This is a genomic window from Streptomyces tropicalis (assembly GCF_029269835.1).
GTDB lineage: Bacteria > Actinomycetota > Actinomycetes > Streptomycetales > Streptomycetaceae > Streptomyces > Streptomyces tropicalis.
Map to the genome: position 1 here is coordinate 1 of NZ_JARJBB010000029.1, position 41,726 is coordinate 41,726.

Consider the following 41,726-nt stretch of genomic DNA (forward strand, 5'->3'; position numbering starts at 1 on the left):
GTGGGGTGGGGCCCCGGGGGGAGGGGGCGGGGGAAGGCGAGGAAGCGCCGGATCGAGCCGTCACGCCCCGGCCGGCGCCGCAGGTCGCCCTCCCCGCCCCCGCCCGCGGTCAGCCCGTCACGCCCCTCAGCGCCATGCCCACGGCCGCTTCGGCGATGTCCGCGGGGTCTTCGGCGGCGCCCAGCTCGATCCGCCGTACCGCCGCGTCGACGATGCCCTGGAGCAGCATCGCGGCGAGGCGAGGCCGCTCGTGCCCGGCCTCCGCCAGGGCCTCCACGATCATCGCGACGAGCCCGCCGTGCGCGGCACGGATCCGCTCCCGCGCCCCGGCGTCGAGTTCCCTGGCCGAGATCGCCACCACGGCCCGGTGGCGCCGGTCCCCGACCAGTTCCAGCTGCCGGCGGACGTAGGCCTCGACCCTGGCCTGCGGGCCCTCGGCGCGCTCCATCGCCGTGGCGACGTCCGCCGCCCAGACGGGGAAGTCCGCGGCGCACAGTTCCTCGACGACGGAGGCCCGTGATCGGAAGTACTCGTACACCGAGGAGCGGGCCAGGCCGGTGCGCTCGGCCAGCGCGGGGAAGGTCAGCGCCTCCGTCCCGCCCTCGGACAGCAGGCTGCGTGCCGCGTCCAGCAGGGCGGCTCGCTGCATCGACCGGTGCTCGGCCACGGTGGCCGCTCGAATCCTTGGCACGTCCCCCACTGTACGGACGCCTCCCCCGTCGCGCGGGCGACTCGGGGCGACCCACCGGGCCGGTCCCGTGGGAGGGGGTCAGCGGCCGAAACTCGCCAGCTTCGCGCGCAGCTGGAGCACCGACTTGGTGTGGATCTGGCTGACCCGGCTCTCGGTCACGCCGAGGACGTTGCCGATCTCGGCGAGGGTGAGGCCTTCGTAGTAGTACAGCGTGACCACGGTCTTCTCGCGGTCCGGCAGGGTGTTGATGGCGCGGGCCAGGAAGCGCCGCAGTTCCCGGTCCTCGGCGACCTCGACCGGGTTGTCGGCGGCGGTGTCCTCGAGCGTGTCCATGAAGCTGAGTCCGTCGCCGTCCTCGCCGCCGACGTGCAGGAGCTCTTCCAGCGCCACCACGTTGGCGAGGGACAACTGGCTGAAGACGGCGTGGAGTTCTTCCACGGCGATGCCCATTTCGGCGGCCACCTCGGCTTCCGTGGGGGTACGGCGCAGCCGGGCCTCCAGGGTCGCGTAGGCCCGTTCGACGTTCCTTGCCTTCTGGCGTACGGAGCGTGGGATCCAGTCCAGGGCCCTGAGCTCGTCGATCATCGCGCCGCGGATCCGGGTGATCGCGTAGGTCTCGAACTTGATCTCCCGGTCGACGTCGAACTTCTCGATGGCGTCGATGAGCCCGAAGACTCCGGAGGAGACGAAGTCGGCCTGTTCCACGTTGGGCGGCAGGCCGACGCTGACGCGTCCCGCCACGTATTTGACGAGCGGCGAGTAGTGCAGGATCAGCTGCTCCCGCAACCGCTCGTCCCCCGTCGCCTTGTACGACCGCCACAGCTCGTCGAGCGTCGAGGGAGCGGGCGGCCGCACGCTGCCACCGTCGCGGGCGGCTGGGGGGATCGCCGCCCGGTCGGACCCGGAGGTGTGCTGGGGCATTCGTCGCCTTGTGCCGTTCTGCCGTGGAGTGCGGGTGCCTGGGTGAGGTGTCGGTCTGGTGCCGAGATCGGGTTTCTGTGCCGGAATCCCCGTGAGCGTAGCGTGACTGGAGTGTCGCGGTGCGCGAACGGCGGGGCGCGGGGCGTACGCAGATTCGTTCCGCTGGACGCTCCGCCGGGTCACGGCCGTCACCGTCAGTGAGGACAGGGAGCCCCAACTGGGGGAATTCCGCGTGCCGTAGAGGTTCGCCCGGACGGCCGAACACGCTGGGTCAACACCCGTTCCGGTCGGCTCGAACCGAGATCGTCGCCTGGCGTGTCAACTTCCAGCCGTCACCCTGACGTTCGGCGTAACCAAGTGATCTAAGTTCGTACAGTCTGGCGATCGCGTCGTCGGGCGTGGTCCGGGCGTCGCGGGCGATGTCGGACGGGGTCGCCGCGTCCCTCGCGGGCAGCGCGTCGAGGACGTGCCGGGTGTCCGGGGAGAGCAGGTCGCGGGGCAGGACGGGGCCGTGTCGGTCCGGGGCGAGGTCGCCCATGTCGCCGACCTGTTCGATCACTTCCGTGGCGTCGCTGACGAGGACGGCCCCGCCGCGCAGCAGTTCGTGGACGCCGGCGGAGAGTGCGCTGGTGGCGGGGCCGGGGACGCCCATGACGTGGCGGCCGAGCCGGTCCGCGGCCCGTGCGGTGGCGAGGGAGCCGCTGCGGTAGGCGGCCTCGACGACCACGGTGCCGCGGGTCAGGGCGGCGATGACCCGGTTGCGGACGACGAACCTGCTGGGTGTGGGGTGTTCGCCGGGTGGCAGTTCGGCGACGACGAGTCCCTGTTCCGCGAGCCGCTCGATCAGTGCGGTGTGCCCGCGGGGGTAGGGCCGGTCCACGCCGCAGGCGAGGACGGCGGCGGTGGCTCCGCCGGCGCCGAGCGCGCCGCGGTGGGCGGCTCCGTCCACGCCGTAGGCGCCGCCGGAGACGACCACCCAGCCGCGTTCGGCGAGGTCGGCTGCGAGGGTGGCGGCCATGTGGGCGCCGTATTCGGTGCAGGCGCGGGCGCCCACGAGCGCCACGGACCGCAGTGCCCATATGCGCAGGCCGGGCCGTCCGCGCACCCACAGGCCCAGGGGGCGGGTGTCCCCGAGGTCGTCGAGCTGGGCGGGCCATTCGGTGTCGCCGGGGCAGACGAAGCGCACGCCGGCGCGGTCCGCCGCGTCGAGGTCGCGCTCGGGTTCGGCGCGTGCGGCGCGTGCGCCGAGGCCGGCCCAGCGCCGGTCGGAGATTCCGGCGGGGGCCGGGCCGCCGGCGCGGAGCCGGTGGGCGGTCTCGATCGCTCCGGTCCGGCGCAGCCAGCGTCCGGTGGTCTCGTCCCCCGGTTCGAGGACTCGGCTGAGGAAGGCCCGTGCGAGCCGTTCGGCGGTGGGGGTTCCGTGTGGGGTCATGCCGGTGTTCCGATCGCGAGGGGCACTCCTCGGGGGACTCCGGTGCGCAGGTGCAGGGCGAGTGCCACGTCGGTGGTGGTCGGCCGGTCGTGGCCGACGAGGTCCGCGACGGTCCAGGCGACGCGCAGGACACGGTCGAGGCCGCGGGCCGTGAGGGTTCCGCGTTCCAGGCCGCGCTCGGCGTCGTCCATGGCGCCGGGGGCGGGGGGCCAGCGGTGGCGGAGCTCGCGGCCGGGGACCTCGCTGTTGCTGCGCCAGGGGGTGTCCGTGTAGCGGGTGGCGGCGCGCTCCCGGGCGGCGCGTACCCGGTCGGCGACGACGGTCGTGGATTCTCCGCCGGGTCCTTCCCGGGTGAGGTCGGACCGGGTGACGGGGTCCACTTCGACGCGGAGGTCGACGCGGTCGAGGAGGGGGCCGGAGATGCGGGCCTGGTAGCGGCGGATCAGTGAGGGCGGGCATTCGCACAGGGTGTCCCGGCGGGAGTGGCGGCCGCAGGGGCAGGGGTTGGCGGCCAGCACCATCAGGAATCTCGCCGGGAAGCGCACGACGCCGGTGCTGCGGGCGATCACGACGTGTCCTGCTTCCAGGGGCTGGCGCAGGGCGTCGAGGGCGTGGCTGCTGAATTCGGGGGTCTCGTCCAGGAAGAGGACGCCCCGGTGGGCGAGTGAGACGGCGCCGGGGCGTGCGGTGCCGGGGCCGCCGCCGACGAGTGCCTGCATGGTGGCCGAGTGGTGCGGGGCACAGTAGGGGGCGACGTCGACGAGTGGTTTGCCGGGGGGCAGCAGTCCGGCCACGGAGTGGACGGCGGTGACCTCGAGGGATTCCTCGCGGGCAAGTCGTGGCAGCAGTGCGGGGAGCCGTTCGGCGAGCATGGTCTTTCCGGCGCCGGGTGGTCCTTCGAGGAACAGGTGGTGCCGGCCGGCGGCGGCGACCTCCACGGCGGTGCGTGCCGCGGTCTGGCCGACGACGTCGGCGAGGTCGGGTTGGTGGTCCTGGTGCTCGGGGGCGTACAGGCCGGTGGCGGTGCCGGCGCCGGCGCCGGGGATGCGCAGGCCGGCGAGGAGCGGGTCGGGGCGTCCTTGGTCGTCGGGTTCCTCCTCGGGTACGGGCTCGTCGGCGAGGACGGCGACGAGCTGGCGGAGGCTGCGGATGCCGAGTACGGAGACTCCGGGGACGAGGGATGCCTCGGCGGTGGCGCATTCGGGTACGACGACCTGTTCGTAGCCGGCGTCGGCGGCGGCGAGGACGGCGGGCAGGATGCCGCGGATGGGGCGGACGCGGCCGTCGAGTCCGAGTTCGCCGATCATGACGATGTCGGCGAGGACGCGGGGGTCGATGCGTTCGGCGGCGCCGAGGACGGCGCAGGCGACGGCCAGGTCGAAGCCGCTGCCGGCTTTGGGCACGGAGGCGGGGCTGAGGCCCACCGTGAGTTTCTTCTGGGGCCAGGTGCAGCCGGAGTTGATCACTGCGGCGCGTACCCGGTCGCGGCTTTCGGTGAGGCTCTTGTCGGGGAGGCCGACGAGGGTGAAGGCGGCGATGCCCGGTTCGAGGTCGGCCTGGACCTCGACGACGACGCCGCCGACTCCGACGAGGGTGACCGAGCAGGTGCGGGCGAATCCCATCACGCCACCCCCCGTGCGTGCTCGACGCGGGGTGCGCCGCGGCGGGGCAGGGTCACGCCGACCAGGTCGATGCGGACGCCGCCGGGGGGTGCTCCGCCGTGGGTCTGGATCCAGCGCTCGGCGAGGCCGCGCAGGCGGCGTGCCTTGCGTGGGGTGACGGCGGCCATGGGGTGTTCGTAGGCCCCTGCGCTGCGGGTCTTCACTTCGCAGACGACGAGGGTGTCGCCGTCGCGGGCCACGATGTCGATCTCGCCGGTCCTGCCGCAGCGCCAGTTGCGCTCCAGGACGGTCATTCCGGCCTGGGTCAGCCGGCGTGCGGCCAGTCCTTCTCCGTATTTGCCGAGTGCACTGCGTGCGTCCATGTCGGCACCACCTCCGGCGCCCACGGTCACGCATCGGCGGGGGCCGAGTGGATCTTGGTGGGTTACTCGCCGGTTGTGGACAACCCGGTCACCCTCCGGAGTGACTCTGCGGAGGCGGTCAGCCGCCCGGCAGCTCCAGGTCGCTCTTGTTGAGCTCCTCGATGTTCACGTCCTTGAACGTCAGGACGCGGACCTGCTTCACGAACCGGGCCGGCCGGTACATGTCCCACACCCAGGCGTCCGCCATGGACACCTCGAAGAACACCTCGCCCTGGACGGAGTGGACCTGCATCTCGTAGTCGTTGGTGAGGTAGAAACGCCGCTCGGTCTCGATCACGTATTTGAACAGGCCGACGACATCGCGGTACTCCCGGTAGAGCTTCAGCTCCATCTCGGTCTCGTACTTCTCGAGGTCCTCGGCGCTCATGGCATGTTCCCCTTCAGCCGTGCGGTCCCCCCATTGTGCGCCCGTACCGCGGGGCCCTAGACGATTTCCGTGTCCAGGGTCACGGGCCGAGCCGGGGGACCTTCGTCGAGCAGCGTGCGCAGCAACCCGGCGAGTCTGGTCGGATACACCGTCTCATGCGCCCGGGTCAGTTCCGGGCACGTCCACCAGCGTGCTCCGGACACGCTGCGCCGCTCCAGGTCGGTCAGGGCCTGCGGCGCGGTCTCGGTCCGGGTCGTCCGGGCCAGGTAGTACCACTCGTCCTGGTCCCAGCGGCGGCCCGCGAACGGGAACGAGCACCTCCGCCGCCACAGCACCGGGCCGAGCTCGACCTCGGTGATCCCGGTCTCCTCGGCCAGCTCCCGCAGCGCCGCCTGCTCGCGCGTCTCGTCGCCCTCCAGGCCGCCGCCGGGGGTGAACCACCAGTCGTCGGCCGGATCGTCCGGCTCGTGGCCGTGGAGCAGGAGGATGCGGTCCGCGGGATCCAGCAGGACGACCCGTGACACCCTGCGCAGACCGTCGGGAGCCGCGTCAGCGGGCACCGGCGGGTTCCGTCCGGGCCCGGGCCCGCGAGCCGCCCAGCAGCTTGGCGATCGGGCCGTAGGCGCCGCCGGCCAGCACGAGCACGGCACCGCCGATGATCACGAGGTAGATGGTGCGCAGCGGGCCGGGCCGGGACAGCGTGCCGAGGGCCTGGAATCCGGTGGGCCGCTCCAGCGAGCCCTTCATGGGCCAGACGATCGCGTCCACCCGGGCGTTCACCGCCGAGCGGGCGACGGTGCCCTTGGCGGCGTCGGTGAGGTGGGCGGAGGAGTCCAGGGAGCCCTCGCGCTGGTCGCCGAGGAGGAAGAGGCGGCCCTCGGGCACCTTCACGGTGGGGATCTGCGCGACCTCGGCGGGGCCGCCCTTGAGGTACGGCTCGTCGATCTGCTTGCCGTTGACGGTGAGCTTGCCCTGGGTGCAGCAGGAGACCGTGTCGCCGCCGACGGCGACGACGCGCTTGACCACGGGGGCGTTGGTGACCCAGGACTTGTCGGTGAAGACGACGACGTCGCCCCGGCGGACCTCGCTGCCGTCGATGCGCTGGGCCAGGACCCGGTCGCCGATGTTGATCGTCGGGGTCATCGAACTGGTCGGCACGGTGTACGGCCGGTAGGTCACCGCGGCCCATCCGAATCCGGCCAGGAACAGCACCAGCCCGAGGGCCACGGCCACCCCGGACAGTCGCTGACCGGTCCTGCCACCCCTCGGCGCCGTGCTCGTGCCGCCGCTGCGCGGGGCCGTACGTGTCGTGCTCTCGCCACCCATGGACCCGCACCCTACCGGGCGGTTCCGGAACGGGGCAGCCCTTCTTGTCCGACCTGGGTCACAAGCTCCACACGGGCTTCACGCGGGCGGGCCGCGGAAGCGGAATCCGGCGAGCGGGGCGGCGGACGGGGGCGGCCGCACGCGCGGACGGACCGGGAGACGGACGGAGGGTCCGGGCGGGAGCCGGCGCGGGCGGTGCCCCGGGAACAGGGGCACCCGTGCCGCGGGCGGGAGGACCGTCGGCGGCCGGACCCGGCCGCCGTCAGCGGTTCCCGGCCGCCCTCAGCGCTTCCCGGCCGCCGTCGGCGCCGGGGCGGCCGCGGTCCGCGTCGCCGAGGTCCGCCGGCGCCGACACAGCGCGACCGGGACGACCGCGGTGAGGGCGACGGCCGGCGGCGCGACGCTCAGCGCACCGGAGGCCGAGGGCTGCGTGGCCAGGCCGGGCTGGTCGAAGGTGTCCGGCACGGGCAGGGTGTCCCAGCGGTTGATCGGCCAGGCCTTGACGATGGCACGGCCGACGACGTCCTTCACGGGGACCATGCCGTGGTGGCGGTCGCTCTGGTTGTACCGGGAGTCGCGGGAGTCCTGACGGTGGTCGCCCATCACCCAGATGTAGCCCTGAGGCACGGTGACCTTGAACTGGCCGCCCTGGTCGTCCTGGCTGCACGGCGTGTTGCCCGGGTAGACGTACGGCTCGTTCAGCGCCTTGCCGTTGACGGTGAGGGGCCCGTTGCCCTGGCACTCGACGGTGTCGCCGCCGACGCCGACGACGCGCTTGATGAGGTCCTTCTCCTCGGCCGAGGGCATCAGGCCGATCCAGCTGAGGACCGTCTGCAGCGCGTTCGGGGTGGCGGTCGGCTCGCCGGCCAGCCAGTCGTCCGGGTCGTGGAAGACCACGACCTCGCCGCGGCCGGGCTCGGAGCCGAACCACGGGGTCAGCTTGTCCACCAGGACGCGGTCGCCCCGCTGCAGGGTGTTCTGCATCGAGTCCGACGGGATCGAGAACGCCTGGACGAGGAAGGTCTTGATCAGCAGTGCCAGCACCAGCGCGATGCCGATCAGGATGGGCAGTTCCTTCCAGAAGGAACGCGGCTGCTTCTGCTGCGGGGCCGAGCCGCCCGTGCCCCGCTCATCGCTCTGGTTCTGCTCCGTCACCGTGCCGTCCTCGGATACTGCGGGCCCGTTGCCGGATCCCACGGCGCTGTTCCCGACCCGGCCGGCCGCTTCCACGGGACGTCCGCGGTTCTCCTCGCCGCCGTGTCCGGACCGTGCGCCTACCGCCACATCCCCCACGCCAACTCCTTACTCCGTGCCGCCGCCCGCACCGTGCCCGGCGCAGGCCCACCACTCCCATAACGAGCGGGAGTTCCGCAGGGCTCGGGAGCCGAACCGATCCATTCGATTCGTCGGATGCAACCCTATGCGACAGGTGGGCGGACGCGGTCGACCTGCCCGCCGAGTCGGACACCGCGGCGAAGGTTCCGGGTTCCTTCAGCATGGTCCAGTGGCCGACCGGCCAGCCGATCAGCATGGCACGGCCGACGACGGAGCTCTCGGAGACGGTGCCGCCGTAGTCGGTGTTCTGGTGGAAGCGGGAGTCGGCGGAGTTGGCGCGGTGGTCGCCCATCACCCACAGCCGCCCCTGGGGCACGGTGACGTCGAACGGCGTGATGGACGGCGCATTGCCGGGGTACAGGTAGCCGGACTCGTTCAGGGGGACGCCGTTGACGGTGACCCGTCCCTGCGCGTCGCAGCACTTGACGTGGTCGCCGCCCACGCCGACGACCCGCTTGATGAGGTCCTTCTCGTTGTCGGAGGGGAGCAGGCCGATGAAGGTGAGTCCCTCCTTGACCTGCTTGACGCCCACCGGGTCGTTCTTGGGTGCGGTCTGCTCGCCCGCCAGCCAGCCGCCCGGGTCGTGGAACACGACGACGTCCCCGCGGTGCGGCTTGGAGCCGAACCACGGGGTGAACTTGTCGACGAGGACGCGGTCGCCGATCCGGATCGTCTCCTCCATGGAGCCCGAGGGGATCACGAAGGCCTGGACGAGGAAGGTCTTCAGGACCAGGGCTATGAGGACGGCGACCCCGACCAGGAGCGGGATCTCCCGGACGGCGGAGCGCCTGCGCTTGCGCTTGACTTTCCGCTGCAGCTTGCGGCGCTCCGCGCGGCTGCGGCCGCCGGCCGGCGGTGCCACGGCGCGCCGCGCCCCGGTGGGCAGGAGGTTCTCGGCGGGGCCCGCGGGCGCGCCGCGCGGTCTGCCGCGGCTACCCATGGGTGCCGCCCGCGTGCTGCCGTGCGGCCGTCCCGGCGGCGGGCACGCGCGCGTAGGAGGCGGGCCTCTCCAGGCGGGTCCAGTGGGCGGCGGGCCAGGCGATCCAGTCGGCCCGGCCGATCACGTCGCCGACGGGGATCATGCCGCCGCCGGGCGAGCCGAGGTGGTCGCGGGAGTCGCTGGAGTCGCTGCGGTGGTCGCCCAGCACGAACAGGGTGCCGTCGGGCACGGAGACGTCGAAGGCCACCGTGGAGGGACGGTCACCCGGGTGGAGGAACGTCGACTCGTCGACCGACCGGCCGTTCACCCGGATCCTTCCCTCCTGGTCGCAGCAGACCACGTGGTCTCCCCCCACACCCACAACGCGTTTGACGTAGTCGGCGTCACCGAAATAGCCGGAGCCGTCGAACACGACGACGTCGCCGCGCCGCGGTTCGGCACCGAAACGGTACGCCAACTTGTTTACGAGAATGCGGTCCCCGATCCTCAATCCCTGCTCCATGGATCCGCTGGGAATCTGGAAGGGCTGCACCACAAAGGTGTTGAGGAGGAGCAAAAGGCCCAGGCAGAGCAGCACGCCCAGGGTGATCCGCCCACCGGGGACCCGCTCCGCGATCCACTGCGTCAACGCGAAACGCGACCGTTCCTCCCGTGCCCGCGGGTCCCGGGTGTCCCCGGGGCCGGTAGGGCGGGAGGAGCGGTCGCGCTCCGTCGGCTGTGCTTCGGTGTCCATCGGAGCCAGATGGTATCCGGCTCCGCCATGAACCCCTCAGCGCGCTCAGCTCTCGCGCTTCTCCTTGATCTTCGCGGCCTTGCCGCGCAGCTCACGGAGGTAGTACAGCTTGGCGCGGCGCACGTCGCCCCGGGTGACCAGCTCGATCTTCTCGACGATCGGGGTGTGCACCGGGAAGGTGCGCTCGACGCCGACGGAGAAGGAGACCTTGCGGACCGTGAAGGTCTCGCGGACGCCGGAGCCCTGGCGGCGGATCACGACGCCCTTGAACTGCTGCACACGGGAGCGGTTGCCCTCGATGACGCGCACGTGGACGTTGACGGTGTCACCCGGGCGGAAGGCGGGGACGTCGTCGCGGACCGACGCGGCGTCGACGGTGTCGAGGAGGTGGGCCATGTTCGTCTGCTTTCTTCGGCGATGCCACAGGTCATCGACGGGATCGTGAAGTCGGAAGGAGTCGTCGTGCTCGTCGGAGCGGGCGTCGTGTCCCCCTGTGGCAGGGGCGCACGCCGGACGGCGCACAACAGCGGGTCATTCTTCCATACCGCAGGTCCTGCGCCAAAATCGGCCGTGGGGCCGGCCCTGCGGGTCGGGTTCCCAGCCGAGGATGGACAGCATCTCGCGGTCCTTCTTGTCGAAGGCGGCGGGGTCGCAGCGCTCGATCAGGTCGGGACGGTGCGCGGTGGTGCGGCGCAGGGCCTCGTCGCGGCGCCAGCGGGCGATCTTCCCGTGGTGGCCGCTCAGCAGCACGTCCGGGATGCCGTGGCCGCGCCACTCGGGCGGCTTGGTGTAGACGGGGCCTTCCAGCAGGTTGGCCATGGCGCCGGGGGCGAAGGAGTCGTCGCGGTGGGACTCGGCGTTGCCGAGGACGCCGGGCAGCAGCCGGGCGACGGCCTCGGTGACGACGAGCACGGCCGCCTCGCCGCCGGCGAGGACGTAGTCGCCGATGGACACCTCGTGGACCGGCATGCGGGTCGCGTACTCGTCCGTCACCCGGCGGTCGATGCCCTCGTAGCGGGCGGGCGTGAAGATCAGCCAGGGGCAGGCGGACAGCTCGACGGCGAGTTCCTGGGTGAACGGGCGTCCGCTGGGCGTCGGGACGACGAGGGCCGGCCGGCCCGCGCCGCTCTCGTAGCCGTCGGCGAGGACGGTGTCGAGGGCCTCGCCCCAGGGCCCGGTCATCATCACCATGCCGGGGCCGCCGCCGTAAGGGGTGTCGTCGACCGTGTGGTGGCGGTCGTGGGTCCATCCGCGCAGGTCGTGGACGTGTACGTCGAGCTGTCCGCGTGCGCGGGCCTTGCCGACGAGGGAGACGTTCAGCGGTTCGAGGTACTCGGGGAAGATCGTGACGACGTCGAGCCGCATCAGGAGCCGTCCTCCGCGGCGTCGCGGGCGGAGGCGGTCTCGGCGCGGTCGTCGATCAGACCGGGCGGCGGGTCGATGACGGCGCGCTGCTCCGTGAGGTCGATCTCGGTGACGATCTCCTCGACGAAGGGGATGAGGACCTCGCTGCCGTCGGGGCGCTCGACGATGAAGAGGTCCTGCGAGGGCAGGTGCGAGATCTCGGTGATCCGGCCGACCTCCGTGCCGTCCACCGTGACGACGTCGAGGTCCATCAGCTGGTGGTCGTAGTACTCGTCCTCGCCCTCGGGGAGTTCCTCGGGGTCGATCTCGGCGATGAGGAGGGTGTTGCGCAGGGCCTCGGCGGCGGTGCGGTCGGTGACGCCCGCGAAGCGCAGCAGCAGCCGGCCGCTGTGCACCCGGCCGGTCTCGATGGTGAGCGGGCCCGTGGACGCGGGGTCGGTCGCCAGGACGGCGCCGGGTGCGAGCCTGAGCTCGGGCTCGTCGGTTCGTACCTCCACGGTGACCTCGCCCTTGATGCCGTGGGCGCGGCCGATCCGTGCGACTACCAGCTGCACTGTGCACGATCTCCTGTGGTGACGGCTCGGGCCGGGGACGGCCGGTGCGGCCCTCCCCGGCCCGAGCCGGTTGCGTTCAGCGTCAGCGGACGTGGTCCACGTCGACGAGGTCGACGCGGACGCCGCGGCCGCCGATGGCGCCCACGACGGTGCGCAGGGCGCGTGCGGTGCGGCCGTTGCGGCCGATCACCTTGCCGAGGTCGTCGGGGTGGACCCGGACCTCGAGCACGCGTCCGCGACGCAGGTTGCGCGAGGCGACCTGCACATCGTCAGGGTTGTCGACGATGCCCTTCACGAGGTGCTCAAGCGCCTCTTCGAGCATGCTGCTCAGGCCTCGGTCGACTCGGACTCAGCCGCGGCCTCGTCCTTCTTCTCAGCCTTCTTCTTCTGGGTGATGGCCTCACCCTTGCCCTCGTCGTCGCCGCCGAGGGAGTCGAACGACGGACGCGCGGCCTTCTCCTGCGGCTGCAGGAGCGGGGCCGGGGCGGGCTCGCCCTTGAACTTCTGCCAGTCGCCGGTCTTCTTCAGGATGGCGAGCACGGGCTCGGTCGGCTGGGCGCCGACGGAGAGCCAGTACGCCGCGCGCTCGGCGTCGACCTCGATGCGCGAGGGGTTCTGCACCGGGTGGTACAGGCCGATCTCCTCGATGGCCCGGCCGTCACGGCGGGTACGGGAGTCGGCGACGACGATGCGGTAGTGAGGCGAACGGATCTTGCCCAGACGCTTCAGCTTGATCTTGACTGCCACGGGAGTGGGTTCTCCTGGATTGACGTGGGTGGGCACAGCGGATTGCCGCGTGGGGATGCGGTACCCGAGTGGCCCGATGGACGCGTCAGCCGGAGGAGAGAGGGGTCCTGTGCGACTGTCGAGTACAGCTAGCCATTGTGCCACACCGCCCGGACCGCTCCGGCCGAAGGGGGCGGCGGCCCGTGCGGGCATGCCGAAGGGACACCCGGCGCGCCGGGTGTCCTCGGGCGGGCGGCCCGTGTGCGCGCCCGGGACGCCGCCGTAGCGGCATCCCGGGCCGGCGTCGCGTGCTGCTCCGGCACCCACGAGATGCCGGCCTGGCGTCAGCCCGCTGCCGCGCCCACGATCTCGGGGATCCGGAAGGGCTTCCCGCAGCCGCCGCACATGATCGGCGCCTGGGCCAGCACCGACGGCACGACGCGGACGTTGCGTCCGCAGTCGCAGACCGCCTTGACCCTGACCCCGCCGCCGGAGGATCCGTGACGGGCGGCCGGGCCGCGGAAGCTGCGGGCGGTGTCGGAGGCCGTCGCGGCCGTGTGGGCCTTGAGGGCCCGCTGGAGGCGCTCGATCGTCGGGCGGTACCGCCGCTTGGCCTCGGGGCTGAGCGTGACCAGGGAGAAGCCGCTGCTGGGATGCGGCTCCTCGGGGTGGTCCAGACCCAGCTCCTCGGCGATCGCGAGGAACCTGCGGTTGTGGTAGCGGCCGGCGCGCGAGGTGTCGCGGATTCCACGCGCGGCGGCGATGCCGTGGACTGCCTCATGGAGCAGTCGCTCGAAGGAGAGTGCGTGACCGCATGCGGACGACGACTCCCCGATCAGGGACTCGGGCGCGGCAAGATCCGGCAGCTCGGGGTGGTACCGCTGAATGTCGGCCCACGCCTGTGCCAGCTCTGCGGCGAGAACAGGTGGTGTCGTGCTCACGTAATGACAACGAGCCTCGGGCCCACTGTGTTCCTATTACGGGGCATCCCAAATAATTTGCACGTACCCGTCAGTTGGCACTGATGCGTCCTGACGAGGGCGGGTGCGCTGATCTGCGGAGAAGCCTCGCAGCTCGTACCAAGGTGGTGCGTAGGTGTGCGTACGGTCCCGCGCGTAGGGCGTCCGGCCGGTGCGGTGCCGCTGGGTCCGCGCGTTGCGCAAGATGTGTTTCGGCCGCTTCCGCCGGACCCGGTGCGGCGCGCGGCGACGGCGACGTTACCGGGTGCGCCGGGGGTGTCCGGCACCGGCCCCTCCCCCGGTGTACGGGGGGCGTCCCGGGCGGGGACCGCCGGGCACCGGAAGCCCCGGGGTGCGCCGTGCCGGGGCGGGCCGGCCGGGCGACGGGCCGGGTGGGCCGAGTGCCCCGGTCGTGACGGGCCGGTACGGCTGCGGATTACCGGAATGTGAAATCTCGCCACTGGCATGTGCGGCCTTCAAACCGGGCCCCGCGACCTCTGGACGCGAGGGAGGGCTCGGAGTTTCCTGGCAGAGGAGTGCGGGCGCACTGCACGGGGGCCGCACGGAATCGGGTACAGCGGCAACTCTCGTCGATTGGGGCGCTTATCCATGACACCTACGCTCGTGCGGCAGCACGTTCGTCACGCGGGGCGGGTGCCTCGTGTCGATCAGCGTGCACGCGCGCGTGACTGGTCCGAAATCCAGGAGCGGATGCTGGTTCCGCTCTACGAGGCCGTCTACGAGCGACTGGAGGTGGGCGCGGGCACGCGGCTGCTGGGCCTCGGCTGCGGCTCGGGGCTGGCTCTGCTGATGGCGGCGTCCAGAGGGGCGGTGGTCACCGGTGTCGACACCTGCCCCGAGCGCCTCGCCCTCGCCCGGCGGCGGCTGCAGCCGGAGAACTGGGAGACCCGTGCGCGGGCGGACGCCCGGCTCGTGGAGGGGGCGCCCGAGGACGCGGGGGGCGCACGTCGGCAGGCGTACACCGTGGTGACCTCCTTCGAACCACTCGGTCACGGCGGCGGCGACGGAGCGGAGACGGTGGAGCTGCTGTCCGCCGCTGCGGCGCTCGCGGAGCGCGGGGCGCCGGTCGTGCTGGCCGGGTGGGGCCCGCCGGAGCGCTGCGCCACGACGCAGGTGCTGCAGGTGGCCGGGAGGGCCGACGGGCCGGCGGACGGTCCCGGCCATTCCCGGGCCGGGCTGCGCGACGGCCTGGAGGAGGTGGCGCAGCGCGCCGGACTGCGCCCGGACGGCTCCGGCCGGGTCGCCTGCCCCTTCGGCTACGCGGACGTGGACAGCGCGGTGCGCGGCCTGAGGTCGACGGGGCTGTTCGACGCGGCGGACGCGGCGTCCGACCCGGCCCAGGTCGACAAGGAGACGGCGGAGGCGCTGGAGGCATACCGGCGGGCGGACGGCACGGTGTGGATGCCGAACGTGTTCCGCTATCTCGTGGCGCGGACCCGCTGAGCGCCGCCGCGCGCCGGTCCGTCGTCCGGGGTCACGCCTCGGCGTCCTTGCGCGGGCGGCTGATCCCGGCGATGCGGTAGGCGTCGGTCTCCTCCAGCGTCTCGTTCTCCAGCAGGGCGCTGGTCAGCGCATCGAGCTGGCTGCGGTGCACGCGCAGCTTGTGGCAGGCCTCGTCGTAGCACTCGTCGACCAGGCGCCGCATCTCCTCGTCGATGACGTCCAGCGTCTGCGGTGCGGCGGACAGTCCGTACGCCTGCTGCGCGTCGCTCGGGAGGGCGGACAGCCGGCCGACGCGGGCGCTCATGCCCCAGCGGGCGACCATGCCGCGGGCGATCTGGGTGACCTGTTCCAGGTCGCTCTCGGAGCCGGTGGTGACGACGCCGTAGACGACGTCCTCCGCGGCCATGCCACCGAGGGCGCCGATGATCCGGCCGCGCAGGTACTCCTCCGAGTGCGCGTACCGCTCGGACTCGGGCGTCGACAGCGTCACGCCGAGCGCCCGGCCGCGCGGGACGATGGTGACCTTGCGGACCGGGTCGGCGCCGGGCTGGAGCATGCCGAGCAGGGCGTGCCCGCTCTCGTGGTAGGCCGTGCGCCGGCGGTCCTCCTCGGGCAGGACGAGGGGGCGCTCGGCGCCGAGCTGCACCTTCTCCAGGGCCTCGGACAGGTCCGCGGCGGTCACCTGGGGCTGCTTGCGCTTGACCGCGAGGAGGGCGGCCTCGTTGGCGAGGTTGGCCAGGTCGGCGCCGGTCATGCCGGGGGTGGTGCGGGCCACCTGGGCGAGGTCGACGTCGGGGTCGAGCGGGATCTCGCGGGTGTGGATCGCGAGGATCGACTCGCGGCCGGCGCGGTCGGGCGGGGAGACGTTGACGACCCGGTCGAAGCGGCCGGGGCGGGTCAGCGCCGGGTCCAGGATGTCGGCGCGGTTGGTCGCCGCGATGACGACCACGCCCTCGGCGCCGGAGAACCCGTCCATCTCGGTGAGGATCTGGTTCAGCGTCTGCTCGCGCTCGTCGTGGCCGCTGACCGAGGCGCCGCCGCCGCGGACCCGGCCGATGGTGTCGATCTCGTCGATGAAGATGATGGACGGGGCCAGCTTGCGGGCCTCGGCGAACAGTTCCCGGACCCGGGAGGCGCCGACGCCGACGATCATCTCGATGAACTCGGACGCGGAGGCGGAGAAGAACGGCACGCCCGCCTCGCCCGCCACGGCCCGCGCCAGCAGGGTCTTGCCGGTGCCGGGTGGTCCCGCCAGCAGCACGCCGCGGGGCATCTTCGCGCCCATCCTGCGGTAGGCGTCGGGGTGCTCCAGGAAGTCCACGACGTCGTCCAGCTCCCCCTTGACCTCGTCGATGCCGGCGACGTCGGCGAAGGTGGTGCGCTGGGGGCCGGGTTGCAGCTCGACGGGTTTCGGCGGCGCCTTGCGGCCGAGGAGGCCGCCCGCGCCGCCGGGGCCTCCGGGGCCGAAGCGCCGCGCGACGACGACCCACAGCGCGACGAGGACCGCGATCGGGACGAGGGAGAGCAGCAGGTTGGTCAGCAGGCTGCGCTCCTGGGTGACGGGCTGGGCGGTCACCGTGACCCCGTGTCCGGTCAGGCTCTGCCAGAGCCGGTCGGAGGCGAACGCGGGGCGCTGGGTGCGGAACCTGGTGTACGTCCCGCCTCCCCCGGGCTTCTGCCGGGCGCTCTTGAGCTGGCCCTGGATGGCGTCGCCCTTGGAGTAGATCTTGGCGACGTTCCCCGCGTCGACCTGCCGGCTGAACTCCGTGTAGGCGATCGTGGGCTCGGTGCCCCGGTTGAGGTAGGTGAGGCCGGCCCAGGCGAGCAGGAAGACGATCACCGCTGTGAGGAGCAGGCCCCACCAGCCGCCGCGCAGCCGTCTGACGCCGGAGCGCCGCGGCGGCTCGTCCGGGGTGCCCTCGGTGCGCCACGGCTGGTCAGTGCCCTTGCGTGGTGGCGCGGCATTGCTCATACCTCGGACGGTACGGCACCTGCGGGGTCCCGGCATGCGCTGAGGGCGCCCCCGGGAACCGGGGGCGCCCTCGACGGCGTGCGGTGCGGCGGGTGTCAGCCCATGAACTTCTTGAACTCGTCCGGCAGCTCGAAGTCCTGCCCGCCCTGCTGCGGGAGGCCGAGGGCGCCGCCAGCCTCGGCGGCCGCGGCGCGCCGGGCGGCCTCCTCCTGCTCCTGCTGCTTGCGCTTCATCGGGTTGCCCGAGCGCTGCTTGCCCTTGGCCTTCTTCGGCTGCTTCTTGGTCCGGCCGGGTCCGCCGCCCATGCCCGGGATCCCCGGCATGCCGGGCATGCCGCCGCCCTGGGCCATGCGGGACATCATCTTGCGGGCCTCGAAGAAGCGCTCCACGAGGTTCTTCACGGCGCTGACCTCGACGCCGGAGCCCTTGGCGATACGGGCGCGGCGGGAGCCGTTGATGACCGTCGGGTCCTGGCGCTCGCCCGGGGTCATCGACTTGATGATGGCGGCCGTGCGGTCGACGTCCCGTTCGTCCAGGTTGTTGATCTGGTCCTTGATCTGGCCCATGCCCGGGAGCATGCCGAGCAGCTTGGAGATGGAGCCCATCTTGCGGACCTGCTCCATCTGGGACAGGAAGTCGTCGAGCGTGAAGTCCTGGCCCTTCTTGGAGGCCAGCTTGGAGGCCATCTTCTGGGCCTCGGCCTGGTCGAAGGTCTTCTCCGCCTGCTCGATCAGGGTGAGCAGGTCACCCATGTCGAGGATGCGGGAGGCCATCCGGTCCGGGTGGAAGGCGTCGAACTCGTCGAGCTTCTCGCCGTTCGACGCGAACATGATCGGCTTGCCGGTGATCTGCCGGATCGACAGGGCCGCGCCGCCGCGGGCGTCGCCGTCGAGCTTGGAGAGCACCACGCCGTCGAAGCCGACGCCGTCGCGGAAGGCCTCGGCGGTGTTGACGGCGTCCTGGCCGATCATCGCGTCGACCACGAACAGGATCTCGTCGGGCGAGATCGCGTCCCGGATGTCCGCGGCCTGCTGCATCATCTCCTGGTCGATGCCGAGGCGGCCGGCGGTGTCCACGATCACGATGTCGTGGACCTTGGTCCGCGCGTGGTCGATGGAGTCCTTGGCGACCTTGACCGGGTCGCCGACGCCGTTGCCCGGCTCCGGGGCGTACACCGCGACGCCGGCGCGGTCGGCGACGACGGACAGCTGGTTGACGGCGTTGGGGCGCTGGAGGTCGGCGGCGACGAGCAGCGGCGAGTGGCCCTGCTCCTTGAGCCACCGGGCGAGCTTGCCGGCCAGGGTGGTCTTGCCCGCGCCCTGGAGACCCGCCAGCATGATCACGGTCGGCGGCTGCTTGGCGAACCGCAGGCGCCGGGTCTCGCCGCCGAGGATGGTGACCAGCTCGTCGTTGACGATCTTCAGGACCTGCTGGGCCGGGTTCAGGGCGCGGGAGACGTCGGCGCCGAGGGCGCGCTCCTTGACGTTCTTGATGAACGTCCGGACGACGGGCAGCGCCACGTCCGCCTCGAGAAGCGCGATGCGGATCTCGCGTGCGGTGGCGTCGATGTCCGCCTCGGAGAGCCGTCCCTTGCCGCGCAGGTTCTTGAAGGTCGCTGACAGGCGATCGGAGAGAGTGTCGAACACGGCGCTCGCGGTCCTCGGGGTCGGGGTCGGCTGGGAGAATCGCCCTCCAGGGTATCCCGGCCGCACAAGACCGGGTCACCGTCACCCGCGCAGCGTCTCCTCCAGCCGGCGGGCCACGGCGGCCGCCTCCTCGGAGGGCAGCGGCGGCCCGTCGGGCGCGGTGACGTAGAACGCGTCGACGGCGTTGGCGCCCAGGGTGGACGCGTGGGCGCTGCGCACCCGGACCTTGGCGTCCTCCAGGGCCCGTCCGATGCGGAACAGCAGTCCCGGCGCGTCCTGCGCACGGACCTCGATCACGGTGGCGTGCCGGGAGGCGGCCGGGGCGACGGACACGCGGGCGGGCGGTGCCACGACGCCCCGCCGCCGCGGGTAGGCGGCGTCCCGCTCGGCCAGGCGGCCGGCGATGTCGAGGGAGCCGTCGAGGGCGCGGACCAGGTCGGCGCGCAGCCGGCTCGCCTGCGGCAGGGAGCCGTACTCGGCGGCGACCCGCCAGTCGAGCAGCAGCACGCTGCCCTCGTCGACGGTGTGCGGCAGGTCCAGGGCCCGCAGCTCGGCCGTGCGGACGGTCAGCCGGTGCAGGGCGAGGACGCCGGCCACCGACGGCAGCACGCCCGGCTGGTCGGGTACGGCGATGAGCAGCTCCACGCCGAGGGGCTCGGGCCGCTGCGCGTCCGGGGTGTCGGGGCCGGGCGGGTCGGCGGGGCCGTCGGGCACGGGCGGCTCGGCCTGTGCCCGCAGTGTCAGGACGGGGCCGCCGGTGCGGTGCGCCTCGAGGGCGAGCCGCTCCTGCTCGGCGGTGGGTGCGGCGTCGGGGGCGGGCGCCTCGGGGATCTCTCCGGCGAGGACCGCGGACACCCGCCGCACGAGGTCGGCGACGAGGGAGCCGCGCCAGGACGACCAGGCGGCCGGGCCGGTGGCCAGGGCGTCCGCCTCGGTCAGGGCGTGCAGCAGCTCCAGGGTGCTCTGGGTGCCGACGGCCTCGGCGACCGCGCGGACGGTGACCGGGTCGTCGAGGTCGCGCCGGGTGGCGGTCTCGACGAGCAGCAGGTGGTGGCGGACGAGCGAGGCGACGACGGTCACGTCGGCGCGGTCGAAGCCGATGCGGGAGGCCACGTCCCGGGCGATGATCTCGCCGGCGGCGCTGTGGTCGCCGGGCCAGCCCTTGCCGATGTCGTGGAGCAGCGCGGCGACGAGGAGCAGGTCGGGGCGGCCGACCCGGCGGGTCAGCTCGGAGGCGCGGACGGCGGTCTCGATCAGGTGGCGGTCGACGGTCCACAGGTGCACGGCGTTGCGCTGCGGACGGCAGCGCACCCGTTCCCAGTCGGGCAGCAGGCGGGTGATCAGGCCCTCGGCCTCCAGCGCCTCCCACACCTCGACGGTCGGGCGGCCGGAGCCGAGCAGGGTGACGAGCTGCTCGCGGGCCTCGGCGGGCCACGGGGCGGGCAGCGGGCGGACGGTCGCCGCCAGGCGGCGCACGGCGTGCAGGGAGAGCGGCAGGCCGGCCTGCGCGGCGGCCGCCGCGGCGCGGAGCGGGAGCACGGGGTCGCGGTCGGGCCGCGCGGCGCGGGCGAGCACCACCTCGCCGTCCTGCTCGACGACGCCCTCGGCGAGCGGCGACCGCTCGGGGGCGGGTTTGCCGCCGCCCAGCATGGCGCGCAGGCGGGGACGGACGGACCGCGAGCGCAGCACGCGGCCCACCTCGCGCCAGGTGACGTCGCCGGCGTACGCGATCACGCGGGCCGCCTCGTAGACCTGGCGCAGCAGGGTGTCGGCGTCGAGCAGGCCCAGCTCGGCGGCGACCTGGTCCTGTTCCTGGAGGGCGAGCCGGTCGGTGGCGCGGCCGGTGGCCAGGTGCAGCGCGTCGCGGACGTCGAGCAGCCGGCGCCGGGCGTCGGCGAGGCCCTCGCGGGGGGCGTCGGCGAGCCAGGAGGCGGCGACGGCGCGCAGGGCGGTGGCGTCGCGGAGTCCGCCGCGGGCCTCCTTCAGGTCCGGCTCCAGCAGGTACTGCAGCTCGCCCTGGCGTTCGGCGCGGTCGGCGCACAGCTCCTGGAGTTCGGGCAGTCGCTTGGGGGCCTGGTTGCGCCAGTCGGCGAGGACCGCGGTGCGCAGTCCGGCGGTCAGCCCGGGATCGCCCGCGAGGTGCCGGGCGTCGAGCAGGCCGAGCTGGACCTTGAGGTCGTCGGCGGCGGTGCGCCGGGCCTCGGCCGGGGTGCGCACGGAGTGGTCGAGGGCGAGGCCGAGGTCCCAGACCGGGTACCAGAGGCGGTCGGCCAGCGCGGCGACGGCGGCGCCGTCCGCGTCGTCGTGCAGCAGGAGCAGGTCGAGGTCGCTGCGCGGGGACAGCTCGCCGCGGCCGTAGCCGCCGACGGCGACGAGGGACACCCCGCGCAGCGGGCCGGCCACGGTCGTGAACATGCCGGACAGCCAGTCGTCGGTGAGTCCGGCGAGGGCGGTACGGCGCGGCGGCCCGGACCGCGTCCCCTCGGTGAGGAGGCGCAGCCGGGCCGCCGCGTAGCCGCTGGGTCCCGATTCCTCTGCTTCGGTCCGCACATTCGTACCCGTCACCCAGCGACTCCTGTCCTTGCTGCTGTTCAGAGCGCGTCCGGGCCGCGCTCGCCGGTCCGGACCCGGACCGCCGTCTCGACCGGCAGGGACCAGACCTTGCCGTCACCGATCTTGCCCGTCCGGGCCGCCTTCACCACCACGTCGATGAGCTGATCGGCGTCGTCGTCCTCGGCCAGCACCTCGATGCGGATCTTCGGTACCAGGTCGACGGTGTACTCGGCCCCGCGGTAGACCTCGGTGTGGCCCCGCTGCCGGCCGTAGCCGCTCGCCTCGGTGACGGTCAGGCCGTGCACGCCGAACGCCTGCAGGGCCTCCTTGATCTCGTCGAGCCGGTGCGGCTTCACGACGGCGGTGATGAGCTTCATGCATCCACCTTCCGGTTCTGCGCGGCGGTCGGGGCCGCGGCGGCGAGGGATCCGATGACGCCGCCGCCGGCGCCGCTGAAGTCGTATGCGGTCTCGGCGTGCTCGGCCTGGTCGATGCCGGAGACCTCCTCGTCCTCGGGAACCCGCATCCCGACGGTCCTGTCGAGGAGGAAGGCGAGGACCGCGGAGACGATCAGTGAGTAGGCCAGGACCGCGAAGACGCCGGCGCACTGCTTCCAGAACTGGTCGAGGCCGCCGCCGTAGAAGAGGCCCTTGACGTCGGACTGGCCCTTGCCGCTGGCGAAGAGGCCGATCAGCAGGGAGCCGAGGATGCCGCCGACCATGTGGACGCCGACGACGTCGAGGGAGTCGTCGTAGCCGAAGCGGTACTTCAGGCCCACGGCCATGGCGCACAGGACGCCGGCGATCGCGCCGACCGCGATCGCGCCCAGCGGGGAGACGGCGCCGCCGGACGGGGTGATCGCGACCAGTCCGGCGACCGCGCCGGAGGCGGCGCCCAGGGTGGTGCACGCGCCGTGCCGGATCTTCTCGTAGGCGAGCCAGGCGAGCATGGCGGCGGCGGTGGCGACCTGGGTGTTGACGAACATCAGCGGGCCGACGCCGTCGTCGTTGCCGAGCCAGGAGCCGGCGTTGAAGCCGAACCAGCCGAACCACAGCAGCCCGGCGCCGAGCATGACCAGCGGGAGGCTGTGCGGGCGCATCGGGTCCTTCTTGAAGCCGACCCGCTTGCCGATGACGAGGATGACGCCGAGCGCGGCCGCACCGGCGTTGATGTGGACCGCGGTGCCGCCGGCGAAGTCGATGACGCCGAGCTTGTAGGCCCAGCCACCGGTGCCCCAGACCCAGTGGGCGACCGGGAAGTACACGATCGTGACCCACAGCACCAGGAAGAGGGACCAGGCGCTGAACTTGACGCGGTCGGCCAGCGCACCGCTGATCAGCGCCGGGGTGATGATCGCGAACATCAGCTGGAAGACGGCGAAGACGAAGACCGGAATGGTGTATCCGGGCCAGAGCTCCGTCTTCCCGATGCCGCTGAATCCGACGTAGTCGGAGGTCCAGCCGATCAGGGAGCCCTTGTCCGTGCCGAAGGCCAGCGAGAAGCCGTACAGGACCCACAGCACGGTCACGATGCCCAGGCTGATGAAGCTCATCATCAGCATGTTCAGCGTGCTCTTGACGCGGACCATGCCTCCGTAGAAGAAGGCCAGGCCCGGGGTCATCAGCATCACCAGGGCGGAACAGATCAGCATGAAGCCTGTGTTCGCGGACGACAGCTTGGGTGCGTCCGCCGCAAGCATGATGGCTGGTGCCATCGGCGTCTCCTCGTCGGTTGGTACGGCCCCGTGCGGGCGAAGCCTGAGCGGTCCGGAGGTGGAGGGGTGGGCCGGTTATGCGCCATGAGATTGACGCAGCGCCGTTTCGGTCGACGCCCCTCGTTGTTTCGCCGCAGTGACGAAGACGCCCTGTGTGTTACGCATGGATGAACGGCGGGACACGCCGCCGCAGGCGGACATGGACCGGCCGCGGCGGCCTTCCGATGACCTGGCATGGGGGAGCCGAGTCGGGCAGTTCGGGAGGGCCGGCCGCGGCCGGGGTCGGTGGGTCAGACCGCCTCGGCGGTCTCGGGCAGCTCGACGGCGAGCCGCTCGGTCAGGTCGACGATCTCGCCCAGGTCGCCGAAGTCGCGGGCGGCGTTGTCGACGGTCTTGCGGATGCGGGTGTTCACCCGCTCGGAGCGGACCTTCTTGGCGATCTGCATGGCCTGCACGGCGTAGGTCGTGCTCTGCTCGGGCTCGCGCCGGAGCAGGTGGACGGTGGCCATGCCGATGAGGTTGAGCGCGTACGACCGCTGGTGCTCCTCGTCCTCCGCGAACAGGAGCACGGCCTTCTCCATCAGCGGCTCGGCGAGCGAGGCGTAGGTGGGGCTGCGGCCGGCCACGTAGGCGAGGTCGCGGTAGGAGTGGGAGTTCTCGCCGTACAGCTCGGCCTCGGAGAAGAAGCGGATCCAGTCCGGGTCCGGCTCGTCCCAGTCGCCGGCGTCGGTGAAGGAGTCCTCCGCCATCCGCACCGCACGCTTGCAGCGGCCGGGCTGGCCCATGTTGGCGTAGGCGCGCGCCTCCATCGCATACAGCATCGACTGGGTGCGCGGGCTCGCGCAGTCCCGGCTGCCGTACTGCGCGAGGTGGATGAGCTCCAGCGCGTCCTCGGGGCGGCCCAGGTGGATCATCTGGCGGCTCATGCTGGACAGCACGTAGGAGCCGAGCGGCTTGTCCCCGGCCTCCTTGGCCGCGTGCAGGGCGAGCACGAAATACTTCTGGGCGGTGGGCTGGAGCCCGACGTCGTAACTCATCCAGCCGGCCAGCTCGGCCAGTTCCGCGGCGACCTTGAACAACCGGCGGGCGGTGGAGTCGGGCTGGGACTCCTGGAGGAGGTCCGTCACCTCGTGGAGCTGGCCGACGACGGCCTTGCGGCGCAGCCCGCCGCCGCACTGGGCGTCCCACTGCCGGAACATCACGGTGGTGGACTCCAGCAGCTCCAGCTCGGGCCGGGACAGCCGGCCGGGGCGGCGGGACGCGGACGGCGACTCGGGCTCCCGCAGCGGGGCCGGGGGTGCGGGCACCAGCCAGCGCTGCAGCGGCTCGATGAGGGTCGGGCCCGCGGACAGCGCCAGCGAGCTGCCGAGGAAGCCGCGCCGCGCCAGCATCAGGTCGCTGCGCGAGAACTCGCCGAGCAGGGCCACGGTCTGTGGGCCCGTCCACGGCAGGTCGACGCCGGTCGTGGAGGGCGACTGGCGCGCGGTGCGCAGACCGAGGTCCTCCACCGACACGACGCAGCCGAAACGCTCGGAGAACAGCTCCGACAGGATCCTGGGGATCGGCTCGCGCGGATTCTCCCCGTCCAGCCAGCGCCGTACGCGCGAGGTGTCGGTGGAGATGTGGTTGGCGCCCAACTGGCGGGCCCTGCGGTTGACCTGGCGGGCCAGCTCGCCCTTGGACCAGCCGCTGCGCACGAACCAGGAGGTGAGCAGCTCGTTGGGGCGCTTGTCCACGCTCGCAGTGCTCGTACCGCCACCGCCGTTGCCGCTCACTGGAACGCCCCCATTCCTGAGACCACTTGCCGCCGAGTGCGCCAAGCCCTAACAGAATGCCGGTCGGCACGACTTCCGTCCGCCGCTTCTCACCCTTCGAACGGACTGCCGCCTTGCCTCCGGCATACCCACGAGTGGATGTGCCCCCAGGACTCGCACACTCACAGTAATCCTACGATCACCCGCCCAGCCACGGCGATCCCTGAAACGCCACCATTCGCCACCCCATCGAATGAACTCTCGGTGGCCCCGGCGCGATTCACTTGACACAGGACGAGAACGAGCTGGCGGAGGGGTGCGCGCGAGGGCGTGCACGGTCGGGCGCACCACCTGGGGGACCTCCGGGCGCCACTCGGTCCCGGTGGAACCCGGGAGGATCCGGGAACCGAGAGTGATGATCCGCACGCGCCTCGTAACCATCGAGACGCCGGACCCGTTGGAGGGGGCATGGGCTTCACGATCGGCGGCATGCGCGACAACCGCTCCGGCACGCGGCGGCGCGGACGGTCGTTGCGCTCCACGGAGTGCACGGCGGTGGCCGAGTACACCGGACTCTGGGGCTGGGACGTGGCGCGGGGCGCGCGGGCCGTCGGCGGCGCCTGCTCCTGCGGCCGCACCGCCTGCCCCGCGCCGGGCGCCCACCCCCTGGAGTTCGCGCCCGAGATCCCGGCCGGCGCCACGCTCGACGAGGTGGGCCGTGCCTGGGCGGACATGCCCGGGGCCGCGGTCATGCTGGCGGTCGGGCGGTCCTTCGACGTGATCGAGGTCGCCGAACCGGCGGGCCGCAGGGCGCTGGCCCGGCTGGAGCGCATGGGGCTCCCCCTCGGCCCGGTCACGGCGACCCCGGACGGCCGCGCGCAGTTCTTCGTCGCCCCCGGCGCCGCCGCCGAGCTGACCGACCTGCTCTACCGCATGGGCTGGGACGACCCCGACGCCCTCGACCTGCGCGGGCTCGGCGCCGGGACGCACATCACGGCCCCGCCGTCCGACCGCGGCGGCCTCGGCCCGGCGCGCTGGCTGCGCCCGCCGGCCCTGGAGTCGGCCCAGCCGCCGGAGGCCCGGCTGCTGCTGGGCACACTGGCGTACGTGGCCCACCGCTCCCGCGCCTGACCCCGCCCCCGGCCGCCACCGCTCCGCCCACCCCTCGCATCCCCCGCGCCCCCGCGGCGGTACGACGACGGCGCCCGTCCCCGGCACATCTCCGGGGGCGGGCGCCGTCGCAGGGGCGCCGTCGGTCACTCTCCGATGAGCGCGTCCACGAACGCCTCCGGCTCGAACGGCGCCAGGTCGTCCGCGCCCTCGCCGAGCCCGATCAGCTTGACCGGCACGCCCAGCTCGCGCTGGACCGCGACGACGATGCCGCCCTTGGCGGTGCCGTCCAGCTTGGTGAGGACGATGCCGCTGATGTCGACCACCTCGGCGAAGACCCGCGCCTGCACCAGGCCGTTCTGCCCGGTCGTCGCGTCGAGCACCAGCAGCACCTCGTCGATCGGGGCGTGCTTCTCCACGACGCGCTTGACCTTGCCCAGCTCGTCCATGAGGCCGGTCTTGGTGTGCAGCCGGCCGGCGGTGTCGATGAGGACGACGTCGGCCCCGATCTCCTTGCCCTCCTTGACCGCGTCGAAGGCGACGGAGGCCGGGTCGCCCGCCTCCGGGCCGCGCACGGTGTGGGCGCCGACCCGCTCGCCCCAGGTCTGCAGCTGGTCGGCGGCGGCGGCACGGAAGGTGTCGGCGGCGCCGAGCACGACGCTGCGCCCGTCGGCCACCAGCACCCGGGCGAGCTTGCCGGTGGTGGTGGTCTTGCCGGTGCCGTTGACGCCGACGACCATCACGATGCCGGGCTTGCTGGCGGGGGGCTCCGTCCTGACCGTCCGGTCCAGGTCGGGGCCGACCAGGGTGAGCAGCTCCTCGCGGAGCAGGCCGCGCAGTTCGTCGGGGGTGCGGGTGCCGAGCACGCGGACGCGCTCGCGCAGCCGCTCGACGAGTTCCTGGGTGGGCTGCACGCCGACGTCGGCGGTCAGCAGGGTGTCCTCGATCTCCTCCCAGGTGTCGTCGTCGAGGTGTTCGCGCGACAGCAGGGTCAGCAGGCCCTTGCCCAGCGCGTTCTGCGAACGGGAGAGGCGGCTGCGCAGCCGCACCAGGCGGCCGGCGGTGGGCTCCGGAACCTCGATCTCGGGGGCCGGGAGCTCCTCGACGGGAGGCTCCTCCACGGCGACGGGAGCGGAGCCGCCCGGAAGGTCCACCTCCTCTATGGTCCGCCGCGGTTCTTCGCGCGGCGTCTCGGCCTCGTCGCCGACGTGCGGTTCGGCCGGAGGGGCGGTGATGTCGGGCGTCGAGGGGGGCGGCGGCGGCAGCGACTTCTTCCGTCGACTGCCGACGATGAGCCCGCCAAGCGCGACGACCGCGACCACGGCGATGACTACAGCAAGGATGACGGTTTCCATAACCCGTCCAGTATCAGCCATGGGTCATGGCGACACCCCGCTCGTGTCTTCCGCCAAGAGACAAACGCCACTGAAAGGCATGAGTCGTATCAAAGTACGATGGAGTCGCTCGCGCTCCGGCGCGTAGAGTCCCGACGTCACTTTCTGTCTTCTCCGTAGTCATCCTCCTCCCCCGCAGCCCCGCACCTCCCCCTCCCCCCACGACCGAGGCACGGAACGTTTCTTCATGAGTAAGACCGCCGAGACCGAAGGCGCCCTGGAAACCCGCGGCATCGAGCAGGTGCCCGACCACGAGCGCACCGCCAGGACACGTGAGCTGTTCCCGACCTGGGTCGGCGCCAACATCAGCGTGCTGCTGCTCACGATGGGCGCGAGCCTCGTCGTGGCGTACCACCTCGACATCTGGCAGGCGCTCGTGGTGGCCGCCGCGGCCCCGTTGGTCTCGTACGGGCTGGTCGGCCTCATCGGCATCGCGGGCAAGCGCGGCGGGGCGCCCGGCATGGCGCTGTCCCGGGCCGTCTTCGGGCAGCGCGGCAACCTGCTGCCCGGCTCGCTGATCTGGGTGGCCCGGTGGGGCTGGGAGACCATCAACGCGGTGACCGGCGCCTACGCGATGCTCACCATCCTGGACATCGTGTTCGGCCTCAAGGCGAACAGCGTGCTGGACATGGTGATGCTGCTGGCGTTCGTCGTCGCGACCTTCGCGATCTCCGGGCTCGGCATCAACGCCGTCCAGAAGTGCAACAAGTACGCCACCTACCTCTTCGGCGTCTTCTCGGTCCTGGTCCTCGGCTACCTGATCGTGCACACCGACTGGTCGCGCGTGACCGACCGGCCCGCCGGCTCGGCGGCCTCGGTGATCACGGGCATCGGGCTGATCGCGGCGGGCGGCGTCAGCTGGATCCCCTCCGCACCGGACTTCACCCGCTACCTGCCGCGCACCGCCTCGTCCAAGGCGATCGTGGGCACCTCGGTCGGCGGCGCCGGCATCGTGGTGCTCCCCATGGTGCTGATGGGCGCGGTGATGGCGGTGTCCACGCCGGACCTCGCCTCCGCCGCCGACCCGGTCTCCTTCGTCGGCGAGATCCTGCCGACGTGGATCGCGGTGCCGTACCTGATGATCGCCCTGATCGGCATGCTGCTGATCAACTCGATGTCGATGTACTCGGCCGGATTCACCGCGCAGACCCTCGGCTTCAAGGTCCCCCGGCACTGGGCGGTCTCGGTCAACGCCGTGATCTCCCTGGCCTTCGGCGGCGTCCTGATGCTCGTGGCGACCAGCTTCATGGGCTCGTTCATCGCCTTCCTGTCGCTGCTGGCCGTGGCCTTCTCCGCCTGGGTCGGCGTCTTCGGCGCGGACATGCTGCGGCGCACCGACTACGACGGCCGGGCCATGGCGGACACCACGCGCACCAGCGCCTACTGGTACCGGGGCGGCTTCTCCCCCGCGGCCGTGGCCGCCTGGGCGGTCGGCCTGGTCTCCGGCCTGCTCTTCTCCACCTCGGACTGGTTCACGGGCCCGCTGGCGAAGAACAACGTCGTCGGCGAGTACGGCCTCGGCTGGATCGCCACGATCGTGATCTCGGGTCTGCTGTACGTCGTGCTGCCCAAGCCGGCGGTGGCCGCCCCGGCTCCGGCCCCGGCGGAGGACGCGGCGGCCGAGGAGCCGGCTCCGGCGACCGTCTGACACCACGACGACCGACGCGGTCCCCCTCCACACGACGGGGTGGAGGGGGACTTCTCGTGCCCGCCCCGGGCCCGGCTCCGGCGAGCGGGCCGGCGCGCGAAGGGGCGGGCGGCGTCAGGGAGGGGCCTCCGCCCACGCCCGGCGAGCGGGCAGACGAGCGGAGGAGCCGCGTTCCGCACGCGCGAGCGGGCCTGCGCAGGGAGGGGCGGTGCGAGGCGGTGCACCGCTCGCTCCCTCCGGTCGGGCCGGCCGACACCCGGCGAGGCCACCGCCCACGCCCGCCGGGCTGGTTCGCCGCGGCGCGCGACGCCCCGTTCACGCCCTCCCGTCCGAGGGCAGCCCTCCGTCTCGCCGACGGGCACGGTCCGTATGTCTGCGCAGGCGGCGTGGGGCGCTACCCGGGCGGCCGGTCCCGCCGCCCCGGGGCGGACTCCCCTTCATACGGCGTCCGGGGCGCGGCCGCGCACCGGATCCGGAATCGGGGCCCGCGGCAGGGCACCGCCCGCGGCGGCCGCGTCCCCGCACGGGCCGGGGACGTCCACCGCCCCATGGGCCGACGGCCCCGGCTCGATCCCGCCCGGCGACGGCGGACCCCGTGCGCGCCGGAACGACCGGCGCGCGGAGTCGCAACCTTCAGCCGGCGAAGGCCCCGTCAGGCCCGGCCATCCCGCCGCCTCTGCGCTCCCGCCGCGGTCCGACCAGCCCGCGCCGCCCCACCCGGTCCTGCGATCTCGCCTCAACGGGCCGGCGAAGGCCCGGCGGCATCGAGCGGCCGCTCCGGACCACCGGGCGCTCCCGCAGCGGGCCGGTCGGTCCGCGCCGCCCGCGCCGGACGGCCCGGCGCGGGCGGCGGGGGCGGCAGGGGCGGCGCCGGTGAGCGCGCCCGGAGGCCGACGCCGGCGCGGCTCCCCGCCGGTGACGCACCGCCCTACGACACACCGCCGTACGACACACCGCCGCCCCCGCTCGGCCAGGGCCGGGCGGGGGCGGCGGACGGTGCGAGGAGAGGGGCAGCGGGGTCTTGGCCCCGTCTCCTCGGGCTCGGGGCGGCGGTCAGCCCATCTCCTCCAGCGACTTGCCCTTCGTCTCCTTGACGAACTTCAGGACGAACGGGATGGAGAGCGCGGCGAAGACCGTGTAGATCACGTACGTGCCGGACAGGTTCCAGTCGGCCAGCGACGGGAAGCTCGCGGTGATGGCCCAGTTGGCGATCCACTGCGCGGCGGCGGCCACGCCCAGGGCGGCGGCACGGAGCCGGTTCGGGAACATCTCGCCGAGCATGACCCAGACGACCACGCCCCAGGAGAGGGCGAAGAAGAGGACGAAGACGTGGGCGGCGATCAGGGCGACCCAGCCCTGGGTGGCGGGCAGCTTGCCGCCGACCAGGTCGGAGGAGAAGGCCCAGGCCTCCAGCGCAAGGCCGACGGCCATGCCGACGGAGCCGATGAGGGCGAGCGGCCTGCGGCCGATGCGGTCCACGAAGATCATCGCGATCACGGTGCCGACGATGTTGATGATCGACGTCGTGAAGGAGTAGAAGAACGAGTCCGTCGGGTCGACGCCGACCGACTGCCACAGCGTCGAGGAGTAGTAGAACGCGACGTTGATGCCGACGAACTGCTGGAAGACCGACAGGCCGATGCCGACCCAGACGATCGGCTTGAAGAAGAAGCCGCCGCCGAGCAGGTCCTTGAAGGTGGACTTGTGCTCGCTCTTCATGGCGTGCTCGATCTCGGAGACGCGGGCGTCGAGGTCGGTGCCGTCGCCCTCGACCTCGGCGAGGATCTCGCGGGCGCGCTCGCGCCGGCCGACGGAGAGCAGGAAGCGCGGGGACTCGGGGATGGCGAAGGAGAGCAGGCCGTACAGGACGGCCGGGACGACCATGACGCCCAGCATGACCTGCCAGGCCTCCAGGCCCATCAGGTGGCCGCGCTGGTCGCCGCCGGCGGCGTTCAGCAGGCCCCAGTTGACCAGCTGGGAGATGGCGATGCCGACGACGATCGCGGCCTGCTGGAAGGAGCCGAGCCGGCCGCGGTAGGCGGGCGGGGCGACCTCGGCGATGTAGGCCGGGCCGATGACCGAGGCCATGCCGATGGCGAAGCCGCCGACGATGCGCCAGAAGGCGAGGTCCCAGAGCGCGAAGGGAAGCGCCGAGCCGACGGCGCTGACGGTGAAGAGCGCGGCGGCGATCTGCATGCAGCGGATGCGGCCGATGCGGTCGGCTATGCGGCCGGCGGTCGCGGCGCCGATGGCGCATCCGATCAGGGCGATGGCGATGACCTGGGCCAGCGCCGCGGAGCCGATGTCGTACCGGCTCCGGATGGCCTCGACGGCGCCGTTGATGACGGAGCTGTCGTAGCCGAAGAGGAAGCCGCCCATCGCGGCCGCGGCCGCGATGAAGATGACGTGCCCCAGATGATCGGGGTGAGCCGTCCGGGCTCCTGACTGTGGTGCCTGCGCTGTGCTGGTCACGTGTACTCCTCGGGCCACCGGCAACGCTGCCGGGTGGGGGTCAGCCCTTCCACGGTCGCGAGACCTGAAGGTAAAAGCAACGTTGCAGACACTATGCCTTCAAGTTTCGAAGTCAATAGGTCGACCGCTGTGACTTTCCCCGGACGGCGTGTCGAGCTTGCTTTCAAGTAATGAACTCAACTACGAGTCAACGTCCGCTTACCCCGAAGTGACGCGGAAACGCAGGGGCTTGCGGGGCCCCGGCGGCGGCTCCGCCGAGGGGGCAGGCCGGGGTTCAGCGCAGCCGCTGGGAGATGACCTTCGACACACCGTCACCCTGCATGGAGACCCCGTACAGCGCGTCGGCGACCTCCATCGTGCGCTTCTGGTGGGTGATCACGATGAGCTGCGAGGCCTCCTGCAGCTCCTGCATGATGCGGATCAGCCGCTGCAGGTTGGTGTCGTCCAGCGCGGCCTCGACCTCGTCCATGACGTAGAAGGGGCTGGGGCGTGCCTTGAAGATGGACACGAGCAGCGCCACGGCCGTCAGCGAGCGCTCGCCGCCGGAGAGCAGGGACAGCCGCTTGACCTTCTTGCCGGGCGGGCGGGCCTCCACGTCCACGCCCGTGGTGAGCATGTTGTCGGGGTCGGTGAGCACCAGGCGGCCCTCGCCGCCGGGGAAGAGGCGGCCGAAGACGCCCTCGAACTCGCGGGCGGTGTCCCGGTAGGCCTCCGTGAAGACCTGCTCGACGCGCTCGTCGACCTCCTTCACGACCTGGAGCAGGTCGGCGCGGGTCTTCTTCAGGTCCTCCAGCTGCTCGCTGAGGAACTGGTGGCGCTCCTCCAGCGCCGCGAACTCCTCCAGGGCCAGCGGATTGACCTTGCCCAGCTGCTGGTAGGCCCGTTCCGCGGTCTTCAGGCGCTTCTCCTGCTCGGCGCGCACGAAGGGCCGGGGACGGTTGCGCGGATGCTCCGGGTCCTCCGGCAGCTCCTCCCCCTCCGCGGGCGGCGACGGCGGCACCGGCTGGTGCGGACCGTACTCGCCCACCAGCCCCGCGGGCTCGACCCCCAGCTCCTCCAGCGCCTTCGTCTCCAGCTGCTCGATCCGCAGCCGCTTCTCCGCGCCGAGCACCTCGCCCCGGTGCACCGAGTCGGTGAGCTTATCCAGTTCGGTCTTGAGGTCGCGGCCCTCGGTGCGGGCCCGGCCGAGCTCCTCCTCCCGGGCGGCCTTGGCCGCCTCGGCGGCGGCACGCTCCCGCTCGGCGCGCAGCAGCGACACCTCCACATGGGCGAGGAGTTGCCGGGCGCCGGAGGCGACGGCCCCGGCGACGTCCGCCTCGTGGCGCAGCCGGGCGCGCCGCTGCTCGGCGCGGGCGCGGGCCTCGCGCTCGGTGCGGGCGGCCCGGTCGAGGGAGTCCGCCCGTCCGGCCAGGCCCTTCACCCGCTCCTCGTGGGTACGGGCCTGGAGGCGGGCCTCCATCTCGGTCTGCCGGGCGTTGGCGCCGTCGGCGGCGAGGCGGTCCCGTACGGAGGTGTCGGGTTCCTCCTCCATCGGGGCCTCCTCGGCGACGGCGAGGCGTTCGGCGAGTTCCTCGGCCTCCTGCAGCGCCCGGTCCAGGGCGTCCTGGGCGCGGGCGGCGGCGGCCGCGGACCGCTCGGCCTCGCCGGCGGCGCCGCGGGCCTGTCCGGCGAGCCGGCCGAGCTGCTGGGCCACGGACGACTTCTCCCGGTCGGCGGCCCGCCGCTGTTCGCCGAGCTCCTCCACCCGTGCGGCGCACTCGGTGCGGTGGCCGGCGGCCCCGTCCCGGGTCCCGGTGAGCTCCGTGCACCGCACGGCCAGCTCCCGCAGCTCGGCGGCGGCCTCGTCGACGGAGGCCTGGACCTCCAGCAGGCTGGGCGCGCCGGCCGACCCGCCGTGCGCGAAGTGCGCCGCGAGGACGTCCCCGTCGGCGGTGACGGCGGTGAGCCCGGGCCGCGCGAAGACGAAGTCCTCGGCGTCCTCGAGGGTGGACACGACGACGATGCCGTGCAGCAGCCGCCGTACGGCGGGCATGAGCTCGGCGGGCCCGCGGACCAGGTCGGCCGCGGCCGGCGGACCGCCGGGGCGTGCGTCGGGCGCGGCGGTGTCCGGGGCGCCGCCGACGAGCAGGGCCGCCCGTCCCGCGTCCTCCTTGCGCAGCAGCCGGATCGCGTCCGCGGCCGCGGACGGGGAGGCGACCGCGAGGGCGTCGGCCGCGGCGCCGAAGGCGGCGGCCAGCGCGGTCTCGTGTCCCGGGGACACCGTCAGCAGCTCGGCCGCCGGGCCGAGCATCCCGGCGAGGCGATCGCGGGCGCCGAGCAGCGCGCCGGTGCCGTCCTTGCGGCGCAGTCCGAGGGCCAGGGCGTCGTGCCGCGCCTGGGTCGCCGCGCGCTGCCGCTCGGTGGCCGCGACCGCGTCCCGGGCCGCGGCGAGGGCGGACTCCGCGTCGCCGAGCCGCTGCCGGGCGGTCTCGTGCCGGGCGGCGAGTTCCGCGTCGCCGGCGTCGAGCCCGTCGACCTCGGCCTGCAGGGCCTCGTACTCCTCCTGGGCGTGGACGGCCCGCTCCTGTGCCTCGTCCCGGGCGGCGGCGAGCCGGTCGATCTCGGCCTGTGCGGAGGCGGCGCGTGAACGGGCCGCGTTGACCTGGCCGCTGAGCCGGGCCAGGCCCTCGCGGCGGTCGGCGATGGCCCGGGCCGCGTCCTTCAGGCGGCGCTCCTCGGCGGCGAGTTCGCGCTCCAGGTCGGCGCGGTGGGCGACGGTGTCCTCCAGGGCGCGCTGCGCCGCCTCCAGCGCGGCCTCCAGTTCGGCCTCCTGCTCGCGGACGCGGGCGGCCTCGCGCTCCAGGTCCTCGGGGTCGCGGCCGCGGCGCTCCTCGGGGGGTGCGGAGGTGGCGCTCTTGACCCGGGCGTCGGCGAGCGAGACGGTGCCGCGGATCCGTTCGGCGAGCTGGGACAGCTCGTACCAGGTCTGCTGGGCGGTCCGCAGGCGCGGGGCGAGCCGGCGCACCTGGTCCTCCAGCAGGGACTCGCGCTGGAGCGCCTTGCGCAGCTCGTCCTCGGCGCTCTCCTTGCGCTCCTTGAGCGCGGCCTCGTCGGCGATCTCCGTCTGCAGGGCCTGGCGGAGCCGGACGAGGTCGTCGGCGAGCAGCCGGAGCCGGGCGTCGCGCAGGTCGGCCTGGATCACGGCGGCGCGGCGGGCGACCGCGGCCTGCCGGCCGAGCGGTTTCAGCTGGCGGCGGAGCTCGTCGGTGAGGTCCTGCACACGCGCCAGATTGGCCCGCATGGCGTCCAGTTTCCGCAGCGCCTTCTCCTTGCGCTTGCGGTGCTTGAGGACGCCGGCTGCCTCCTCGATGAAGGCGCGGCGGCCCATGGGGTCGGCGTGCAGGACGGAGTCGAGCTGGCCCTGGCCGACGATGACGTGCATCTCGCGGCCGATGCCGGAGTCGGAGAGGAGTTCCTGGATGTCGAGCAGCCGGCAGGTGTCGCCGTTGATCTGGTACTCGCTGCCGCCGTTGCGGAACATGATCCGCGTGATGGTGACCTCGGCGTACTCGATGGGCAGCGCCCCGTCGGAGTTGTCGATGGTCAGCGAGACCTCGGCGCGGCCGAGCGGCGGGCGGCCGGTGGTGCCGGCGAAGATGACGTCCTCCATCTTGCCGCCGCGCAGGGACTTGGCACCCTGCTCCCCCATGACCCAGGTGAGCGCGTCCACGACGTTGGACTTGCCCGAGCCGTTCGGGCCGACCACGCAGGTGATGCCCGGCTCGAAGCGGAGCGTGGTGGCCGAGGCGAACGACTTGAACCCGCGGAGGGTCAGGGCCTTGAGGTGCACGGCGCTGGACTCTACCCGCGAGGGCCGTCCCACTCCATGAACGCGCGGTTTCGCGCGTGAACGGGCAGGGCAGACCACACGTTGAAGAGGGTGAAAGAATGTGCGGGGGCAAGAAAGAAGGGACGCCGGAGCGTCCCTTGCAAATCTGACAACTGAGCGGTTGATACGGGCAGCCAACCACTGTGCCGTGGTGCGATGCAGTGATCAGGTGAGCGCAGGCTCCGCCTGGTGTGCGTCGACGCGCTCCATGATCCTGTCGTGAGAAGCGGCAGCCGCCAGCGCGTCGTTCTCGGCCTGGATCCGTACGAGCTCGGATTCGAGGTCCTGGACACGCTGCTGGAGCCGTCGCATCTCGGCGAGGAGTCGAGGGTCGGAGCCACCGACGTAACCGAGAAGCGCCTTTGCCATGATGGATGGTCCTCCACACTGAGTGACCGACCGAAGCGGTGTGGGTCGTGAGGGATTCGCACCCGCAGCGCTTGGCACTGTGGACTTCGTGCTGCCGTTCATCCATGCCAAACAGCTAAGGTGCGCGGGTTTTCAGCGTCTCACCAAAAAGTTTGACGGTCAACACGATCACGCCCCGTATCGGCGGGCGTCCCGGGGGCGCGCGGCCGAACGGCGGCGGCGCTGCGACTCCTGCGGGCCCCTCGGGGCGTGGCGATCATCCTGCCGTGCGGAACCCCGTACGGCAAGCCCCTCTCGGCAACCACCTGCTCCTTTCGCCCGGGGGCAGGCGCCGGCGGCGTCTCCCGCCGCCGGCGCGGGCGTCTCCGGCGGGGACGGCTCAGCGCTCCACGAAGCCCTCGTACCCCCCGCGGGGTGTGGCCCAGATCTCGGTGACGCCGTCCACGCGACCGGGCGTGTCGCCACTCTGCAACCAGACGAGCAGGGCATGGCACGCCGTGCGCGGCCCTTCGGCGACCACCTGGACGCGTCCGTCGTCGAGATTGAGAGCAAAACCACTGAGGCCCCCGATCTCCAGGGCTCTGGCCCGGGTGAACCAGCGGAAACCCACACCCTGGACGCGTCCGCGCACCCATGCGGTCATCCGTACATCCTCGCTCATGGGTGCAACCTAACGGGCCAATACCTCTCGGGGCACGTCCTCCCCCGACGCCATGGGGTACCGTCCCGACCCAATGAATCTCAATTGAAACTCACTCGATCGTGTGAGTTGGGTTGCTCGTGACGGCTCCATGCGCGCGGCGGCCCGCAGGCAGGACGAGGAAGGCCAGGACATGGGACGCCACCGACGCCCTGACGCCGGCCGCGCCGCCACGGGCCGCGCCCCGGGGGCCACGGAGACGCACGGGTCGCGCGCACGGGGCCACGACCCGCGGGACCGGTACGCGGACGACGGCCGCCTGGGCATCGCGCCGTACCTGAACCCGGACGCATACACGAGGGCGCAGGAGTACCTGTTCGGGGCGGACGACGAGCACGCGCGGGCCTCGCGCACGGTGAGCTTCCCCGCCGACGGCTTCTCCCCGTCGAACGGGCCGCGCCGGAGCGGTCACCGCCGCCGCAAGAAGGCGGCGACGCCCGTCCGCACGGGCCTGCTCGGCGTCTCGGCCGCCGTCGCCCTCGGCACGGTCGCGGTCGCGACCGGCGCGGTGCCCGGCCTGGACAACTACCGACTGGGCGGCGGCAGCAGCACCGGCGCCGACGCGGTGCAGGCCGCCGGCACCCCCACGAACTCGGCGACGGAGCAGGGCGGGACGTCCGGCAGCGTGCAGCAGCGCACCGACTCCCCGTCGACGAGCCGCGGCGCGGACCGCTCGTCCTCCCCGAGCCGCTCGGCGTCGCCGTCGGCGTCCCCCGCTCCCTCCTCCCCCTCGGCCGCCCCCGCGGCCCCGCACCCGGCGGAGCCGACGACGGCCGCGCCGGGCCGGAACGGGAAGCCGAAGCCGGACACCCCGGCCCGCCGGGCGTCGAAGGTGCCCGCACAGGCCGCGGCCCCGGCCGCGGAGTCCGCCGAGGCACAGGTCCTGAAGCTGGTGAACGCGGAGCGGGCGAAGGCCGGCTGCACCCCGGTCACGGCGAACGGTGCGCTGACGAAACTGGCCGAGAGCTTCAGCCGGGCCATGGCCGCCCAGGACTTCTTCGACCACACCGACCCCAGCGGGGCCACGCCGTGGGACCGGGCGGCGAAGCTCGGGATCGTCGGCCTCGGCGGCGAGAACATAGCCCGCGGCCAGGCGGACCCGGCCGCGGTGATGGACGCCTGGATGAACAGCCCCGGCCACCGGGCGAACATACTCGACTGCGACTTCAAGACCCTCGGTGTCGGCGTGCACTTCGGCACCGGCGGTCCTTGGTGGACGCAGGACTTCGGCTATTGAGACAGCCGCAGGTCAGAGCCCTGGAAACTCTCCTGGGCCGTGTCCGGGCCGTCATCCGGTGGTTCTTCGTCCGCTAGAGACGCGATCCACGGCGGCCCGGGTCCGGGTCCCGCTCGACGGCATCAGGTGCGTGTACGTCCGCAGCGTGAAGCCGGGGTCATGGTGCCCCAGGTACTCGCTGAGAGCCTTGGTGCTCTCCCCCGCGTCCAGCAGCACCGAGGCGCAGAAGTGCCGCAGCGCGTGCATGCCGTTCTCCCGCCCGGTCTCGACGCCCGCGGCTCGAAGTGCCGGCCGCCGGACGCGATGGTTGAAGCGGTTCCGGTCCAGCGCCAGCCCCATGGAGCCGGTGAAGATCAGCGACGCCGTGACGGGCGGACCGTCGGAGGTCTTCCACGGCCGGCCCCTGGGACCGCAGCGAACTACGGCCCCAGGAGTCGATCTCCGCATGGAGCGGGCCACAGTCGAGGCGGTGCCTCCCACGGGGGATCGGCAGGCACCGGGATGGAGGGGGCGCCGTTCCCGGCCGCGGGCCCGTAGAGGGCGTGCGTGGGGAACTCCCATCCCGAACGCCATCGGCCCAGGCAGAGCCGAGCAGACGCGGCCCAGGGGCGTCAAGGTCGTTCGTACAGCGGTGGGTTGCTGGAGGAGTGCGGACCGCGGAGTTCGATCACCTCAGGGCCGCGGTTCCCAGCCGCAGGGCTGAACGACGCCTCGAATCGGCTTCAGCCGACGCGCAGCGGCGGAGCGCAGCACCAGCGAAGAACCGATCGAGGGCGGATACTCCGATCATGTATGTGACCAGGTAGAACGTGGCAACCATCGGATGTTCGGTCACTGTGCGCGCTCACCCGAAAGGGCTACGTGAAGGGGCAGTGCACACGTGTGCGGGCTGCACTGAGGAAAGGGACCCCTTACTCCGAACGCGCCCTCGAAGGAGACATCATGGTCCGCCACTCGATACGCACGCTCCTGGTCGGCGTATGCACGCTGACCGCCGCGTCCCAGGCGGCTACGGCTGTCGCTTTCGCCATGCCAAGCGCCCAGAAGCGGGCAGCACACACAGTGACCCAGGGCTTCCGCGCACAGACGCTCTCCGACCTCACCACCGCCATGAAGGGGGAAGCGTTCGCCTACGCCTCCTACAGCCTTTTCGGCACCGAGGCCGACCGCCAGGGCCACCCGGCCGTCGGTAGGCTCTTCAGCAGCACCGCGCAGACGGAGCTGAACGAGCACCTGCATCAGGCCGCCACCCTGGCTGGCACGGTCGGCACGAACGCGTCCAACCTGCGCCAGGCCATCAACGGCGAGACGTACGAACACCAGGTGATGTACCACGGCTTCGCCAGTCAGGCCCGCGCCGACGGGGACCTCGCGGCCGCCAAGTTGTTCACCGAGATCGCCGCCGACGAGGGCCGCCACCGCGACGCCTACCGCACCGCGCTGACAGCGGTGACCACCGGCCGCGGCACCGTCCCGGCGCCGCCGACGGCCAACACCGTGTCCGTGCCCGCCGGCCTTCCGCAGGTGAAGGCAGCCCGCACCCGGACCAACCTCGACACCGCCATGCACGGCGAGGCGCTCGCCCACGCCAAGTACATGCTCTACGCCGTCCAGGCACGGCAGAGCGGCAACCCGGCACTGGCCCGGTTGTTCGAAGGCACCGCCGGGGTCGAGCTGCACGAGCACTTCGCCGGCGAAGCGGTCCTGGCCGGGCTGGTCCGCACGACGAAGACGAACCTGAGCAAGGCCATCTCCGGGGAGCGCAACGAAGCGACCACGCTGTACCCCGGGTTCGCCAATCGGGCCGCGACCGTCGGTGACGCTGCCGTCGCCACCTACTTCCGCGACACAGCCGCCGACGAGGCCAAACACGCGACCGCCTTCCAGAAGGCACTCAACCAGCTGCGCTGACCTGGGGCTCACCTGGTGGGCCGGGGGCACCCGGCCCACCAGTTCGGCCGCGTCGCGCCGCGCCGCCGTCGCGCCGCGCAGCCCTACAAGGTTCTGCGGTGCAGCAAACTTCGCACCAGGAGCGGAACCGACAAAAGGAGCAGGGCTCCTTCGACGGCCAGGCTGACCAGCCCGAGCGGTTCCGTCCAGTTGCCGATGTCGTCGGTGTAGTGGGGCAGCCCGGGCCCCCTGGAGAGGACGTATCCCAGCAGGGGGCCCGCGGCGACCCCGGCCGCCAACAGCCACCCCGATCGGACGCTGCCGGCGAGAAGCAGCGCGGCAGCGACCACGGCCGCGATCTCCAGGACGTGGTAGGCGACACCGATGTAGTGGGGATCCCTCGTCGTCGTGACGCCGCCTTGATCCTTGACATGGATGACGGCCACCGCGAGGCACAGTAGGGCGCCCGCCGACCTGGCCACCCACGTGGCTTCCGGCCCCCGCACAGCGCGGTGTGACATGCGACGGCACCTCTGACTTCCCTCGGCAGTGCGTGTCTGAGGCGCCGCGTCCCAGGCCCCGTACGGTCGGGCTTGAGGATCGGCAACGCGCCGCACCTGTGTCATGTCCAGCCTCGGCGGATTGCTGCTCGCTGTCGCCCCCGACGACGCAGACGAGTGACACAGAAGGGGCGCGTGACGGACACCGGCCCAGCCCGCGCCTGGTATCCGACGTCAACGCCTGACACCAACAGGCGCGAACGCCAGTGGTCAGTGGCGATCTCCGGCGCACCCCTTCCTGAATCCCTGGTCGGTTGGTAGACGTCGGAGCGCGCCGTGAGCGACCGGATCTTCGCCACGGGCATGCCCCGGGCGGACAGCAGCACCATCCGGGCCCGCCGCCAGGCCACCACCGACCCGGTGCCCCTGCGGATGATCCGCAGCAGCCGTCCGCCCTCGGCGTCGTCGATCCCGCGGACCCGCACGCGCTCTGCCCTCGGCCCAGCCTGGCGCACGCGCGCCGTCCGAAGCGGCGCCCGGACGGCGCGTCACATCTGCGACTGAGCATGTAGTGGGCAGGATTTGCCACCTGCTGTGGTCAGCCTGGCGCCTCGACGTCGTCCGTGAGGGCGCGCAGCAGATGCTTTACCAGCAGCGCCAGGCCGCCGAGCACGCTGAGGTGCCACAGGCCCCGCCCGTTCACCGGGCGCGCCTCAGCTCACCGCCTGCTTCACGAGCGCACCGATCCGCGCCTCCACCTCGGCCGTCACCTCGGTCAGGGCGAAACCGGCCGCCCACATCGTGCCCTCGTCCAGCTTCGCCCGGTCGCTGAACCCGAGCGTCGCGTAGCGGGCCTTGAACTTCTCCGCGCTCTGGAAGAAGCACACGACCTTGCCGTCCAGCGCGTAGGCGGGCATCCCGTACCAGAGCTTCGGCGCGAGGGCCGGGGCGCTGGCTGTGATGACGGCATGGATCCGCTCAGCCATGATCCGGTCCGAGTCCTGCATCTCGGCGATCTTCGCGAGCACGTCCCGCTCCGCCTCCGCCGCCTTGTCCGCGCGCGAACTGCGGCGGGCTGCCGTCTTCAGCTCTTGGGCGTGGTCCTTCATCGCGGCCCGCTCCTCGGCCGTGAATCCCTCGTGCGTGCTGCTTTCGGTGCTGCTCATGGCAGATCTCCCTGAGAGGGTCTGATGTGCTGGATCTCGGGCGCGTGGGTGGCGACGTGCCGCCACATCCGAGATCGGCACGCTACGTGCCGATCGAGTCTGAATACTGCGCGCAGCCCTCGGCATTGTCAACGGCACGCCATGTGCCGTTAGGATGGCGGCATGACCGACACGCCCGCCACGCCGAGACGCCGAGGCGCCGCACGCACCGAAGAGCTGCTGCAGGTGACCCTCGACCTGGCTGCGGAGGTCGGATACGCGGGCCTGAGCATCGAGGCGGTCGGCCGAAGGGCCGGGGTCGGAAAACACACGATCTACCGGCGCTGGCCGTCCATGTCGGCGCTGCTGCTCGACGCGCTCAGCCGCGTGTGGACCAGTGACCTGGACTACCGCGACACCGGGGACGTCCGCGCGGATCTGCGCGAACAGTTCCTACGCTCGGGCCTCGCCCTCTCGAGCCCGCCGATCGGCCCCGTCTACCGCGCGGTCATCGCCGAGGCTCAGGCCGATTCAATGCTGCGGGCAACCCTGCACGAACGGTTCCTGGTCACCGTCGAGCAGAGCACCCTCGACCGAATCACCCGCGCCCAGCGCACCGGTGAACTGACCGCGGAAGCGAATCTGGAATTCGCCGCTGAGGTGCTGTGCGGCACGCTGTACTACCGCAGCCTGCTGTCAACCCGCCCCATCGACGAGGACGCGGTCGACGGACTGCTGGACATGTTCATGGCCGCCTACGGAACCAGCAACTAGTAGTGCTTCGTTACCTTGGGTGATCTCGCCTGGTGGCGGGCATCTTCCTGGCATGAGGCTGGGGGAGGTGGAACGGCTCCGGGTTGAGTTATCGGAGTTCGTTGCCGATGTGTTCGCTTCGGT

General features: G+C 72.5%; 36 protein-coding genes and 2 pseudogenes. 6 read left to right on the top strand and 32 right to left on the bottom strand.

Annotated elements, in window-relative coordinates:
• Positions 1–109: 109 nt before the first annotated feature.
• The 17 genes from P3H78_RS29950 to P3H78_RS30030 all read right to left on the bottom strand — a co-directional run bounded on the left by P3H78_RS29950 (position 110) and on the right by P3H78_RS30030 (position 13,375).
• Entirely contained in the window at positions 110–667 is a 558-nt protein-coding gene (locus P3H78_RS29950) for a TetR/AcrR family transcriptional regulator (RefSeq protein WP_276112351.1), read from the bottom strand.
• 102 nt (positions 668–769) lie between these two features.
• Positions 770–1,612, bottom strand: a complete 843-nt coding sequence (gene whiG / locus P3H78_RS29955; protein ID WP_276112319.1) for an RNA polymerase sigma factor WhiG — start codon at positions 1,610–1,612, stop codon at positions 770–772.
• A gap of 271 nt (positions 1,613–1,883) precedes the next feature.
• On the bottom strand, positions 1,884–3,044 hold the full coding sequence (gene dprA, locus P3H78_RS29960; protein WP_276112320.1) for a DNA-processing protein DprA: 1,161 nt from the start codon (positions 3,042–3,044) through the stop codon (positions 1,884–1,886).
• A complete protein-coding gene (locus P3H78_RS29965; RefSeq protein WP_276112321.1) occupies positions 3,041–4,666 on the bottom strand; it encodes a YifB family Mg chelatase-like AAA ATPase in 1,626 nt (541 codons plus the stop codon). Before P3H78_RS29965 ends, dprA begins: the two co-directional genes overlap by 4 nt.
• The gene (locus tag P3H78_RS29970) at positions 4,666–5,028 is read right to left on the bottom strand and encodes a YraN family protein (RefSeq protein WP_276112322.1); all 363 of its coding nucleotides are present in this window, start codon (positions 5,026–5,028) and stop codon (positions 4,666–4,668) included. The genes P3H78_RS29965 and P3H78_RS29970 overlap by 1 nt, the downstream gene beginning before the upstream one ends.
• 118 nt (positions 5,029–5,146) lie before the next feature.
• Positions 5,147–5,455, bottom strand: coding sequence for a DUF2469 domain-containing protein (locus P3H78_RS29975; RefSeq protein ID WP_003965949.1), 309 nt, complete (start codon positions 5,453–5,455; stop codon positions 5,147–5,149).
• Between the two features lie 56 nt (positions 5,456–5,511).
• A complete protein-coding gene (locus tag P3H78_RS29980; protein ID WP_276112323.1) occupies positions 5,512–6,015 on the bottom strand; it encodes an NUDIX hydrolase in 504 nt (167 codons plus the stop codon).
• Complete coding sequence (gene lepB / locus P3H78_RS29985; protein WP_276112324.1) at positions 6,005–6,781, bottom strand: signal peptidase I; 777 nt, start codon at positions 6,779–6,781, stop codon at positions 6,005–6,007. The genes P3H78_RS29980 and lepB (P3H78_RS29985) overlap by 11 nt, the downstream gene beginning before the upstream one ends.
• Positions 6,782–7,063: 282 nt before the next feature.
• Positions 7,064–7,936, bottom strand: a complete 873-nt coding sequence (gene lepB / locus P3H78_RS29990) for a signal peptidase I (protein ID WP_276112325.1) — start codon at positions 7,934–7,936, stop codon at positions 7,064–7,066.
• The gene (gene lepB / locus P3H78_RS29995) at positions 7,911–9,056 is read right to left on the bottom strand and encodes a signal peptidase I (RefSeq protein WP_276112326.1); all 1,146 of its coding nucleotides are present in this window, start codon (positions 9,054–9,056) and stop codon (positions 7,911–7,913) included. Before lepB (P3H78_RS29995) ends, lepB (P3H78_RS29990) begins: the two co-directional genes overlap by 26 nt.
• Positions 9,049–9,789, bottom strand: coding sequence for a signal peptidase I (gene lepB, locus P3H78_RS30000; protein WP_276112327.1), 741 nt, complete (start codon positions 9,787–9,789; stop codon positions 9,049–9,051). The genes lepB (P3H78_RS29995) and lepB (P3H78_RS30000) overlap by 8 nt, the downstream gene beginning before the upstream one ends.
• Positions 9,790–9,834: 45 nt before the next feature.
• Positions 9,835–10,185, bottom strand: coding sequence for a 50S ribosomal protein L19 (rplS, locus tag P3H78_RS30005; protein ID WP_276112328.1), 351 nt, complete (start codon positions 10,183–10,185; stop codon positions 9,835–9,837).
• 135 nt (positions 10,186–10,320) lie between these two features.
• Positions 10,321–11,154 (bottom strand): tRNA (guanosine(37)-N1)-methyltransferase TrmD, encoded by an 834-nt coding sequence (gene trmD / locus P3H78_RS30010; RefSeq protein WP_276112329.1) that lies wholly within the window; start codon positions 11,152–11,154, stop codon positions 10,321–10,323.
• On the bottom strand, positions 11,154–11,708 hold the full coding sequence (gene rimM / locus P3H78_RS30015; RefSeq protein ID WP_276112330.1) for a ribosome maturation factor RimM: 555 nt from the start codon (positions 11,706–11,708) through the stop codon (positions 11,154–11,156). Before rimM ends, trmD begins: the two co-directional genes overlap by 1 nt.
• A gap of 82 nt (positions 11,709–11,790) precedes the next feature.
• The gene (locus P3H78_RS30020) at positions 11,791–12,030 is read right to left on the bottom strand and encodes an RNA-binding protein (protein WP_003973401.1); all 240 of its coding nucleotides are present in this window, start codon (positions 12,028–12,030) and stop codon (positions 11,791–11,793) included.
• A gap of 5 nt (positions 12,031–12,035) precedes the next feature.
• Positions 12,036–12,455 (bottom strand): 30S ribosomal protein S16, encoded by a 420-nt coding sequence (gene rpsP, locus P3H78_RS30025; RefSeq protein WP_276112331.1) that lies wholly within the window; start codon positions 12,453–12,455, stop codon positions 12,036–12,038.
• Positions 12,456–12,778: 323 nt separating this feature from the next.
• Positions 12,779–13,375, bottom strand: a complete 597-nt coding sequence (locus P3H78_RS30030) for a hypothetical protein (RefSeq protein WP_276112332.1) — start codon at positions 13,373–13,375, stop codon at positions 12,779–12,781.
• Between the two features lie 627 nt (positions 13,376–14,002).
• Between P3H78_RS30030 and P3H78_RS30035 the strand changes: the two genes are divergently transcribed.
• The gene (locus P3H78_RS30035) at positions 14,003–14,857 is read left to right on the top strand and encodes a methyltransferase domain-containing protein (RefSeq protein ID WP_276112333.1); all 855 of its coding nucleotides are present in this window, start codon (positions 14,003–14,005) and stop codon (positions 14,855–14,857) included.
• A gap of 31 nt (positions 14,858–14,888) precedes the next feature.
• Here the strand turns inward: P3H78_RS30035 and ftsH are convergent, their stop codons facing one another.
• From ftsH to nsdA, 6 genes are all read right to left on the bottom strand, one after another.
• Entirely contained in the window at positions 14,889–16,829 is a 1,941-nt protein-coding gene (gene ftsH / locus P3H78_RS30040) for an ATP-dependent zinc metalloprotease FtsH (RefSeq protein WP_276112334.1), read from the bottom strand.
• A 95-nt stretch (positions 16,830–16,924) separates the two neighbouring features.
• On the bottom strand, positions 16,925–18,475 hold the full coding sequence (gene ffh / locus P3H78_RS30045; RefSeq protein WP_276112335.1) for a signal recognition particle protein: 1,551 nt from the start codon (positions 18,473–18,475) through the stop codon (positions 16,925–16,927).
• A gap of 81 nt (positions 18,476–18,556) precedes the next feature.
• Positions 18,557–21,040 (bottom strand): [protein-PII] uridylyltransferase, encoded by a 2,484-nt coding sequence (locus P3H78_RS30050; protein WP_276112336.1) that lies wholly within the window; start codon positions 21,038–21,040, stop codon positions 18,557–18,559.
• 26 nt (positions 21,041–21,066) lie between these two features.
• Positions 21,067–21,405 carry a P-II family nitrogen regulator gene (locus tag P3H78_RS30055; protein ID WP_276112337.1) on the bottom strand — a complete coding sequence of 113 codons (339 nt, stop codon included), beginning with the start codon at positions 21,403–21,405 and terminating at the stop codon, positions 21,067–21,069.
• On the bottom strand, positions 21,402–22,742 hold the full coding sequence (locus tag P3H78_RS30060) for an ammonium transporter (RefSeq protein ID WP_276112338.1): 1,341 nt from the start codon (positions 22,740–22,742) through the stop codon (positions 21,402–21,404). The genes P3H78_RS30055 and P3H78_RS30060 overlap by 4 nt, the downstream gene beginning before the upstream one ends.
• Positions 22,743–23,032: 290 nt before the next feature.
• Positions 23,033–24,517, bottom strand: coding sequence for a transcriptional repressor NsdA (nsdA, locus tag P3H78_RS30065; RefSeq protein WP_276112339.1), 1,485 nt, complete (start codon positions 24,515–24,517; stop codon positions 23,033–23,035).
• A 447-nt stretch (positions 24,518–24,964) separates the two neighbouring features.
• Here nsdA and P3H78_RS30070 point away from each other — a divergent pair, with 447 nt between their 5' ends.
• The gene (locus P3H78_RS30070) at positions 24,965–25,627 is read left to right on the top strand and encodes a bifunctional DNA primase/polymerase (protein ID WP_276112340.1); all 663 of its coding nucleotides are present in this window, start codon (positions 24,965–24,967) and stop codon (positions 25,625–25,627) included.
• Between the two features lie 125 nt (positions 25,628–25,752).
• Here the strand turns inward: P3H78_RS30070 and ftsY are convergent, their stop codons facing one another.
• A complete protein-coding gene (gene ftsY, locus P3H78_RS30075; RefSeq protein ID WP_276112341.1) occupies positions 25,753–26,961 on the bottom strand; it encodes a signal recognition particle-docking protein FtsY in 1,209 nt (402 codons plus the stop codon).
• Positions 26,962–27,187: 226 nt separating this feature from the next.
• Here ftsY and P3H78_RS30080 point away from each other — a divergent pair, with 226 nt between their 5' ends.
• Entirely contained in the window at positions 27,188–28,648 is a 1,461-nt protein-coding gene (locus P3H78_RS30080) for a cytosine permease (protein ID WP_276112342.1), read from the top strand.
• 1,053 nt (positions 28,649–29,701) lie between these two features.
• Here the strand turns inward: P3H78_RS30080 and P3H78_RS30085 are convergent.
• The 4 genes from P3H78_RS30085 to P3H78_RS30100 form a co-directional block, all read right to left on the bottom strand.
• Entirely contained in the window at positions 29,702–31,120 is a 1,419-nt protein-coding gene (locus tag P3H78_RS30085) for a sugar porter family MFS transporter (RefSeq protein ID WP_276112343.1), read from the bottom strand.
• Between the two features lie 274 nt (positions 31,121–31,394).
• Positions 31,395–34,949, bottom strand: coding sequence for a chromosome segregation protein SMC (gene smc, locus P3H78_RS30090; protein ID WP_276112344.1), 3,555 nt, complete (start codon positions 34,947–34,949; stop codon positions 31,395–31,397).
• 204 nt (positions 34,950–35,153) lie between these two features.
• Positions 35,154–35,357: a hypothetical protein gene (locus P3H78_RS30095; protein WP_018567931.1), complete on the bottom strand. Its 204-nt coding sequence runs from the start codon at positions 35,355–35,357 to the stop codon at positions 35,154–35,156.
• 379 nt (positions 35,358–35,736) lie between these two features.
• Positions 35,737–36,018: an acylphosphatase gene (locus tag P3H78_RS30100; RefSeq protein WP_276112345.1), complete on the bottom strand. Its 282-nt coding sequence runs from the start codon at positions 36,016–36,018 to the stop codon at positions 35,737–35,739.
• 172 nt (positions 36,019–36,190) lie between these two features.
• Here P3H78_RS30100 and P3H78_RS30105 point away from each other — a divergent pair, with 172 nt between their 5' ends.
• Positions 36,191–37,294, top strand: a complete 1,104-nt coding sequence (locus P3H78_RS30105; protein WP_276112346.1) for a CAP domain-containing protein — start codon at positions 36,191–36,193, stop codon at positions 37,292–37,294.
• Here the strand turns inward: P3H78_RS30105 and P3H78_RS30110 are convergent.
• Positions 37,288–37,690: pseudogene (locus P3H78_RS30110) on the bottom strand (tyrosine-type recombinase/integrase); the annotation flags it as partial. The gene P3H78_RS30105 and the pseudogene P3H78_RS30110 sit on opposite strands and share 7 nt — an antisense overlap.
• A 633-nt stretch (positions 37,691–38,323) precedes the next feature.
• Here P3H78_RS30110 and P3H78_RS30115 point away from each other — a divergent pair.
• On the top strand, positions 38,324–39,205 hold the full coding sequence (locus P3H78_RS30115) for a rubrerythrin family protein (protein ID WP_276112347.1): 882 nt from the start codon (positions 38,324–38,326) through the stop codon (positions 39,203–39,205).
• Positions 39,206–39,288: 83 nt separating this feature from the next.
• On the opposite strand, the gene P3H78_RS30120 is transcribed toward P3H78_RS30115, so the two are convergent.
• The 3 genes and pseudogenes from P3H78_RS30120 to P3H78_RS30125 form a co-directional block, all read right to left on the bottom strand.
• The gene (locus P3H78_RS30120; RefSeq protein WP_276112348.1) at positions 39,289–39,630 is read right to left on the bottom strand and encodes a hypothetical protein; all 342 of its coding nucleotides are present in this window, start codon (positions 39,628–39,630) and stop codon (positions 39,289–39,291) included.
• Positions 39,631–40,010: 380 nt separating this feature from the next.
• Positions 40,011–40,199 (bottom strand): annotated as a pseudogene (locus tag P3H78_RS33350) (hypothetical protein); the annotation flags it as partial.
• A 198-nt stretch (positions 40,200–40,397) separates the two neighbouring features.
• Entirely contained in the window at positions 40,398–40,850 is a 453-nt protein-coding gene (locus P3H78_RS30125; protein WP_276112349.1) for an iron chaperone, read from the bottom strand.
• Positions 40,851–41,012: 162 nt separating this feature from the next.
• On the opposite strand from P3H78_RS30125, the gene P3H78_RS30130 reads away from it, so the two are divergent.
• On the top strand, positions 41,013–41,603 hold the full coding sequence (locus P3H78_RS30130; protein ID WP_276112350.1) for a TetR/AcrR family transcriptional regulator: 591 nt from the start codon (positions 41,013–41,015) through the stop codon (positions 41,601–41,603).
• Positions 41,604–41,726 lie beyond the last annotated feature (123 nt).

Excerpts from the sequence above, each read along its gene's own strand:
- P3H78_RS30060 (WP_276112338.1), bottom strand. The coding sequence starts at position 22,742 with ATGGCACCAGCCATCATGCTTGCGGCGGACGCACCCAAGCTGTCGTCC.
- P3H78_RS30055 (WP_276112337.1), bottom strand. The coding sequence starts at position 21,405 with ATGAAGCTCATCACCGCCGTCGTGAAGCCGCACCGGCTCGACGAGATC.
- P3H78_RS30125 (WP_276112349.1), bottom strand. The coding sequence starts at position 40,850 with ATGAGCAGCACCGAAAGCAGCACGCACGAGGGATTCACGGCCGAGGAG.
- P3H78_RS29965 (WP_276112321.1), bottom strand. The coding sequence starts at position 4,666 with ATGGGATTCGCCCGCACCTGCTCGGTCACCCTCGTCGGAGTCGGCGGC.
- P3H78_RS30035 (WP_276112333.1), top strand. The coding sequence starts at position 14,003 with ATGACACCTACGCTCGTGCGGCAGCACGTTCGTCACGCGGGGCGGGTG.
- P3H78_RS30070 (WP_276112340.1), top strand. The coding sequence starts at position 24,965 with ATGGGCTTCACGATCGGCGGCATGCGCGACAACCGCTCCGGCACGCGG.
- rplS (WP_276112328.1), bottom strand. The coding sequence starts at position 10,185 with ATGGCCCACCTCCTCGACACCGTCGACGCCGCGTCGGTCCGCGACGAC.
- ftsY (WP_276112341.1), bottom strand. The coding sequence starts at position 26,961 with ATGGAAACCGTCATCCTTGCTGTAGTCATCGCCGTGGTCGCGGTCGTC.
- lepB (WP_276112327.1), bottom strand. The coding sequence starts at position 9,789 with ATGGACACCGAAGCACAGCCGACGGAGCGCGACCGCTCCTCCCGCCCT.
- P3H78_RS30105 (WP_276112346.1), top strand. The coding sequence starts at position 36,191 with ATGGGACGCCACCGACGCCCTGACGCCGGCCGCGCCGCCACGGGCCGC.
- P3H78_RS29975 (WP_003965949.1), bottom strand. The coding sequence starts at position 5,455 with ATGAGCGCCGAGGACCTCGAGAAGTACGAGACCGAGATGGAGCTGAAG.
- P3H78_RS29970 (WP_276112322.1), bottom strand. The coding sequence starts at position 5,028 with ATGGACGCACGCAGTGCACTCGGCAAATACGGAGAAGGACTGGCCGCA.
- P3H78_RS30100 (WP_276112345.1), bottom strand. The coding sequence starts at position 36,018 with ATGAGCGAGGATGTACGGATGACCGCATGGGTGCGCGGACGCGTCCAG.
- trmD (WP_276112329.1), bottom strand. The coding sequence starts at position 11,154 with ATGCGGCTCGACGTCGTCACGATCTTCCCCGAGTACCTCGAACCGCTG.
- dprA (WP_276112320.1), bottom strand. The coding sequence starts at position 3,044 with ATGACCCCACACGGAACCCCCACCGCCGAACGGCTCGCACGGGCCTTC.
- lepB (WP_276112326.1), bottom strand. The coding sequence starts at position 9,056 with ATGGGTAGCCGCGGCAGACCGCGCGGCGCGCCCGCGGGCCCCGCCGAG.
- P3H78_RS30020 (WP_003973401.1), bottom strand. The coding sequence starts at position 12,030 with ATGCTCGAAGAGGCGCTTGAGCACCTCGTGAAGGGCATCGTCGACAAC.
- whiG (WP_276112319.1), bottom strand. The coding sequence starts at position 1,612 with ATGCCCCAGCACACCTCCGGGTCCGACCGGGCGGCGATCCCCCCAGCC.
- P3H78_RS30115 (WP_276112347.1), top strand. The coding sequence starts at position 38,324 with ATGCCAAGCGCCCAGAAGCGGGCAGCACACACAGTGACCCAGGGCTTC.
- P3H78_RS30095 (WP_018567931.1), bottom strand. The coding sequence starts at position 35,357 with ATGGCAAAGGCGCTTCTCGGTTACGTCGGTGGCTCCGACCCTCGACTC.
- P3H78_RS30080 (WP_276112342.1), top strand. The coding sequence starts at position 27,188 with ATGAGTAAGACCGCCGAGACCGAAGGCGCCCTGGAAACCCGCGGCATC.
- ftsH (WP_276112334.1), bottom strand. The coding sequence starts at position 16,829 with ATGAGCAATGCCGCGCCACCACGCAAGGGCACTGACCAGCCGTGGCGC.
- P3H78_RS30130 (WP_276112350.1), top strand. The coding sequence starts at position 41,013 with ATGACCGACACGCCCGCCACGCCGAGACGCCGAGGCGCCGCACGCACC.
- lepB (WP_276112324.1), bottom strand. The coding sequence starts at position 6,781 with ATGGGTGGCGAGAGCACGACACGTACGGCCCCGCGCAGCGGCGGCACG.